55 protein-coding genes and 1 pseudogene (2 of these 56 running past the window's edge) are annotated in these 57,671 nt (G+C 35.6%); 16 read left to right on the top strand and 40 right to left on the bottom strand.

Annotation, left to right across the window (positions count from 1 at the left end):
- On the bottom strand, window positions 1-194 hold the 5' portion of the coding sequence (locus V7S50_RS24620; protein ID WP_000487208.1) for an NCS2 family permease. 1,099 nt of this gene lie to the left of the window's left edge; only the first 194 of its 1,293 coding nucleotides appear in the window; it begins with the start codon at window positions 192-194; its stop codon lies off the left edge, out of view.
- Window positions 195-474: 280 nt separating this feature from the next.
- Between V7S50_RS24620 and V7S50_RS24615 the strand changes: the two genes are divergently transcribed.
- Window positions 475-1,866: an amino acid permease gene (locus tag V7S50_RS24615; RefSeq protein ID WP_242255335.1), complete on the top strand. Its 1,392-nt coding sequence runs from the start codon at window positions 475-477 to the stop codon at window positions 1,864-1,866.
- A gap of 181 nt (window positions 1,867-2,047) precedes the next feature.
- Window positions 2,048-3,595, top strand: coding sequence for a DNA-binding protein (locus tag V7S50_RS24610; protein ID WP_242255337.1), 1,548 nt, complete (start codon window positions 2,048-2,050; stop codon window positions 3,593-3,595).
- Window positions 3,596-3,630: 35 nt separating this feature from the next.
- Here the strand turns inward: V7S50_RS24610 and V7S50_RS24605 are convergent, their stop codons facing one another.
- Window positions 3,631-5,352 (bottom strand): DUF2339 domain-containing protein, encoded by a 1,722-nt coding sequence (locus tag V7S50_RS24605; protein ID WP_242255339.1) that lies wholly within the window; start codon window positions 5,350-5,352, stop codon window positions 3,631-3,633.
- 133 nt (window positions 5,353-5,485) lie between these two features.
- Window positions 5,486-6,787 (bottom strand): branched-chain amino acid transport system II carrier protein BrnQ1, encoded by a 1,302-nt coding sequence (brnQ1, locus tag V7S50_RS24600; RefSeq protein ID WP_242255341.1) that lies wholly within the window; start codon window positions 6,785-6,787, stop codon window positions 5,486-5,488.
- Between the two features lie 252 nt (window positions 6,788-7,039).
- On the opposite strand from brnQ1, the gene V7S50_RS24595 reads away from it, so the two are divergent.
- Complete coding sequence (locus V7S50_RS24595) at window positions 7,040-8,425, top strand: peptide MFS transporter (protein ID WP_063225104.1); 1,386 nt, start codon at window positions 7,040-7,042, stop codon at window positions 8,423-8,425.
- 30 nt (window positions 8,426-8,455) lie between these two features.
- Here the strand turns inward: V7S50_RS24595 and V7S50_RS24590 are convergent, their stop codons facing one another.
- From V7S50_RS24590 to V7S50_RS24575, 4 genes are all read right to left on the bottom strand, one after another.
- On the bottom strand, window positions 8,456-9,088 hold the full coding sequence (locus V7S50_RS24590; protein ID WP_242255343.1) for a class A sortase: 633 nt from the start codon (window positions 9,086-9,088) through the stop codon (window positions 8,456-8,458).
- Window positions 9,089-9,203: 115 nt separating this feature from the next.
- A complete protein-coding gene (locus V7S50_RS24585) occupies window positions 9,204-9,677 on the bottom strand; it encodes a DUF2178 domain-containing protein (RefSeq protein WP_242255345.1) in 474 nt (157 codons plus the stop codon).
- A complete protein-coding gene (locus V7S50_RS24580; RefSeq protein ID WP_000154010.1) occupies window positions 9,670-9,888 on the bottom strand; it encodes a helix-turn-helix transcriptional regulator in 219 nt (72 codons plus the stop codon). Before V7S50_RS24580 ends, V7S50_RS24585 begins: the two co-directional genes overlap by 8 nt.
- Before the next feature lie 112 nt (window positions 9,889-10,000).
- Window positions 10,001-11,275, bottom strand: coding sequence for a 3D domain-containing protein (locus V7S50_RS24575; protein WP_166705249.1), 1,275 nt, complete (start codon window positions 11,273-11,275; stop codon window positions 10,001-10,003).
- A 661-nt stretch (window positions 11,276-11,936) separates the two neighbouring features.
- Between V7S50_RS24575 and V7S50_RS34125 the strand changes: the two are divergent.
- Together V7S50_RS34125 and V7S50_RS24565 are read left to right on the top strand one after the other, a co-directional pair.
- Window positions 11,937-12,440, top strand: a pseudogene (locus tag V7S50_RS34125) (methyl-accepting chemotaxis protein); the annotation flags it as partial.
- A gap of 132 nt (window positions 12,441-12,572) precedes the next feature.
- Window positions 12,573-13,385, top strand: coding sequence for an undecaprenyl-diphosphate phosphatase (locus tag V7S50_RS24565; protein WP_063225108.1), 813 nt, complete (start codon window positions 12,573-12,575; stop codon window positions 13,383-13,385).
- Window positions 13,386-13,443: 58 nt separating this feature from the next.
- Here the strand turns inward: V7S50_RS24565 and V7S50_RS24560 are convergent, their stop codons facing one another.
- Window positions 13,444-13,647, bottom strand: a complete 204-nt coding sequence (locus tag V7S50_RS24560; protein ID WP_001268339.1) for a hypothetical protein — start codon at window positions 13,645-13,647, stop codon at window positions 13,444-13,446.
- A 172-nt stretch (window positions 13,648-13,819) separates the two neighbouring features.
- Between V7S50_RS24560 and V7S50_RS24555 the strand changes: the two genes are divergently transcribed.
- Entirely contained in the window at window positions 13,820-14,971 is a 1,152-nt protein-coding gene (locus tag V7S50_RS24555) for a VanZ family protein (protein WP_242255347.1), read from the top strand.
- Between the two features lie 7 nt (window positions 14,972-14,978).
- Here the strand turns inward: V7S50_RS24555 and V7S50_RS24550 are convergent, their stop codons facing one another.
- From V7S50_RS24550 to bdhA, 6 genes are all read right to left on the bottom strand, one after another.
- The gene (locus tag V7S50_RS24550) at window positions 14,979-16,292 is read right to left on the bottom strand and encodes a D-arabinono-1,4-lactone oxidase (protein ID WP_242255349.1); all 1,314 of its coding nucleotides are present in this window, start codon (window positions 16,290-16,292) and stop codon (window positions 14,979-14,981) included.
- Window positions 16,280-17,452, bottom strand: a complete 1,173-nt coding sequence (locus V7S50_RS24545) for an amino acid deaminase/aldolase (protein ID WP_242255350.1) — start codon at window positions 17,450-17,452, stop codon at window positions 16,280-16,282. The genes V7S50_RS24550 and V7S50_RS24545 overlap by 13 nt, the downstream gene beginning before the upstream one ends.
- Before the next feature lie 112 nt (window positions 17,453-17,564).
- Window positions 17,565-18,566 carry a sphingomyelinase C gene (gene sph, locus V7S50_RS24540; RefSeq protein WP_242255353.1) on the bottom strand — a complete coding sequence of 334 codons (1,002 nt, stop codon included), beginning with the start codon at window positions 18,564-18,566 and terminating at the stop codon, window positions 17,565-17,567.
- 73 nt (window positions 18,567-18,639) lie between these two features.
- Entirely contained in the window at window positions 18,640-19,491 is an 852-nt protein-coding gene (gene cerA / locus V7S50_RS24535) for a phospholipase CerA (protein ID WP_063225113.1), read from the bottom strand.
- A 263-nt stretch (window positions 19,492-19,754) separates the two neighbouring features.
- Window positions 19,755-20,099, bottom strand: a complete 345-nt coding sequence (locus V7S50_RS24530) for a potassium channel family protein (protein ID WP_242255354.1) — start codon at window positions 20,097-20,099, stop codon at window positions 19,755-19,757.
- A gap of 118 nt (window positions 20,100-20,217) precedes the next feature.
- The gene (bdhA, locus tag V7S50_RS24525; RefSeq protein WP_033691573.1) at window positions 20,218-21,270 is read right to left on the bottom strand and encodes a (R,R)-butanediol dehydrogenase; all 1,053 of its coding nucleotides are present in this window, start codon (window positions 21,268-21,270) and stop codon (window positions 20,218-20,220) included.
- A gap of 225 nt (window positions 21,271-21,495) precedes the next feature.
- On the opposite strand from bdhA, the gene V7S50_RS24520 reads away from it, so the two are divergent.
- Complete coding sequence (locus V7S50_RS24520) at window positions 21,496-22,650, top strand: MFS transporter (protein ID WP_242255356.1); 1,155 nt, start codon at window positions 21,496-21,498, stop codon at window positions 22,648-22,650.
- 36 nt (window positions 22,651-22,686) lie between these two features.
- Here the strand turns inward: V7S50_RS24520 and V7S50_RS24515 are convergent, their stop codons facing one another.
- The 11 genes from V7S50_RS24515 to V7S50_RS24465 form a co-directional block, all read right to left on the bottom strand.
- Window positions 22,687-23,028, bottom strand: a complete 342-nt coding sequence (locus V7S50_RS24515) for a hypothetical protein (protein ID WP_063225116.1) — start codon at window positions 23,026-23,028, stop codon at window positions 22,687-22,689.
- A gap of 318 nt (window positions 23,029-23,346) precedes the next feature.
- Entirely contained in the window at window positions 23,347-25,746 is a 2,400-nt protein-coding gene (inhA2, locus tag V7S50_RS24510) for a M6 family metalloprotease immune inhibitor InhA2 (RefSeq protein WP_242255358.1), read from the bottom strand.
- A 469-nt stretch (window positions 25,747-26,215) separates the two neighbouring features.
- Window positions 26,216-26,863 (bottom strand): fructose-6-phosphate aldolase, encoded by a 648-nt coding sequence (fsa, locus tag V7S50_RS24505; protein WP_000667666.1) that lies wholly within the window; start codon window positions 26,861-26,863, stop codon window positions 26,216-26,218.
- Window positions 26,864-26,897: 34 nt separating this feature from the next.
- On the bottom strand, window positions 26,898-27,824 hold the full coding sequence (rbsB, locus tag V7S50_RS24500) for a ribose ABC transporter substrate-binding protein RbsB (RefSeq protein ID WP_242255360.1): 927 nt from the start codon (window positions 27,822-27,824) through the stop codon (window positions 26,898-26,900).
- Window positions 27,825-27,838: 14 nt separating this feature from the next.
- Complete coding sequence (locus V7S50_RS24495; RefSeq protein WP_242255361.1) at window positions 27,839-28,774, bottom strand: ABC transporter permease subunit; 936 nt, start codon at window positions 28,772-28,774, stop codon at window positions 27,839-27,841.
- 2 nt (window positions 28,775-28,776) lie between these two features.
- On the bottom strand, window positions 28,777-30,261 hold the full coding sequence (gene rbsA / locus V7S50_RS24490; protein ID WP_242255363.1) for a ribose ABC transporter ATP-binding protein RbsA: 1,485 nt from the start codon (window positions 30,259-30,261) through the stop codon (window positions 28,777-28,779).
- A gap of 18 nt (window positions 30,262-30,279) precedes the next feature.
- Entirely contained in the window at window positions 30,280-30,675 is a 396-nt protein-coding gene (gene rbsD / locus V7S50_RS24485) for a D-ribose pyranase (RefSeq protein ID WP_242255365.1), read from the bottom strand.
- A complete protein-coding gene (gene rbsK, locus V7S50_RS24480; protein WP_199677902.1) occupies window positions 30,672-31,568 on the bottom strand; it encodes a ribokinase in 897 nt (298 codons plus the stop codon). Before rbsK ends, rbsD begins: the two co-directional genes overlap by 4 nt.
- A gap of 13 nt (window positions 31,569-31,581) precedes the next feature.
- Complete coding sequence (rbsR, locus tag V7S50_RS24475) at window positions 31,582-32,553, bottom strand: ribose operon transcriptional repressor RbsR (RefSeq protein ID WP_029437473.1); 972 nt, start codon at window positions 32,551-32,553, stop codon at window positions 31,582-31,584.
- Between the two features lie 137 nt (window positions 32,554-32,690).
- Entirely contained in the window at window positions 32,691-34,304 is a 1,614-nt protein-coding gene (locus tag V7S50_RS24470; protein WP_242255367.1) for an MDR family MFS transporter, read from the bottom strand.
- Between the two features lie 19 nt (window positions 34,305-34,323).
- Entirely contained in the window at window positions 34,324-34,782 is a 459-nt protein-coding gene (locus tag V7S50_RS24465) for a MarR family winged helix-turn-helix transcriptional regulator (RefSeq protein WP_063225122.1), read from the bottom strand.
- A 272-nt stretch (window positions 34,783-35,054) separates the two neighbouring features.
- Here V7S50_RS24465 and glpT point away from each other — a divergent pair, with 272 nt between their 5' ends.
- From glpT to opp4A, 6 genes are all read left to right on the top strand, one after another.
- Window positions 35,055-36,404: a glycerol-3-phosphate transporter gene (glpT, locus tag V7S50_RS24460; protein WP_063225123.1), complete on the top strand. Its 1,350-nt coding sequence runs from the start codon at window positions 35,055-35,057 to the stop codon at window positions 36,402-36,404.
- A 283-nt stretch (window positions 36,405-36,687) separates the two neighbouring features.
- Window positions 36,688-37,707, top strand: a complete 1,020-nt coding sequence (locus V7S50_RS24455; protein ID WP_063225124.1) for an ABC transporter ATP-binding protein — start codon at window positions 36,688-36,690, stop codon at window positions 37,705-37,707.
- A complete protein-coding gene (locus tag V7S50_RS24450; protein ID WP_063225125.1) occupies window positions 37,694-38,620 on the top strand; it encodes an ABC transporter ATP-binding protein in 927 nt (308 codons plus the stop codon). Before V7S50_RS24455 ends, V7S50_RS24450 begins: the two co-directional genes overlap by 14 nt.
- Before the next feature lie 14 nt (window positions 38,621-38,634).
- Window positions 38,635-39,600, top strand: coding sequence for an oligopeptide ABC transporter permease (gene opp4B, locus V7S50_RS24445; protein ID WP_063225126.1), 966 nt, complete (start codon window positions 38,635-38,637; stop codon window positions 39,598-39,600).
- Between the two features lie 17 nt (window positions 39,601-39,617).
- Entirely contained in the window at window positions 39,618-40,523 is a 906-nt protein-coding gene (locus V7S50_RS24440; RefSeq protein ID WP_063225127.1) for an ABC transporter permease, read from the top strand.
- 12 nt (window positions 40,524-40,535) lie between these two features.
- Window positions 40,536-42,311, top strand: coding sequence for an oligopeptide ABC transporter substrate-binding protein (opp4A, locus tag V7S50_RS24435; RefSeq protein WP_063225128.1), 1,776 nt, complete (start codon window positions 40,536-40,538; stop codon window positions 42,309-42,311).
- A 100-nt stretch (window positions 42,312-42,411) separates the two neighbouring features.
- Here the strand turns inward: opp4A and V7S50_RS24430 are convergent, their stop codons facing one another.
- The 4 genes from V7S50_RS24430 to V7S50_RS24415 all read right to left on the bottom strand — a co-directional run bounded on the left by V7S50_RS24430 (window position 42,412) and on the right by V7S50_RS24415 (window position 46,081).
- Entirely contained in the window at window positions 42,412-42,537 is a 126-nt protein-coding gene (locus V7S50_RS24430; protein ID WP_080468770.1) for a DUF4027 family protein, read from the bottom strand.
- A 199-nt stretch (window positions 42,538-42,736) separates the two neighbouring features.
- Window positions 42,737-43,159 carry a universal stress protein gene (locus tag V7S50_RS24425; RefSeq protein ID WP_000277989.1) on the bottom strand — a complete coding sequence of 141 codons (423 nt, stop codon included), beginning with the start codon at window positions 43,157-43,159 and terminating at the stop codon, window positions 42,737-42,739.
- A 65-nt stretch (window positions 43,160-43,224) separates the two neighbouring features.
- Window positions 43,225-44,676, bottom strand: a complete 1,452-nt coding sequence (locus tag V7S50_RS24420) for a SulP family inorganic anion transporter (protein WP_242255369.1) — start codon at window positions 44,674-44,676, stop codon at window positions 43,225-43,227.
- Between the two features lie 157 nt (window positions 44,677-44,833).
- Complete coding sequence (locus V7S50_RS24415; RefSeq protein ID WP_242255371.1) at window positions 44,834-46,081, bottom strand: cell wall-binding repeat-containing protein; 1,248 nt, start codon at window positions 46,079-46,081, stop codon at window positions 44,834-44,836.
- Between the two features lie 175 nt (window positions 46,082-46,256).
- Between V7S50_RS24415 and V7S50_RS24410 the strand changes: the two genes are divergently transcribed.
- The gene (locus V7S50_RS24410; protein WP_063225131.1) at window positions 46,257-46,934 is read left to right on the top strand and encodes a response regulator transcription factor; all 678 of its coding nucleotides are present in this window, start codon (window positions 46,257-46,259) and stop codon (window positions 46,932-46,934) included.
- Window positions 46,935-46,945: 11 nt separating this feature from the next.
- Window positions 46,946-48,337 carry a sensor histidine kinase gene (locus V7S50_RS24405; protein WP_242255381.1) on the top strand — a complete coding sequence of 464 codons (1,392 nt, stop codon included), beginning with the start codon at window positions 46,946-46,948 and terminating at the stop codon, window positions 48,335-48,337.
- A 17-nt stretch (window positions 48,338-48,354) separates the two neighbouring features.
- Here V7S50_RS24405 and V7S50_RS24400 read toward each other — a convergent pair whose 3' ends face one another.
- The gene (locus V7S50_RS24400) at window positions 48,355-48,879 is read right to left on the bottom strand and encodes a dihydrofolate reductase family protein (protein WP_242255384.1); all 525 of its coding nucleotides are present in this window, start codon (window positions 48,877-48,879) and stop codon (window positions 48,355-48,357) included.
- A gap of 64 nt (window positions 48,880-48,943) precedes the next feature.
- Between V7S50_RS24400 and V7S50_RS24395 the strand changes: the two genes are divergently transcribed.
- Window positions 48,944-49,939: a helix-turn-helix transcriptional regulator gene (locus V7S50_RS24395; protein ID WP_242255386.1), complete on the top strand. Its 996-nt coding sequence runs from the start codon at window positions 48,944-48,946 to the stop codon at window positions 49,937-49,939.
- Between the two features lie 39 nt (window positions 49,940-49,978).
- Here V7S50_RS24395 and V7S50_RS24390 read toward each other — a convergent pair whose 3' ends face one another.
- From V7S50_RS24390 to V7S50_RS24345, 10 genes are all read right to left on the bottom strand, one after another.
- Window positions 49,979-51,403, bottom strand: a complete 1,425-nt coding sequence (locus tag V7S50_RS24390) for a DUF4367 domain-containing protein (RefSeq protein ID WP_242255388.1) — start codon at window positions 51,401-51,403, stop codon at window positions 49,979-49,981.
- Window positions 51,369-51,926 carry an RNA polymerase sigma factor gene (locus V7S50_RS24385; protein ID WP_242255390.1) on the bottom strand — a complete coding sequence of 186 codons (558 nt, stop codon included), beginning with the start codon at window positions 51,924-51,926 and terminating at the stop codon, window positions 51,369-51,371. Before V7S50_RS24385 ends, V7S50_RS24390 begins: the two co-directional genes overlap by 35 nt.
- A gap of 179 nt (window positions 51,927-52,105) precedes the next feature.
- Window positions 52,106-52,498 (bottom strand): HIT family protein, encoded by a 393-nt coding sequence (locus V7S50_RS24380; RefSeq protein WP_242255532.1) that lies wholly within the window; start codon window positions 52,496-52,498, stop codon window positions 52,106-52,108.
- Between the two features lie 104 nt (window positions 52,499-52,602).
- On the bottom strand, window positions 52,603-52,980 hold the full coding sequence (locus V7S50_RS24375; RefSeq protein WP_048525050.1) for an OsmC family protein: 378 nt from the start codon (window positions 52,978-52,980) through the stop codon (window positions 52,603-52,605).
- The gene (locus V7S50_RS24370; RefSeq protein WP_063225138.1) at window positions 52,955-54,382 is read right to left on the bottom strand and encodes an amino acid permease; all 1,428 of its coding nucleotides are present in this window, start codon (window positions 54,380-54,382) and stop codon (window positions 52,955-52,957) included. Before V7S50_RS24370 ends, V7S50_RS24375 begins: the two co-directional genes overlap by 26 nt.
- A 205-nt stretch (window positions 54,383-54,587) precedes the next feature.
- On the bottom strand, window positions 54,588-55,232 hold the full coding sequence (locus V7S50_RS24365; RefSeq protein WP_063225139.1) for an amino acid ABC transporter permease: 645 nt from the start codon (window positions 55,230-55,232) through the stop codon (window positions 54,588-54,590).
- Window positions 55,233-55,889: an amino acid ABC transporter permease gene (locus tag V7S50_RS24360; protein ID WP_242255393.1), complete on the bottom strand. Its 657-nt coding sequence runs from the start codon at window positions 55,887-55,889 to the stop codon at window positions 55,233-55,235.
- A gap of 62 nt (window positions 55,890-55,951) precedes the next feature.
- The gene (gene glnH / locus V7S50_RS24355) at window positions 55,952-56,782 is read right to left on the bottom strand and encodes a glutamine ABC transporter substrate-binding protein GlnH (RefSeq protein WP_242255395.1); all 831 of its coding nucleotides are present in this window, start codon (window positions 56,780-56,782) and stop codon (window positions 55,952-55,954) included.
- A gap of 12 nt (window positions 56,783-56,794) precedes the next feature.
- Complete coding sequence (locus V7S50_RS24350) at window positions 56,795-57,523, bottom strand: amino acid ABC transporter ATP-binding protein (protein ID WP_162840220.1); 729 nt, start codon at window positions 57,521-57,523, stop codon at window positions 56,795-56,797.
- Window positions 57,524-57,659: 136 nt separating this feature from the next.
- A protein-coding gene (locus tag V7S50_RS24345) for an alanine/glycine:cation symporter family protein (protein WP_000387178.1) crosses the window boundary here: on the bottom strand, window positions 57,660-57,671 show its 3' end. It continues 1,449 nt past the right edge of the window; 12 of the gene's 1,461 nt are visible here — the last part of the coding sequence; its start codon lies off the right edge, out of view — the gene reads right to left on this strand; its stop codon occupies window positions 57,660-57,662.

Raw genomic sequence — 57,671 nt, 5'->3', positions numbered from 1 at the left:
GCTAAAAACGCCATACATAGCGTCCCTACAACTGTCGCAATAATAGTTGCCGTAAAAGCTTGATCAAATGGTACACCTGCATCAGATAATATTTTCGGATTGATGACAAGAATATACGCAAATGTAAAAAAAGTTGTGATGCCAGCTAAAAGCTCTTGCTTCACAGAAGTGTTATATTTTTGTAATTGAAACATGGTTATGTACCCTTCCTACATCTGAATTATTATCACACATTCTTTTCTTACTAGTATGTGAGAAAATATAATACTTAATCTTAACAATCAATAAAAAGAAGAGTCAATATATTCACTAATAGTTCGAATTTTAAGTTTAAGTCTGACAAGTACAGCTTTAGTACAGTTCATCATGATTATTTTTGTAGCATAACAGATAGAAATGTTTTATAATTTGAAATAGTTAAATATTTAGCAAGCGCATTCAAATATTGTTCACTCTACAAGGGGGATTCTTCTTATGCAGCAAACAAACAAATCTGGAACTTTAAACCGAGGTTTAAAAGAACGACATATTACTTTAATGTCGCTCGGTTCAGCTATTGGCGTTGGACTATTTTTAGGATCTGCTTCCGCTATTAAACTAGCTGGTCCTTCTATTCTACTAGGCTATATGATCGCTGGACTCGTTATTTTTTTCATTATGCGCGCACTCGGAGAAATGGCAATTGAACAACCTGTTGCCGGTTCTTTTAGTAAATATGCTTATGATTATCTTGGACCACTAGCTGGCTATATTACCGGCTGGAACTACTGGTTCTTATGGGTTGTTACTTGTATGGCTGAAATTACAGCAGCTGGCATTTACATGCAGTACTGGTTCCCAGATATTCCACGCTGGACTTGGGCTTTACTCGCTCTATTATTAATGAGTGCTTTTAACTTCTTATCCGTAAAAGTATTTGGAGAACTTGAATTTTGGTTTGCTCTCATCAAAATTGTCACAATTATCTGTATGATAATTATTGGAGCTGGTATTATTTTATTCGGATTCGGAAACGGCGGTATCGCTACCGGCATTTCAAACCTTTGGTCACATGGTGGCTGGTTCCCAAATGGTTTTTCTGGATTACTACTCTCTTTACAAATGGTGTTATTCGCTTATTTAGGTGTTGAATTAATCGGTGTTACAGCGGGGGAAGCTCAAAATCCGAAAAAAACACTCGCAAAAGCAATTGATAACGTATTTTGGAGAATATTACTGTTCTACGTTGGGGCTCTATTCGTTATGATGGCAATTTATCCATGGAACGAACTTGGTGAGAAAGGCAGTCCATTCGTATTAACATTCCAGCAAATCGGTATCGCAAAAGCAGCAGGAATTATTAACTTTGTCGTATTAACAGCAGCTCTTTCATCTTGTAATGGTGGTTTATTTAGTACAGGCCGTATGCTATATACATTGGCTCAGCAGAAGAAAGCTCCTGAAAGATTCGGTCGTTTAAATAAAAATGGCATTCCAAGTCAAGGAATTGTAGCAACTGCTATCGTTTTACTCATTGGCGTTATATTAAACTATCTCGTACCTGCAAAGGTATTTACATGGCTCACTAGTATTTCAACTTTTGGAGCAATTTGGACTTGGGGAATTATATTAGTCGCTCAAATTAAATTCCGTAAAGGATTGCAACCTGATAAAAAGGATAAGCTAACATATAAAATGCCTTTACATCCATTAAGTTCATATTTTTCACTCGCTTTCCTTGCACTAGTATTAGGTATAATGGCGTATTCAGAAGATACACGAATCGCATTGATTGTCGGCCCAATTTGGCTTATCGGCTTAGCTATCGTGTATTACATGAAAGGGTTTCATAAGATTGATGAAACACCTAATTCAAAAATTAGTTAAACACAACATTCCTTCCTTATTGATTGGAAGGGATGTTTTTATGTCTATACAAATATTTCTCAACAAAATTCACGGTATTTTTACAAATTTTTAATATTTTTTATGTTTTCCGTCTTTATTTTTACAGAAAAATAAATTACATTATTAAAGCACATATATTTATTATTAGGGGGATTCTTCTATGAAGAATAAAAAATGGATTACATTTTCTTTAGCAACAGCAATTACACTTAGTATGGGGAGTTCGTTCATACCGTCTACTTATGCCGAAAGCTCTGTAGACCCAGCTCCTGAAATTGCTGCAAAGGTTGTAAATCAAAACAATGGGAAGAAAGTATTATTTGATAATACGCACGGTCAAACTGCAGGGACAGCTGACTGGGTTATTGATGGCGGCTTTTCTGATTTCGGAAACGGCATTGCCCAAAATGGATATCATGTAAAAGAACTTCGTAAATCAACACCTATTACATACGACGACTTAAAAAATTACAACGTGTTTATCGTTCCAGAGGCAAATATTCCTTACAAAAAATCTGAACAAGATGCAATGTTACAATATGTAAAAAATGGCGGCAGTATCTTCTTCATTGCCGATCATTATAATGCAGATCGTAATAAAAATCGCTGGGACTCTTCTGAAGTATTTAATGGATATAGACGCGGTGCTTGGGAAAATCCCGCAAAAGGAATGTCTAACGAAGAAGCAAACTCACAAGCTATGCAAGGAGTAGAAAGTTCCGATTGGCTATCTAATAATTTTGGTATTCGCTTCCGTTACAATGCACTTGGTGATGTTTCAGCTAAAAACATTGTTTCGCCTGAACAATCATTCGGAATTACACAAGGTGTTTCATCGGTAGCAATGCATGCTGGTTCTACTTTAGCCATTACCAATCCGAAACTAGCTAAAGGCCTAGTTTACCTGCCAGAAAACCCGTCAAAATGGAATAATGCTGTTGATAGCGGTGTTTATAATGGCGGTGGTGTTGCAGAGGGTCCTTATGCTGCAATCGCAAAAGTAGGGCTTGGGAAAGCTGCTTTTATTGGAGACTCTTCTCCCGTTGAAGATGCTACGCCAAAATACGTTCGTGAAGATTCTGGCCAAACAAAGAAAACTTACGATGGATATAAAGAAGAAAACGATGCAATTTTACTAGAAAATATCGTAAATTGGTTATCGAATAAAGAAACATTTACAAGTTTAGATCAAGTAAACGGTTTACAACTTGATTTACCTACTACTTTACAAACATTTGAACAACCAAACTTATCAACTGAGCCACAACCTGAACCTTGGAGTGCACCAAATGCAGGTTATCAATGGTTTAATACAAATACTTTCAAACCAGGTTCATACGGTTATAACGGTGCTGTAACAGCAAACGACTATGTAGTTACACACCCTAGCACTCTACCAAACAATGAAGTGTTTCAAATAAAAATTCAAGTGAACAACTTACTACCTAACACAACTTATAGCAATTATTCTTTAGGTATCTTCACTACTGGCGGAACACAAGTAGCAAAAGTTCAAAATACAAATGGCACTTGGCCATCTACTTTTGGATATAGTAGTGCATTTTCTTTCACAACAAACAGCTTAGGTTCTGCTGAGAAGCTTGTAAATGTGCAAATCGATCCAAATACTACTGGACAAGCAACGCTTCGTTTACGTCAAAATACAACAGCGAAATATAGTGAGACTGTAACGATTAATAAGAAATAATAAAAAAGGCAATCCGGATATGGATTGCCTTCTTTTTACTTCTCTTCTTTTGAGAAAAACATCCTTGAAATAACGATACCTATACTACCCACTATCAAGAATAACACTGCTCTAATCATCATTGACACTTCTGGTAAGTCCAGAAGGAATAGCTTCCCTATCGTTACAACTAACACGACTAAGCCAGCATACAATACTTCATTCATATTTTTATTCCGTCCAAGCCAAACTGCAAATAATGCATATACCATCCATAATAACGATACAGATACACTTATTATACTTCCATCTGTAGAAAGCACTTCACCGACTCTAGTGATTGCAATAAATACGATAACCATAAACCAATAGAGTGTTATTGAATAAACATATTTTCCAAAACTCATCAACACATCTTTCGCTTGTTTCATGCAGTAATAAAATGTACCTATTAAAATAATATGAGCAACAAAGCCTGCCGAAATAAATTGATCAAACGGGCTAAAAATAGTCTGTATCATTCCAATTGCGTAAACCGTCGCACTAACATACAATTTTATCTGCTGTTTTCCTTTAATAGAAGTCACCATACCGAGGAAACCTTGTAATAATAGTACAATCGCTGCATTCACTAAACTATACTCATATAAAATCGCTAAACTAAATGCCCCCATTGCAAAACCAAATAAAAGATTTGTAAATATAGAATGTCTATTCTTCCTATATTCAAACACGAACATAATAGCGTGCACGAGTGCACTAATCATTAATCCCCATGTTGTAAATTCAGGTATTTTTGAAATGGCTAATATGAAGAAAACGGCATTCGCACTAAATATCGCCAAGCGTGGCTCTACTATAAAACTTCTCTCCGTAAACATATGCCAAAATAATAGTAAGTGAATCAAACCATAAACTACTGTTAACTGTACTTGCAAATCCTCTACTAACATTGACATAACAGCAAAGAAGACTAAAAGAACAATAGCAGCAACAGCATAAGAAATCATATATAAATACTGATAACGATTTTTCAACGCATACCATAATAAGCTAAGCGTTAGTATCGTCTCATATCCAAAGAAAATATACGGATTAGGAGTCGTACTATTTAATAAGAATGGCACGAAGAAAGCTCCTACTGCTACAAAGATAGTAAGATATTCTGATTGATACCTCTTCGCTATATAAATACCTAAAATGACCCATGCAATATTACATAGAAACGCGACACTTGCTGGAATAAATCCATATAAATAATGTGCCGCAAATGTTGTTAAAACTATACCTGTAATACTTCCTCCTGCTAATACTAACCCTAATGCTTGCCGCGCTCGTTTAATTTGAATATCCCCTATATAATAAAAACCGATAGATAGGACAATACCAAACACAATTCGTATTGCTGGTGTTAATAAACCAGCATCTACCCCTGCTTTAAATAACCAGATTACTCCAAGTAACATAATGCCGACAAATACGCGTGGTAACCAAGTTTGGCAAAACTTTATAATATTAAATGGTTCTGGTTTAAAAGCAGATATATCCACTTGTTTTACCTCACGTTCTTGCACAGGCTCTTTTATTGTAACTACTTCTTCTTTTTGTTTTTCCTCTATTACCGTTTCAATGTATTCTTTCTTTTCCTTACTAACATGTTGCTGAGCATTTTCTACTTCTATTTCTCTTTGTTTTGCTTTCAATTCAAAGAGTGCTTCTTGAATCGTTTCAATTGCCGTTTCGAGTGCTTCTATTTTCTTATTCAAATCCTCCTTCATACGCTCCCCCCTCATCATCCGTTCGAAACCTATATATTACCAATTACCTTTATCATACTCTTAGTCTATTCATTTTCAATACTATTTTTCAAAAAAAGAAAGGTGTTTTCCGAAATCGGAAAACACCTCTTACTTATTTCTTCTTATTTAAAACAACACTAACGATAACACCAATACAAGCACCTATAATAGCTGGAATAATCCACCCAACACCTTCTGTATAAAACGGAATGTATTTCAATACTGATGTCCACTGATTCATCATTACATTTTTATTAAAAATATCAATTGCACTAAATACCGCTACAATCACAATTGTAACAGGATATATGCATACATACTTCCCAATATACTTATGGAATAGGCCTAAAATAATAAGCGTTAATGCAACTGGATAAATAAATCCAAGAATCGGTACTGATACTTTTAAAATTTGTGTTAATCCTAAATTAGCTAAAATCATACTAACAAAACTTAATATAAACGCCCAAACTTTATACGCTACTTTCGGAAATGCACTTGCGAAAAATTGGCTACAAGATGTAACAAGTCCGATTGAAACACATAAACACGCGATCGTAAAAATAAGACCTAATAAAACGACTCCACCTTGTCCAAATAATGTAGTCATCACTTGTGCTAACACTTGCGCGCCATTATCAAATGCCCCTAATGAGCCACTCATTGAACCAACATATCCAAGTATGACATAAATAATAGATAATAATAGTCCTGCACCAATTCCAGCAATACTCATATATTTTGCTAAACCTTTATCATCTTCAATACCTTTTGCACGAAGAGCATTTGCAATCACAATCCCAAAAATTAAAGCTGCTAATGCATCCATCGTTAAATATCCATCTAAAAATCCTTGGAACATAGGCGCTTGTCCATAGTTTCCAGCAGCCTCTTTCACACTACCTACTGATGTAAACATACTCTTTATAAAGATAAGAGCAATCATACCTAATAATAGCGGTGTTAAAACCTTTCCGAACAACCCCATTAATTTAGACGGTGATAAACTTAACCAGTACACAATACTAAAGAAAATAACTGTGTAACATAATAAGACTACGCTACCCGATTCCGAGAATAGCTGACCCGGTCCCATTTCAAAAGCTAAACTTCCTGCACGTGGTATACCAAGACCTGGTCCAATAAATAAATACACGATACACGGAAAAATAATGGCGAATGAAGAATGAACTCTACCCGCTAGCGTTTGAAAACTTCCTGCTTTCGCAATCGCAATAACCCCCAATATAGGAAGACCTGTTGCTGATATAATAAACCCTACTAATGAAATCCACACATGTTCTCCTGCTTCATACCCAAGAAAAGGTGGGAATATAAGATTCCCTGCTCCAAAGAACATCGAGAATAACATAAGACTAATAAGTAAAATTTCTTTTTTCTGTAACAATTTCATTTCTTTCTCCTTCTTTAATTCCATCTGTTATGAAATCAATTTCACATATAAAAAAGTGCAATAATCCGCTTCCTAACAAAGAAAACATAGTCCATAGTCTATCACAAAAGAAACACCCCTTCTATAGCTATCCCTCTTTTCCAATTTCTTCTGAAAAATCAACCTTTATTGACTTATAATAGTTAATAAGGTAAAATATTAAATGTACAAAATTATTAACTTTGTTTTTGTTTGTGTCAGGAGGAAAATAACATGGAATCAACGATACAACTAGAAAGAGAACAACAAAGAAAAAAGAAACATCCTCCAGGTTTATACTTACTCTTCTTTACAGAGATGTGGGAAAGATTTAGTTACTATGGATTACGAGGATTATTAACATTATATTTAACGACAGCTTTAGTAAGCGGTGGTCTTGGGTTTAGTCCCGCATGGGCACTCTCTATTTACGGATTTTATACTGGAGCCTGCTATTTCACACCAATGATTGGTGGATACTTAACAGACCGTTTTCTAGGTAGACGAAAAGCGATCACAATTGGTGGTATAACAATGGCAATCGGTAACCTTACACTATTTGCCTTGCAAAACCAATTGGGCCTATACCTCGGATTAGCGCTTATTATTATTGGTAATGGATTCTTCAAACCGAACATCTCTACACTGGTTGGAGAATTATACGAGGAGAATGATCCAAAACGTGATAGTGCATTTACCATTTTCTATATGGGTATTAACGTCGGTTCATTTTTAGCTCCACTCGTTTGCGGATTTTTATCAGAAAATTTATTCAAAACAACAGTTGATGGCGTTGTACATTACGGATTCCGTTACGGTTTCTTAGCCGCTTCAATCGGAATGATTGTTGGACAAATTTTATTTACAACACTATCAAATCGCTACCTTGGTGATATCGGTAAAAAACCAACTCGCGATTTGCAAGCTGCTGCTGGACAACCATCAGTAGGAGATACACCGTTAACAAAAAAAGAAAAACAACGTACTGCAGTTATCGTCATTTTAACATGCTTTGTTGTCTTCTTCTGGGCTGGCTTTGAACAAGCTGGTAGCTCATTAACATTATATACAAACAAATTTGTAGACCGCTCTGTGTTCGGATGGGAAGTTCCAACATCTTGGTTCCAATCGGTCAACCCATTATTTATTATTTTACTTGCTCCAGTCATTTCAGCATTATGGGCAAAACTTGCAACTCGCAAGCGCGGGGATTTAAAAATCCCAACCAAAATGGGACTTGGTATGATTCTACTCGGTATCGGTTATATCATTCTCGTTATCGCTACATTAAAAACAGGTAGTGATGAACATAACATTACAGAAAAAGCAAACTTACTATTTATCGTCTTTACGTATCTTTTCCATACGTTAGGTGAGCTATTCTTATCACCTGTTGGACTATCAATGGTTAGTTCTCTCGCTCCAGTAAAACTAGCATCTTTACTAATGGGCGTATGGTTAGCGAGTTCAGGTATCGCCAACATTTTAGGTGGACAACTTGCAAGCTTCACAACTTCACTTGGATATGCTGAAGTATTTACAGTTATTGGCGCTGTAGCAATCGTTTTAGGTTGTGTTTTATTACTAATTTCCAAAAAATTAGTGAAGTGGATGGATTAAAAAAAAGATGAGGGATTTCCCTCATCTTTTTTATTTCTTCGCCTTCGTTCCTACTAAATCACCAGCAACAACATAACGTTTAGAATTATCTTTCACAGATACACATGTAATAAGCGTTATCTCATCTTTTCCGTGATCCTCGACAACTTCCCATTTATCAGGAGTTACTTCAGATACACCAGTAACCGCATACTCATATTCGTTTTCATTATCATACAAATAAATTTTATCGCCTTTTTTCAAAGATGCTACATCACTAAACAAAACACCTTTTTTAGACATATTATGTCCTGCTAATGCATAATTCCCTTTTCCCATTACTTGATTTTCTTTTACTGTTGCTGCACCTGACAATAGGTTTTTCTCAGTAGAAGATTTTAAAACAGGAAGTTCTATGGAAACACTTGGAATCGAAATACGACCAATTACCTGCTTTTTATCTAATGATGCATTCGCTACTTCAGCTAAATCTGGTTGATCAATTTTGGAAGCATCTACAAATTCCGTCTCATGCTTTTCATAATTCATCTTTTGAACAGCTTGCACATTCGCTGTCTGTTTCTTCTCTGCCTGATATCCATCATAAAATGGCTTTCCAATTAAAACACCACCTACAACAAATAGAAGGATTGCTACTATACTATAAATTCTTTGCTTATTCATATACAATTCCTTTCCCTTACAAAATCTTACTCTATATAAAATGATAAAATAATATTGCTATATGTACAAGTGTAAGCTGAAAGAAACCTTCTTGCATGTGCAAGAAGGTTTCTTTTTAAGCAATTTTATTTCGATATAAGGACACGTGAAAAATCGTCATCTGAATAAAGAAGATACTAAACGCAATATATATCGGATATGCAGGAACATATAGATTAACAATTGGGGAAAGAGTTAAAAAACCAACCGCACAAGGCAACACGAACCATAGTGACATAAATGTAGTACGACAAGCCTTTTCTGTAATTGCCTTTTCTCGCTCATCTTCTTGAGGAAATAATAGCGGAAACATCCAATACGACAGCTCTTTATATTTTTTCTTTTGAATTTTATAAAGAACAGTCGATACAATACCAAATATTAAAAGTAATGCTAGCGGCATTAAACTCAATGAAACTTCGAATGGTACTCTCTCCGTTTGAATAAAATTAGCAACTTCAATAGTAAAATAATACAACTCAATAAATGCCCAACCTGCTAATACCATTAAAAGTACATTTAACATATAGGAAAATACAAGTCTATTCATCCTCTTTCCCCTCCTTATTTAAAACAAACACATCTTCCATCTTTAGCTCGAACACATCGCAAATTGTAAGTGCTAATAACAAGGAAGGAACATAATCCCCTTTTTCAATTGCAGCGATTGTTTGTCTCGTTACTCCAACCTTTTCTGCTAATACACTTTGGGAAAAATTAAAGCGAGCTCTTAACTCCTTCACTCTATTTAAAATGGTCAATTTTACCACCCCTCAATTTCATTGTATGCTATCCTTAACAAAATGTAAACTCAACTTAACATAAAAATTACAAAAAAATCCAACTTTACGTATTATAAAGTTGGATTACGTGTTAGTTTAAAATTGTAACTTTAACATTTTTTCTGCCCCAATTACTAGATGAAGCTTTATCAGGCATTAAAACATCGATTTTATGACCTTTAATCGCGCCACCAGTGTCTGCTGCAATTGCAATTCCATACCCTTCAACATTTACAGTAGATCCTAATGGAATAACAGATGGATCCACCGCAATTAATTTCATGCCTGGATTTGCAGTTAGATTATAAGGTTTACCACCTGGTCCCCATGCAGAGTATACTTGTTGACCTGGTGCATAGCCATTTTCACCTGGATCTGCTGTATAAGCTGTTGCATGTACATAGATTTCTCTTCCACCAGCAGCTGGTTTAGATGGTTGTGCAGGTTCTACCTTCGAATTATTATTAGCAACAGGTTCGGCTGGTTTACTAGCTTGTTCTTGCTTTTTCTTTTCAGCAACTTCCGCCTGTGCCTTAGCTAAAGCTTCTTGCTCAGCCTTTGCAGCTGCCTCTGCTTTTGCACGCTCTTCTGCTGCAATTCTTGCCGCTTCTTGCTCACGAGCAATTGTTTCTTGTACTGCCTTCATATTTGACTCAATTTTAGCTTTTTCTTCTGCTGCTAAATTAAGTTGGCTTGCAACCTGATCATATTTAGCTTGAACTGTTTGTAAGTTAGCTTGACGTTTTTTCAAGTTATCTTGCAACTCAGCTTGTGCTTTTGCTAATTTTTGTTTGTCTACTACTAAAGATGCTTCTTTTTCATCAATTGTTTTCTTATCTTCTTCAATTTGACGAAGATCTTGTTCTTGTAGACGTAAAATTTCTTTATCAGCTTCTAGAATGGTAGAAACTGCGTTCATACGTTGTAAGAAATCTGCAAAGTTTTTTGACTCTACTACAACTTCTACTACTAAACTTGTATTTGAACTGTTTTGAACAGAAACCATACGTTTTCTCATAATATCCTTACGAGCAAGGACCTTATCTTCTAAAACGACAATTTCATTCTTTTTTTGCTCAATCTGCTTATGTGTTTCATCGATTTTACGTTGAATAGCAGTTTGATCCTCTTTATTTTTTGCAATTGTATTATTTAAATTATGTAGTTCGTTTTCGATACCTTGAATTTCTTTACTAACAGCTTGCTTCTCTTGCTCTTTCTTTTGCATATCTGCATCATTTTGCTGCAATTGCTGTTGCATGTTGTTAAGTTTCTCGTCGTTTGACTCTGCTTTTACAGCGACTGTACTAGAAAGACCGATAATGCCTGCTAATACTAGACTACTGATTCGCTTAAAATAGTTCATAATCCGACTCCCTTCTTATACAGTTATACATGATTTATTTTACAGTTTGTTTACAATACCATTAAATACAGTTTATTTTTCATGACGAAAAAAAGGGAATTATGCATAAAATGTAATAGATTCTTAAATATTTAACAATTCCTATATTTAAAAATTATAAAAGATGCTAAAATCCAAATATAGAGAAAATATAACTTCTAAAGGCGGTTGAAATAAATATATGTTTACTCAAAAGAAATCACTCCAACATAAAATTGATCAATTAGAAAATCGTATACAGGAACTAGAAACAGAATTAAAACAAAAAGATATTGAAAAACAAGAGATTATTTCTTCTATCCACGATCGTGTACAAAGCGTTGTTCAAGAGCATAAACTTGTAAATAATCAACACCATACACTTCAAAATTTAGTTCAACAATTAAACTCATGTTTCGAAAATGTTTCAACGCGTACTACACATTCCAATGAATTGAATAACGAAATGTTACAAAAAGAGCAAAGCTTAATTCAATCTATTGAAGAAATTATTGACTGTTCTAATGAAGGAAAAGAATCTGTTCACCGTTTACTTATTGTAATTAACAAATTAGGTGAACAATCTCAACGTACGTCTAATAGTATGAATCATTTAAGTGAACGCTCAAAAGAAATCGAGCAAATTGTAGAAGTCATTCAAAACATTGCAGCACAAACAAACTTACTTGCTTTAAATGCGAGTATTGAAGCTGCGCGTGCTGGAGAGCATGGTAAAGGATTCGCTGTCGTTGCCAATGAAGTAAGAAAACTAGCGGAAAGTACAGCGGAAAGTACAAAAAACATCGGCAACTTAACGAAAAAAATCCAAGAAGAAATTGAAAAAGCATACGATAACACAAAAGATAATTTACATTTAGTCGATGAAGGTGTAGAAATGAGTGCCGATACAAACGCTAGAATTGAAAATATTTTAATTATGATTCAAACGTTACAAAATGGTGCTACAAATGTTATTAAAGCTATTGAAAACCAAAAATCTTGTAATGATGATATATTACGAGAATTCGCTAATACACAACAAATGTTCCAAAAATTAAATACTACTATTATGAACCATATTCATGATGCGGAAAAAGTTGATGTTCAATTGACTAAAGGTCTTCAAGAAACAGCGGCTTCTCATTAATAATAAAAACCCCTTATAGCGCTATAAGGGGTTTTTATTATTTTTCGAATATTTATTTCTTCTCAATATTCATCCGTATCTTTGTTATAATGGACAAGTTGTTTCTTTCGACTAATAAACAAGGAGGTTATTATGGAACAATTTTATTACATTTTAAAATATTTAATTCTTGGTCTGTTCCAAGGACTAACAGAGCCAATTCCGATTTCTTCAAGCGGTCACCTCGTTTTAGCACAGCATTTGCTAGGACTAAAAATAGAAGGATTTAGCTTCGAACTACTTGTTAATTCAGCTTCATTATTAGCTGTATTACTTATTTATAGAAATGATTTAATTCGTCTAACAAAGAATGGTCTATCTTATATATTTACAAGAGCAGAAGACGCAAAATCAGATTTCTTCTTTATTATTTACCTTGTTATTGCGACCATTCCAGCAGGTGTTATTGGTGTTTTATTTAAAGATTACATCGATCAGTACTTAAAAGGCGTGAAGATGGTTGGGATTTCCCTTCTCATTACTGCTGTTGGCCTTTGGATTATTAGAAACTTGCGTGGACGTAAAAATGATGGTGACCTTTCTATGAAAGATGCAATCATCGTCGGATTAGCACAAGCTTGCGCACTAATCCCTGGAATTAGCCGATCAGGTGCAACAATCGTAGCAGCGATGTTACTTGGTATGAAACAAGAAACAGCCCTTCGTTTCTCCTTCTTACTATATATCCCTGTTAGCTTAGGTGGTTTATTACTAAGTATTACAGACATTGCAAAAGATCCAAATCTAAACACATTATTCGTACCATATGTCGTTGCATTTATCGCAACATTTATCATGACGTATATTTCGTTAAAATGGTTTATGAATATTATGGCAAAAGGAAATTTAAAATATTTCTCTTTCTATTGCATTATTGTAGGTGTACTTACTCTTATTTTCTTATAAAGTGAAACTTACAAAACGAAAAGCGAGTCATTCTATTAAACTAGAATGACTCGCTTTTTTATGCGTATACTTTCTTTTCTTGACAATACAAACGAATAACATGTTTATTTTGTTGAAATACATCATGCGTTAGGCGAATAATAATAAAATTTCGTTTTGTTTGATCATCATGAACAAAAATCTGTTCTCCCTCTTGAAAACGCCACGCACTTTCAAAAGTTGTAATATGATTCCCACTTACAGAAAAAAGCTCATATCGCATATCTTGTACCCTCTCTCAACTCATCATAATCATAATATCCTTATATTAAATTTAGTATAACTTAATTCCATTAAAATTTATAATTTTTTCTATTTCAAAATATTTTAATTTTGTTTTAAGGTTCTTTTAACGTTATAATGGTAAACGAATTTTCATTGAAAGGAGCTTCATTTTGACTGCATATTTATTCCCTGTAAAAACAGCATTTATTTTATTTCCTTTTTTAGCAATGTTTCTATTAATCCCTTTCTTAATTTTTAATTATCGAAAGTATGGTTATTTAAATAAATGGCGTTCATTTATTTTATACTCATTATTACTTTATTTATTAAATGCCTATTTTCTTGTGATTTTGCCGTTGCCACAAACATATGATACTTGTAGCCTACAACCGGCTAATACGCAGCACATGCAACTATCACCATTTTATTTCATACAAGAAATTAGTAATCATACCTCGGCAATTTTAACGAAACCAGCTACTTATTTCTACCTATTAAAAGAATCTGCATTTTTACAAGTAGCATTTAACGTTCTATTAACCGTTCCATTCGGTATTTACTTACGTTATTATTTCCGCCGTAGTTTCCTACAAACAATTTGTATTTCTTTTTGTCTTTCACTCTTTTTCGAGCTAACACAAGTGACTGGACTATACGGTATATACAATTGTGCATACCGCTTATTTGATATAGACGATCTGTTTTTAAATACATTAGGCGGCGTAATTGGCTTTATCATTGCACCAATATTTACGTACTTCCTTCCGAAAGCAAACGAGTTAGATACTCATATTGATTTGGAAACGAAACCAGTCGGATTCGTTCGTCGCTTTATCGCGATGCAAATTGATTGGATTTTCTTATCTATCGTTGTACCTGTCATTAAAAACAAAGGAAATTCTTTCTTTGTTTCTAATATTCAATCTTACACGAACATATACGAACTCATTTTCATAACGTGTTCGATCTTTATTTACTTTATTATCATTCCATACTTTACGAATGGAAAAACAATTGGTAAAGCATTGCTTCGTATTTACGTGAAAGGAAAGTCAGATCGTATTACGATGAAGGAACTATTCATCCGTTATGGTATATTCTATTTCATTTTAGGTGGAATCAATTATATTCTTTCTAGTAGTTCTATCTTAAATCTTACAGAGCCTTTAGTATTACTAGTTATAGTATTATTCCAATTCGTAATTAACGGCATATTTATTATTCATGTTTTATTACATGTATTTAGTCGTGATAAGTTACTATTTTACGAGCACATCAGTCAAACAAGAAATGCAATTACACTAAAAAAAGCTGACAAGTAATACTTTGTCAGCTTTTTTTCATAGGCGTAAATAATTTTTCTGTATAAGGGTTTAAAAACATTCCAGTTTCATCTAATAACTTCCTCACCTTTAGAAACGAGTGTAATTCTGGATATATATTTTGTAATTTTTCGTAAGTTAACGTATGCATTTTCCCCCAATGTGGGCGTCCCTCGTACTTTAGAAAAATTTTCTCCACCTCACCAAAATAAGCAGCATATTTCATACCTTTATACATATGAACAGCGATATAGGCTGAATCTCTACCGTATGCTGGACTGAGCCATATATCATCACCTTTCACATAGCGGCATTCGATTGGGAAGTGCACCTTATACTTTTTCTTTTCAATAAGCTTTGAAATTTCTTCTACAACAGTTCTCATATACTTTGACGGAACACTATATTCCATTTCATAAAATGGTACCGTACGTGATGTAGAAAACACTTCATAGCTCGGACCTATTATTTTTGTATTCGGTACAGCTTTAGCTGATAATCGACTTACTCCCTTACTGATAGAAGGAAACCATTTACATCCTTTAGATAACAAAGAGAACATCCTATTTTCTAGTAACTCCACCTTTAATTTATGCCATTTCAAATCACTTTCTTTACTCATCGTTTCATTGGTAAACTTCACTTGCACTTCATCTGAATAAGGAAAAACGAAAAATTCAAAATGACGATTCTTCTTATATTCTTCTAGCTTGTTCATTACAGTAGATAATGACTGTTTTTCACTTTCATAGACGAGCGAATACGCTGGGATAACTTTCAACTTTATTTTTACAATGATACCTAGCATCCCAAGCGACAACTGAAAAGCTCTCCAATATTCCACATTCTCCGTTTCTGAACAAACTATACTCTCACCTGTAGATAAAACTGCGGTAATCTCTATAACTTGTGTTGATAAACTCCCAAAGGTAACACCCGTCCCATGAGTTCCCGTACTAATCGCTCCTGCAATAGATTGTGAATCAATATCCCCTAAATTTTCTTGTGCATAACCTTTTTCTTCAAGTAACTTCCCTAGGTCATATAGCTTTGTTCCTGCCCATACTTCGGCAACCATTTTCTCCGCATCAATATTCACAATGCCCTTCAATTCATCTAAAGAAACTAAAATTTCTTCCGTTTGCACGAGAGGTGTAAAAGAGTGCCCTGAACCGACAACACGAATTTTCTTCCCTTTTTTTCGCGCAAGTCCTACAACTTCTACCACATCTTGTACACTTTCTGGATACATCGTATAATGCGGCGTTCCTTCTACATTCCCTGTCCAATTTCTCCATTTCTGTCCCTTTATAGAAAGCATTGGCCATCCCCCCGATATGTTGCATACTCCCCAACAATCTCTCCTTCTTTCACACGATATAAAAAAGGAAAGCGCTCACATAACTCTCCAGCTTTACTATGGCGAAACAAGATAGAATCTCCTATCTCTACTCGTTCCTCGCCGTTATAAAAAATTGGTGTTTGTACCTCGCCAGCACCTTCTAAAGCTACTAATTTTGCACCATCAGGCCTCCAAACCTCAGGTTCTTTATCTTTCCCAATTGCGCCTGAGGCAATATATCCACCACCTAGACAAGTGTAAATAGTTGGAGCTGGTTTACGCACAACTGGTAAAGCAAATCCGACAGCTGGATGAAATTGCACTTCTTTATAATAATCAAACAGCTTCGGGGCATAAAAAGCAGAGCCTATCGTAACCTCTGAAACTGAATCATCTTGCTCAGTTGTTTTTATACTTCCTGTGCCTCCCCCATTTACAAACCTTAGTTCAATACCTAGATTTTGTATTTCTTTTACAATATGTCCTCTTCTTTCTTTAACTTCTAACACTGATTTCTTCTTTAAATATGAAATTACTTTACTTTTCACTCGTTGATTCGGTATGTGATCTCCTACCCCAGCAATTTGGGCTTCATACCCCATTACACCATCTAGTATTAAAAATGATGATTCTTTCACCCTTTTTACTATTTTCAAAGCACCTTGCACATCTTTTATCGGTGATCTTTTGACCCCAAAATGAAACTTTAAAAAACGACTACTCATATCAATATCCAAACAAACACGAAAACACCCTTTAGACTTCTCAGCAATTTTTTCTAAATAAACAATATGATCTTCACAATCCACCATACAAGTTATAATGAGCCCTTGCTTTGTTAACAAACTTATTTCATGTAACGCTCTTTCATCATAAGCAGGATACCCGAGCAATAAATCATTGAATCCTTGTTCAAGTAAAAACAAAGCTTCCCTAGGTGAAAAACACATAATACCTTGAAATCGATCATTTGCAGCTAAAATCTTTTGCATAACCGGAACAGAACGTAATGATTTACTCGCGATACGAATCTTCTTATTCCCACTTAGTTCTATAATCGATTGAATATTTCTATCTAAAGCCACTTCATCCAAAAATGCACACGGTAATGGAACTTCTTTAAAAATCCCTCGATCCACATTTTTTCTCCCCTCTTCTCTATATGTCTTATACATATTGGAAAGAAAGTTTAAATTTCCTCTTTCAAAATAAAAAAGTTTCTTCCTATTTAAGAAGAAACTTTTTTTAGGACTACTTCATAGAAATAGTCGCCTCTACTGGATAATGATCAGAATAATCATTATACGTATATTTTTGGAACCATGATGTAACAGTCCATTCTGGAGATTTCGGCTGCAACACCTTATTCTCTATATAAGATGGATTCGCATGGTCTTTACTTGCAATAATATAATCTAAATGTTCAGCAGGTGCATCTGGATAATTGTATTTCGCAACACTGTTTGTCGTCGCATCCCAAGTTGCTGTATGTCCCGTATAAGATGGAATTGAAGCATGTAATGTTTTAAACATTGATGCGTACTCTGAGTCACTATTTTTCTCTGCATTTATTTTATTTACGTTCATATCACCACCAAATAGGACATACTCGTCATTTGGTATATTCTTATTTTTAATAAAATCTTGAATTTCTTTTAACTGGTTTGTACGTACAGATGCAGGTGAAGTTTTTCCGCACATACTATCTTCAGCCTGCAAATGCGTCCCAATCACATGAACGAAACGATCATTTTTCTTAATTTTCGTGTATACAAATCCTTTATTTGATAAATTATCTGGTCCGCATCCGTTTGCAAATACATATTGAATCTTTTCAACGATTGGCCATTTGCTCACGATTGCAACGCCCCCGTCTTCAGGAGTTGAAGATGAATAGCTACCTAACGTTTTATCCCATTCGTTTCCGTTACTACGACCTAATACAGCTGTTTGATTTGGGTATTCTTTCTTCAAATTTCCTAAAAGACGATCTGAAGCGCTATTATCAAACACTTCATTTAATATAACAACATCCTGATTTTTAATATAATCCGCTGCCCCGATTAAATCAGCACGCTGGCTTTGCCCCCAGTTCGGATATAAATTTGTTGATAACATATACACATTATGTGTCATCACTTTTAAAGTACTATTTTGATTTGTAGATGTGTCTGCTTGAGCTGAAAATCCTCCGTATAAAACTCCTAAACCAATTCCAAAGCTAAGTACACCTTTTAGCAAATTACCTTTCACGTTTCATACCTCCATGTGTATAGTGATAAAAAGGCCAAATACTCTATTATGAGATTTGACCTTTTTTAAATACTTAACGATCTCCGTACGTATCAAACCAAAGCTGAATGTATCCAGCAGTAACACGTTGTGCATCCATTAATCGCTTACCTGTCATTGGTGTAACTTCAGCACGCCATTTATCTGCATATTCTTGTGATACAGCTGCTTTTACGAACCAATCTTTCGTATTATCATTTACAATTCCAGCGTAATCTTGTTTTGCTGCTACTGCCGCTCCATGAATCCAATCTTCTGGATTTGTACCCTTCCAGTTCCAATATCCATTTCCATCCGTTACTTTATAATTATCTTTTATCGTATCTACAAAGTTTTCATATTTAGAATGGAATCCTTGTGGGTACGAAAGATTTGTAAAGTTTGCCGCATGCATCGGTTGGTTTACATCTCCTAAATAATGAAGAGATAATCCTAAATAGAAGAATGCTTGTTTCATATCTTTATTTTTATATGATTCACCAGCTAATTTAAAATATTTAGCTCCAGTTTCTTTTGCCTGCTTTGCAAATGGAATATATGTTTTTCCATTGTCTGGATCATAGAAATGTGAAGCAAATGTGCTATTATCATAATAAGGATTTTCATAGTCAGCAGCATAAATACCATTTTCTAATTCCGTACGCCATTCATTTACTTGTGCAACTCGATCTTGTTTTACAAGTGTTGTATTGCGAGACATAATATCAATGGCACGGTTTACAATCCATAAATGAGAGTTTACACCTTCTTTATGTTTATCTTCAGCAGACCAACGGTGAACTATTTTTATTTTACTTCCCCCATCATTTTCATGAGCAAATGCAACGCTTTGTAAAGGGGCTACTAATGTAATAGCTGCTGCTAAAGCAAGTACTTTCTTTTTCATCTGAAATCCTCCATTTTATAATTGAATTATTGTAAACTTTTTGTTAGGATCCTATGATGTCGTCCGGTTAACCTATGATTAGAATATCCCACCTTTCACGAAATATCTATTACTAAATTAAAATATGCAGATTTTCATATCATTATAACTTTATACATAGTGAATATAATGAATGAATGCACTTATATTGTAATAAAGTATTGTTAAGCTTCTGCAAATACTTGTCTAAACTAATGTAAAAAAGAGTAAAGCATCCACATGCTTTACTCTTTTTTTCTCTTCGATAGTATACTTGGCAGTTGTACGTTAACTGCCAACTTATGTATAAATCCAAACACTAATCCGATCCCTATAAATATGTATAATATCGTAAATATCTTTCCAAAATCAGTTTGCGGACTAAAATTCGCATCACCGACGGTCGTCAACGTGACCACACTAAAATATAAAGCGTCAAGAGGACGTAATCCTTCAACTGTACTATAAAAAATCGTACCGGATGTTAATGTTAAAAATGTTAATACGAATAATACTTGAAATTCTTTATCTTTCCACGCTCGTAAACAAGCTTTTAGCATCCGTTTCAATGTCAACATAAATGAAAGCATTAGACTTCCCCTTCCAAACAAAATACCTTTAGTTACAGGAAAGTCTATCACCTTTCTGTATAGAAAAAAAGTAGCCCTCTTCTATTTCTAGAAAAGAGCTACTTTTTACTATTCTCTGTTATTTAGGTGAAACAAGAATTTTTACTTGTGTTTTATCTTTTACAAGTGCTTCAAATCCTTCTTCAACAACTTGATCCACTGTGATTTTTTTCGTAATTAATTTCTCAGCTTGAATTTGGCCAGAGCTAATTAATTTAATAACAGCTGGGAAAATATGACGGTATCCAAGAATACCTATAACTTCTTTTTCTTTTAATACAAGGTTATTTGGAGTAATTGTCGCATCTTTTTCCCACACACTAACAATTACAGTTTGACCTTCGAAACTTGTGCTTTCGATTGCTTGGCGAAGTACAACTTCAACACCTGTTACTTCAAAGCTCACATTTACACCTAAACCATTTGTTAAGTTGCGAATTTCAGCTAATACATCTTGAGTCGCTGGATTTAATACGTAATCCGCACCTGCTAATTTTGCTAACTCTTGACGTTCTTTAGAAAGTTCAACTGCAATAACAGGAGTTGCTCCTGCTGCTTTAGCTGCTTGGATAACAAGAAGTCCAATTGGACCACAACCAAATACCGCTACAGCTTCCCCTTCTTTTAATTTACTTTGACGTACTGCATGAACTGCTACAGCTGCTGGTTCTACAAGTGCACCTTGTTCATACGTCATTTCATCTGGAATATGGTGAACCATATCTTCTGGTACTACTGTATATTCAGAGAAACCGCCGCCTTCTCCACCAAGACCGTGGAAAACAAGTTGTTCACAAACATTGTAATGTCCATGTTTACAAGCTTCACATTTACCACAAGAATAAATTGGTTCTACAACGACGCGGTCTCCCACTTTATGAGATGTAACGCCTTCACCGATTTCAACTACCTCACCGCTAAACTCATGACCTAAAATAACCGGTGCTTTTACATGTGTTAATGGATGCTCTTCTGTTGGAATAAAAATAGGTCCTGCTAAATATTCATGCAGGTCTGTCCCACAGATACCACACCATTTAACTTTGATTTTCACTGCTCCTGGTTTTACAGTTGGTTCTGGTACTTCTTCTACTCGTACATCACGTTGATTATGCCAAAGTAGTGCTTTCATCTTATACATCCCTCTCTACGTATATACTTAACCTGGTGAAGTTTACAAATCTATTATAATACTTTAATCCATATATTTCAAAAAAACAATATCATTTCCACTAAATTTTAACAAATAATGTTCAACATTTTGTCACTTTGTACTTTTTTCCACATCTGTTAATTCAATTTCATTGCGGTTGAAATTAGCATTATGCCATAATAGCATAGGAGAGGTGAATATCGCTTGAAATATTTTATTTACTTTATTGTTATCGTAGCGTTTCTAGATACATTTTCACAATTACCTATTATGAGTACGTTCGCTCAAAGTCTTGGAGGATCCCCTCTTATTATTGGGCTAGTTGTCGGCATGTACTCATTCGCAAATATGATCGGTAATATTATTGCTGGCGCTGCCGTCGATAAATTTGGTGCAAAAAAAATACTTTATATAAGCATGGGGCTTACGAGTTTCATAGTCTTGTTATACACCGTTGTTCAAAGTGGTGAACAACTATTAGTTGTGCGCTTTATGCATGGCTTTAGTGATGGATTTTTAATTCCTGCTGCCTTTACGTTTTTATCAAAACAAACAAATGCAGCAAGACAAGGTAAGGCAATGGCTCTATCTGGTGCTGCTGTTGGAACAGCGGCAATTGTAGGACCTGCTTTTAGCGGGATTATGAAAGCAACTGCTGGTATAGAGTGGGTGTTCATTACCATTTCTATTTTAATGGTTCTTGGTACAATCGTATCTCTCTTCTTCTTACCAAATAACGTATCAAGAAAAGATACTTCAAGAACACAAATGATGAACAAAGAAGATATGTTTGAACTATTGAAATCAGAACCGTTATTACAGGCATATATTGGTGCTTTCACACTAATGTTTTCACAAGGAATTGTCACTTATATGTTACCAGTGAAAGTTGAGGCATTAGCACTTAAAGCATCTACAACAGGCATGATGTTAAGTGTATTCGGCATTACCGCTATCCTCTTCTTCTTACTGCCAACAAATCGTATTTACGATCGATTTAATCGTTCAAAACTAATGCTAATTGGTATTGCAGTAATGGCATTAGCATTATCTTTACTTGGATTATTCGCAACAAAAGGTATGCTCTTTATCGTTATGATGGTTTATGGCATTGGATTCGCTATCCTTTTCCCATCAATAAATGCATTACTTGTTGAAAATACGACAGATGATAAGCGTGGAAAAGCATTCGGATTGTTTTATGCTTTCTTCTCATTAGGCGTTGTTGCTGGATCCTTTACAGTCGGAGCAATCGGGGCATCACCTAGCGTCAGCTTCGTTATTGGAACTGCATTCTTATTAACATTTGCCGGAATGATTTACGTAAGAAGCAAAGTAAAAAAGACAATGATGGGTTAATTCCATCATTGTCTTTTTTTAATGATAAACTCCTATTCAACTTTTAACTTTCAATAAGCCGTATTTAATAAACAATATGGCATTATATTTTTCATAGAGATAATACAGTGGATAACAAAATAAGAAGAAAATAAGTACAGTTGGCACATCGTCTATAATAGAAAAATATTTTACTAGTAATTCCTTAATACTCTCTCCAATTATAATAAACAGTGGGATTATACAAATTGCTGCTAATATTAAGCACGGTGTGATCCTCATTTCTTTTATCCTCACTTTACAGTGTGGACACCTGAATGAAAAAGGATGCGGGAGATCCATAATATGTTGCGCAGTAATATTCCCTTCACACTGTGGACATTCAATTACTTCTTTCATTTAACTCACTCCTTTCTATTCATAAAAAAGAGCACTATCGAATAGCGCTCTTTTATTGCCGAATATATTACTTTTGTGTATAGCCAAGTAACAATGTAAATAAATTAAACTGTAAAGGCAATACTACATTTCTTCTTTTACAAAAAAAGTGTATCAATACCAACGATACTTCGACAATTTCCTCGGAAATATTTCCTTTCCCTACAGAATTTGATACACTACATATGAACAGACACTTGTATTACATAAGCTAAAATAATAACTTACTGTACAAATTCAAAAGCACATTCTTCATATGAAGAATGTGCTTTTCTGTTATTAACGTTTAATCCAAACAGCGCCTGCTGATTTATCCTCTGCTTGTCCAACAACTTGGAATTTAAGTCCGAGGTTCGGAACTTTTCTTCCTGCGTCTGCAATTTGTTTGTTACTATATACTTTTGAATCATCAAAAGTTGTAACACCTTGTAATCCAGAATAGTTAAACTGTCCACGTGTTAATGAATTTACACTCCATGCTGGTGTTTGATCAAACGAAAATGCAGCGTCCGCAATTTGCATACCTGTATTACCGTACGCTGGTTTCCCATTTAAATTACCAACAAACGCTTCTGGATGAGAGTCTACAACCCCAAGGAAGCCTTCACCTGGATGCACCCCAACCCAGTTATCTTTAAAGCTATCATCTGCATACCAAACGACAAGACCTGTATTATACACTGGACCTTTCCCTGCTTTTAATCCATTATCTGATCCCGCATAGTTTCTCCACTCTAAGTAGTAATAATGAGCTTTTTTCTCTGTCCCTTCAGAAACAACGAATCCATTTAACTGCATTTTAGATGTTCCTTCTGTGTCATCAGAAAATACTACTTGTCCATCAACAGTTACATTTACATTATCCATCGCGAAACCTTTATATGTTACAGCTGGATCTGTAATATAATCGAATTGCAGTTTCACTTTTTTTCCTTTAAATTGACTTAAATCATATGATTTATCAATCCATTTTCCGTCTGTTGTATCTTTATCTCCCTGGACTACTTTTTCTCCAAGTCTATCAATTAATGTTTTCGTTCCATCTTCTGTTACTGCATGCACTTCAACAAAATCGCACTCTGCTTCTAACTCATAATTTGCTTTATAATCGAATTTTGCATTTATTCCTTTTGTTAAATCCAAGAACGGTGTTTCTAATGTTGTATGCATATCATCGCCTCTTGTACTATAATATGCATGCTTTCCAAACTCTGGTTTAATCGTTTCAACACTTTTACCTGGTAAGTTAACACGTACAACGCCTGGACGATTAGATTTCGTAACACTTTGATCAATATATGTAGGAACTCCTACACCGTGCTTAATTTTATCGTAATCTACTTCTAAAATTTTTGCCCAGTTGCCACCCATATTCTTTTGTAAGAAATCTTTATTTTGTGGCGAGAAACTAGTTGGCTCTGTTCCTGCAATTTTCCCTGTCCAACTACCTCCACTCATTAGTGACCAAGCTTCGACAGGTGAACCAGTTCCAGTATATTTCGTGTCATATTCATCTGGTAAGCCAAGGTCATGTCCAAATTCATGCGCAAATACACCTACTGCTCCATCTTCTGGTTCAATTGTGTAATCATGTGCTGCTACTTTTCCACCAAAGTAATCTACCTCTGATTTTGTGCCTTCAATCGCTACTGGATCTATTGCTAATTTTGAACGATGTGACCAAATTGCATCATCACCTAATTTACCGCCACCAGCTTCTTGACCAACACCAGCATGGATTACCATTAAATGATCAATTACACCGTCAGGTTCATTTTGATTTCCATCACTATTTGTATCATATCTATCAAACTGATCAAATTGAGATAAATCTAAACCTTTCTCAGCAGCTGCATGTAAAGCTTCTTTCACTAAATCACGTGCGCCTTTTGGACCTTTGTTATCATGACCACTGCTACCATCAGCACCGTAGTCAGACGCTTTTCCTGGGACAGTTAGCCATTCTGTTACATATCCATCAGTCGTATAACTACCGCCAGACTGCTCTTCATAATATTGTTTAAACGTTTTTACTTTTGAACCATCAAATAATGTGTACGGCTCATTACCAAATAACATTTTTTGATAATGCTCTCTACTAAAGTCATTCGAATACATATACCCTGGCGTTTGATCAATATTATTATGTTTATAATCACTAAATTCAACGAGTAATACTAATACTTTATCATTTCGAACAGTTCCCTTATACGGTGCTTGCTTCGCTTTAGAAGTTGGGACTTGTCCATTCAATTGCTTTTTATTTGGTTCTGGCTTTTGCTCAGGACTAACATTTCTTTCAGGTTTCTTTACCTTTTCCTTTTCTTCCATTTTTTTCTCTTTTACTTTTTTCACGAAATCAGATGCCTCTTTAGCAGTATCAGCTGGAAGAATTTCTTTATTTGCCTGATCCCCTTGTTTCTTTTCAATGTACTTTTCTACGGCTTTTTTCGTTTCTTCTTTAGACGATGCTGGATTGATTGTTCCTCTTTCTTTCAACGCTTCCGCTAAACGATCTTCTTGAATTAAATTGTAATCAATTGGTGTTGTAGATACATTGTCTTTCTCTTTTGCTGGCGTTTCTGCGTATGCTAATGGAGCACTCATTACAGATGTGCATCCGATAATTGCCGCAATTGCTAATGACGATAACACTTTAAATGGCGCTTTTCTTCTCATTCCATTTCTCTCCTTTTATAAAACTTAAAATTCAGATAAATAGTTGCATTTTTGTCGAAATCCCTGTTTACTACCTCCCTATATAAAAAGGCATAATTCTATAAACGTTAAACTTTCTGTTATAGAATCATGCCCTCCAGTTTTCTGGTCAGACCCTCTATCTGTTTATCCCGCTTTAACGGGCAGTAAGACTCCCACCTCAAAATTCGGTGAATGCGAGGAAGTTAGGTGTGAGATAACTGCCCGTAAAAGCCCAATTGGTTCAACTAATAATTAGTGGGGGAATAAACAAAGCCCCCCACTAATTAAAGTTTCACTTTATATCAAAATATGAAAAATAAAGAGTGATTTGTATATATTAAATAGTTTATATAACAAATTTAAAAGACAATATGCAAAATTGCATGAAAATTCTTTTAAATATAAAAAAAGAATCCTAGTCAATTAAACTAGGATTCTTGATTTTCTATTATTTCTCTTGTGTTTTTTCCCAATCAGCTAAGAATTTCTCAATTCCTTGATCTGTTAATGGGTGCTTCACTAATGAAGCAATTACGTTTGCTGGGATTGTTGCAATATGTGCACCATTTAATGCTGCATCAGTTACGTGAACACTGTGACGTACAGATGCTGCGATGATTTCTGTTTCGATTCCGTGAATTGCAAAGATTTCTGCGATTTGGCGGATTAAGTCCATACCGTTATGACCGATATCATCTAAGCGACCTAAGAATGGTGATACATATGTTGCACCAGCACGAGCTGCAAGTAATGCTTGAACTGCTGAGAATACTAATGTAACGTTTGTACGAATCCCTAAATCAGAGAATGCTTTTACTGCTTTTAAACCTTCTGTTGTCATTGGTACTTTTACAACAACGTTTGGAGCAATCTTCGCTAATTCTTTTCCTTCTTCAATCATTTTATCAGCTTCTAAGCTAATTACTTCTGCGCTTACAGGTCCTTCTATAAAGCTGCAAATTTCACGAATACGCTCATGGAAATCTACGCCTTCTTTTGCTACAAGTGATGGGTTTGTCGTTACTCCAGCTACTACGCCTAATGCATTTGCCTCTTTAATTTCGTTAATGTTTGCTGTATCAATAAAGAATTTCATTTGTTATTCTTCCTTCCTAATTTTCAATTTATATTTATTTGTTTTTCTTAATAAGCTCTAATTCAATCGGAATAGATTTGTCCACTTTTTTACCTTGTGTGATTTCTTTTGCTGTTTGCATCGCCTTCTCCCCGATTAATTCCGGTTTTTGAGCAACTGTTGCAGCCATACGCCCATCTTTAACCGCTTTTACAGCATCTTCTGTTGCATCAAACCCAACAACGACTACATCCGTTTTTCCGGCAGACTTCAATGCTTCAAGTGCCCCTAATGCCATCTCATCGTTATGCGCAAACACCGCTTTAATATCACCATTTGCTTGCAAAATGTTTTCCATAACAGATAATCCTTTTGCTCTATCAAAATCAGCTGCTTGTTTGGCAACTACTTTTAAAGACTTATCAGCTACCTTATGGAATCCTTTCCCGCGCTCACGAGCAGCAGAAGAGCCAGGGATTCCTTCTAATTCAGCAACGTTTGCTCCCTCGCCGACTAATTCACGAATGTAATCACTAGCCATTTGACCACCTTCAATGTTATTAGAGGCAATGTGAGAAACAACTTTACCTGAATTTGCAACGCGGTCTACTGTAATAACAGGGACATTCGCTGCATTTGCCGCACTTACTGCTGAGGCAACAGCATCTGAATCGGTTGGATTAATAACAACTACATCGACACCTTTTTGAATTAAATCTTCAACATCGTTCGTTTGCTTTGCTGCATCATTTTGTGCATCAACAGCAATCAATTCAATGCCGCTTTCTTTCGCTTTCTTTTCTGCTCCTTTTTTCAAAGTCACAAAAAATGGATTGTTTAAAGTTGAAACAGAGAATCCAACTTTAATAGTTTTATTTCGACCTTTATCGCTAGAATCCTTTGCCCATTCTGGTGGTTCCATTGAACAACCAGCAGTAATGACCATAATACATGCAACGAGTATAAGTAACCATTTCTTCATGAACTGTCCCTCCATTACGCTTCTTTTCGACGATCAATTAATACAGCTAGTAAGATTACAAGTCCTTTTACAACTTGTTGGAAGAAAGAAGATACGCCTAATAAATTTAAACCGTTATTTAATACACCGATAATAAGCACACCGATGAATGTGCCAACAATCCATCCTCTTCCTCCAGAAAGACTTGTTCCACCTAATACAACTGCTGCGATTGCATCTAATTCGTAAGAAGTACCTGCAGTTGGCTGTGCAGAATCTAGTCGTGATGTTAAGACAATACCTGCAAGCGCTGCCAAAATTCCGGAAAGACCGTAAATCATTACTTTAATTCTCGTAACATTAATACCTGATAATGCTGCTGCTTCTTCATTTCCACCAATTGCAAATGTACGGCGACCAAATGTCGTTTTCTTCAAAATGAAGTACAGTACTGCGAAAGCGATCATCATTGTAACAGCTGGTACCGGAATACCGAGAAAATAACCGCGGCCAAACATTTGGAACATTAAATGATCACCAAGACCAGTGATCGGACGTCCGTCCATATAAACAAGCGTCAACCCACGAAAAATAGTCATTGTTGCTAAAGTCGCAATAAATGGAGCTACTTTTCCCTTCGCTATGATGATACCGTTTAAAATTCCCATTACAAGACCCGCCAATAATCCAACTGCCATTGCAAGAAACGGGTCCATGCCACTTGCCATCATTCCAGCAACAAGTGCACTTGATAATGCTAAAATAGAACCTACCGATAAGTCAATACCCCCTGTTAAAATTACAAAGGTCATTCCGAATGCAATAAGCGCATTAATCGATACTTGACGCAGTATATTAAATAAATTTGGAATTTCAATAAATGCTGGATTTAAAGCTGTAATTACTACAATAATTAATACTAGTCCAATTAAAGACCCAAGTTGTTGTAATACATTCCCCTTCTTAGCCATCCTTACTCTCCCCCTGTAGCTAGTGCCATAATAGACTCTTGTGATGCCTCATCTTTCTCTAAAATGCCGCCGACTTTTCCTTCATGAATAACAAGAACGCGATCACTCATCCCTAAAACTTCTGGAAGCTCAGATGATACCATAATAACGGCATCTCCTTGCTCGGTAAGCTTATTCATAATAGAGTAAATTTCTTTTTTCGCTCCAACATCAACACCCCTTGTTGGCTCATCTAAAATGAGTAGCTGCGGGTGGATACCTAACCATTTTGCAATAACTACCTTTTGCTGATTTCCACCAGAAAGAGATTTCACTGTTTGCTCTCCACTAGCTGCTTTCACATTAAGAAGTTTCATCATGTCCGCTGTAAACTGTTGTTCTAGTCCGTTACTTAAGACACTTCCCTTTGAAAGACTTTCTAAATTCGGTAAGGCTAAATTTTCTCGAATTGAGAAATCTAACACTAACCCTTCAGATTTTCTATCCTCTGTAATGAATGCTATTCTTTGTCTAATCGCATCTATCGGACTGTCAATCTTTACTTCTTGTCCATTTATAAAAATTTGGCCAGAATCTAAAGGCTCGTATCCAAATATCGCTTTCATAATATCCGTGCGGCCGGCTCCCATCAAGCCAGCAACACCAAGGATTTCACCTTTTCTAACTTGAAACGAAACATTTTCAAACTTCCCTTTTTTCGTTCCGTTACGCATTTCAAAAATAACATCGCCAATTTGACTATTTCGTTCTGGGTAACGATCACCAATGCTGCGCCCCACCATCATACTCACTACTTCATCAAACGATGTTTCCGGAATGGATCTCTTTCCGACGTATTCCCCATCACGTAAAATCGTAATGGCATCACATATTGAAAAAATTTCTTCCATTCGGTGTGAGATATAAACAAACGAAACGCCTTCTTTACGTAATTTATTAATGACAGTAAACAACGTTTCAATTTCACGATCTGTTAATGCAGCTGTAGGTTCGTCCATAATAATAACGCTCGCGTTTGTCATTAACGCTTTCGCAATTTCGATAATTTGCTGTTGTCCAACCGATAACTCTCCTGCCAACATAGCACCTTTTACATGTAACCCTAACTCCGCTAGTTGCTGCTGCGCAATCGCGTTCATTTGACGCGTACGCAAAATACCTGTCTTCCCATACATTAACTCTTTACCGAGAAACATATTTTCAGCTACTGTTAAGTTCGATAATATATTCAATTCTTGATGTATAAATGCAATACCGTACTCTTCTGCTTCTTTCGCATTTTTAAAAGTTCGTTCTTGTCCATCAATCGTGATTGTTCCACCATCTTTTTTGTATACACCTGTTAAAATCTTCATGAGCGTTGATTTACCCGCTCCATTTTCCCCCATCAATGCATGGACTTCTCCTGTTTCAATCATAAACTGTGCATTCTTCAAAACAGAATTGCCATTGAACGCCTTTGAAATGTTTTTCATTTCAATACGCATTCCCATCACTTCCTTTTATTAAAAAATCACGCCTGCATGTAAAATTACATTGGCATAAGGAGTAGCCTCTCCTGTACGAATAATTGCTTTCGCTTTCTTCGTGTGCTCTTTAAATTGTTCATGCGATACATATTCAAATGCTGGCTCTATTAATTTCAGTTCGATTTCTTTATTTACTTCCGCATTCTTGTTAATGACTTCTTCTGCTAACGTTACTTTTTCAATTTCCATATCATCAGCTACCACTTGCAATACGTCTAAAAAGCTAGGTTTTCCAATCTCAACAGTTAAATCAATTCGTTTTACTCCGTCAGGAATTGGTAACCCGCAGTCTGCGATTACAATCGTATCTGTATGTCCAAGTGAAGCAAGGACTGATGCAATCTCACTGTTTAATACACCGTGCTTTTTCATCCGACAATCACCTGTACTTCACGTACTCTATCTCTCGTTGGCATACCGCCCTGTGCTCCAAGTTTCGTTACAGAAAGGCCACCAGCAATATTCGCAAAACGAATTGCTTTTTGAAGTGTTTCTCCTTCAGAAAGCGCAACTGCTAATGCACCATTAAATGTATCACCAGCTCCAGTCGTATCTACTACATCAACAGCAATGCTAGGAACATGTACAATCTCCGTACCATTATGGAAACGCACACCATTAGAACCTTCTGTCATCAATAGTTTATTTGGATATTTAGCCAGTAACTCTTCAATTGGTGATGTGAAATCATCTAATACGATGCGGCACTCATGTTCATTTGGCGTAATATAAGTTGCCTTTTCTAAAATATCTTCTGATAACACTTGTGCTGGCGCTGGATTTAACATAACCGGAATTTTGTGTTCCTCACAAATAGCCAATACATATTTTACTGTTTCAAGTGGAATCTCTAGTTGAAGAACAACCATATTTGCTTTTATAAGAAGATCTTTTGAACGATCTACAATCGACTCATTTACAAGAGCATTCGCCCCTTGCACGACAACAATACTGTTATCCTCTTCTGCTAAAACGATATGAGCAATTCCTGTCGCTGCATCTGTAACCGGTACCACATAGTCGATAAAAACACGTTCGTTCTCTAAATTTTTCTTAACTACAGTTCCATAATTATCGTCTCCTACCGCACCAACCATCGCTACATTTGCGCCTAATCTAGCTGCAGCAACCGCTTGGTTGGCTCCTTTCCCTCCTGGAATTGTATGAAATGCTTCACCAATTACTGTTTCCCCTGCTTTCGGACGTTTTTTTGAAACGGCTACTAAGTCCATTGAAATACTACCTACTACTGCAATATTTGGCATCTGTTTCATCTCCTTACTTCGTTGTATTTCGTTCTATAATTTCAATCGGTAAACGATAGTGTTTCTCTTCTAATACGTTTCCTTCCATCTGCTCTAATAACAGCTCTGTTGCAATTTTCCCCATTTCATAAATTGGCTGTGCAACAGTTGTAATAGATGGATACATCATCTCTGTTAAAGAAATTCCATCGAATCCGATAATTTGTAAATCATCTGGAATAGAAATCCCCTTTTGAAGCGCAGCCTTTACAATACCTATTGCAATTAAATCATTCCCTGCAACAATTCCATCAATATGTGGGTATTCTTCTAATAATTCCACCGCTACACGCTCACTATTAGCTGGATCAAATGTACTCTCTGCAATCATATAAGAAAGATTATTTTGCGTAATAACGTCTACAAAACCTTCAAAACGTTCATTAGCCGTGCTTACGTCACGCGGTCCGCGAATATGCGCAATATGTTTACAGCCTTTATCTATTAATAACTTTGTCGCTGCCTGACTCCCTGCATAGTTATCTGCATATACAGTAGGAATACGCTCATTAAACATACGGTCAATTGCAACAACTGGAACAGACAACTTCATGTAATTAACACTATTTTGTGGATTGGTTGCTACAATAAATCCATCCACATTATTTTGCCTAAGTACATCAATATATTGCTTTTCTTTCTCTAAACTCTCATCAGAGTTACAAAGGACAACTGTGTATCCTTGCTTATGCGCTACATCTTCTACGGCACGTGCAACTTCTGGAAAGAATGGATTCACGATATTTGGAACAACTAAGCCAATTAAACGAGATTTTTTATTATACAGTGAACGCGCTACTGTACTAGGTTTATAATCTAGCATCTCAATTGCTCGCTCTACTTTCTTTAATGTATCTTCATGAACATATCCATTTTTATTTAACACTCTGGAAACGGTCGCAACAGATACTCCCGCTAATTTTGCAACGTCTTTAATCGTACTCATTCTCTTTCCTCTCCATTTCATGTAACCGTTTACAGAAAATAATATAACGTATTTCTAGAAATACGTCAATCATTTCTCACAAAAAAGCTTTTAAGGTTATACTCAAAAAAGCACCGCCATAAGGCGATGCTTTTTCATTACGAATAGGATACAGTTTGTTCTTTTTCTTCTACAGAAGGCTCTTCAGCGTCTTTTTTACGATCTGATAGTTTAATCTTCTGTAAGAAAATCGTAAAGATAGCACCCACTACAATGAATACTAATCCTGTTAGGAAGACAGTATGAAGTGAGTCTACTAAGGAATTTTTCAAAATTGGTACAATGCTGTTAGCAAAAGCTTCTGGCATTTGTTTTAATGCCTCTGGACTAAATAACATCGAATATAAACCTTGTGGGTCTGTATGAATCATATCTTTAAATTTCGTTACCATTTGTCCCGCTTCTTTCGGGAACGTATCTAATACAGGTACTAAATTCTTTGTTAATGTTGTACCTGAAGTGTTATTCATAATTGACCCTAAAATTGTAATACCAAATGTTCCACCGATTTGACGGAAGAACTGACTTGATGATGTTACGACACCAAGGTCTTTTTTCGGGAAGCTTTCTTGTAACGCTAATGTTAATGTTGGCATTACAAGACCCATGCCTAAACCGATAACCATCATATAAGACGTTGCAGTTAATTTAGTTGTATGCATATCCATCGTTGTTAATAACCAGAATCCTCCAGCCATTATAAGCATTCCTGTAATAATTTGTGGTTTTACACCAACTTTTAATACAAGTTGCCCACCGATAATACTCATCACAATCATTGTAATCATCATTGGCGTCATAATTGTTCCTGATTCAGCAGCACTTACTCCTACAATTCCTTGCATAAAGAATGGTACGAACATAATCGCACCGAACATGCCAATACTCATAAAGAATCCAATCGCATTCAGTAATGTAAATGTGCGATTTTTAAAGAAATGCATCGGTAAAATCGGTTCTTCAGCTTTCGTTTCAACGATAATAAATCCTACAATACCAATTACAGCTAGTGCAAATAACCCGATAATTTGCCAAGAATCCCATGGATAATCTTTCCCGCCAAATGTTAATGCAAGTAATAAACTTACAACACCGAGAATCATTGTAAATATTCCAGCAATATCAATTTTAATTGGTCCTGTTTGTTTATGTGATTTTAATCCCATTGCAATAAAGATTGTTGCTAAAATACCAACTGGTAAGTTAATGTAGAATACCCATCTCCAGTTCACTGCGTCTACAATCCAACCACCAACTTGTGGTCCAATTACAGAAGCAAGACCGTATAACGCACCAAAAACACCTTGCCATTTTGCACGTTCTTTTCCCGTGAACATATCTCCGATAATAATCATAGCCATTGGCATCATAATACCGCCACCAAGACCTTGAATACCACGGAAAATAATTAACTCTGTCATACCATTTGCCATACCACATAACGCAGAACCAACCATAAAGATAACTAGCCCTGTTATATATACGTTACGACGACCAAGTAAATCCGCTAATTTACCTGCAATTGGTACAACTGTCGTTGATGTTAACATATAAGCTGTTGTTAACCACGTCATTAAGCTTAATCCGCCTAGTTCACCGACGATACGCGGCATTGCTGTACCAACGATTGTTCCATCTAATGCAGCAAATAGCATCGCGATTATTAAACCAATTAACAGCAACTTTCTATTTATATTTTCTTGTTGCTCCATGTAATCTCCTCAATTCCTCTTAGTTATTCTCTTTTTTCTCTTGTGTCCCGCAAATAATTGTTTCTAGCTTCTCAAAGAGACGTAACAAATCTTCTCTTTCTTGTAATTCTAAATGTGAGAAATATTTTGCAATGTGCTCATTACGAGCGATCATTGCCTCTTCTACTCTAGATTTCCCCTTTTTTGTTAACTCAATGATGACAACACGGCGATCATCTTTGTCGTGATAGCGTTCTACAAGCTCTTGGTCAATTAAGCGATCAATCATCACTGTAATTGCACTAGGCTTTACATACATCTTTTTTGCTAATTTTGTCGCTCTTGAAGCACCGTAATGATCTAAAATCTTTAAAATATAAAACTGCGGTGGTGTAAGTCCTGTTGCTTGCATTTGTTCTAATAACTCCGTCTGCATTTTCTTTCCAATCGAAAAGGCAAGAGCTTGAATTTTATCGATATGCGTCATATCATTTGGCATGTTATCCACCTCTTATTTAAGCAATAAAATATTTAATGTATTTAAATATTAATCCTACGAATAAAATCCGTCAACACTTTTTATTTATAAAAACGTTTACAATTTTGTCACAAAGTTGTATAATTTTCGACGAAGTTAATATTGACAGTCACGGAGAATCGGAGTACACGGCTATGAATCATAAAAAAGGAAACTTTTTTATATTTCATGGCCTTTTTATATTCTCTCTGCCTTACAACACTTCGAATTAATTAGGGGAGGATTTTCATTTTATGTTTTTCACACAATTATTTAAGCCTGCGCCCCACGCGGAACGCTTACCAGCTGATCGCGTTGATAGCGAATACCGTAAATTACGTTTACAAGTATTCTTAGGTATCTTCATCGGTTATGCAGGTTACTACTTTGTTCGAAAAAACTTTTCACTAGCAATGCCATACTTAATCGAACAAGGCTTTAGTAAAGGCGAACTTGGGGTTATCCTTTCAGCAGTATCTATCGCTTACGGATTAAGTAAATTTCTTATGGGTATCGTATCCGACCGTTGTAATCCTCGCTACTTTTTAGCAGCTGGGCTATTTTTATCAGGTATCATTAATATTATTTTCGGCTCATTCTCTTTCATTACAACGAGCATCATACTTATGTTTGTACTTCAGTTTTTAAATGGGTGGGTACAAGGTATGGGATGGCCTCCTTGTGGTCGTACGATGGTTCACTGGTTCTCTATTAGTGAACGTGGTACAAAAATGTCTATTTGGAACGTCGCTCATAATGTCGGCGGCGCACTTATGCCTTCTCTTGTAACATTAGGATTATACTTCTTTGCAAATGACTGGAAGAGTATTTTTTACTTCCCAGGTATTCTTTCAATTTTAGTTGGTATTTATGTGTTAATTACGATGAGAGATACACCTCAATCTTGTGGATTACCTTCTATCGAGGAACATACTGGAGAATATCCAACAGATGAAAAAGTACAAGATCGCGAACGCGAACTTTCGGTAAAGGAAATTTTATTTAAATACGTACTAAACAATAAATTTTTATGGTACATCGCTATCGCGAACGTTTTCGTATATTTCGTACGTTACGGCGTTGTAGACTGGGCTCCTACTTATTTAGTAGAGGAAAAAAGCTTTACTCATAGTAGCTCACGTACCGCTTACGCTCTATATGAATGGGCTGGTATTCCAGGTACGCTTCTTTGCGGATGGATGAGTGATAAACTATTTAAAGGACGCCGCGCACCTGCTGGTATTTTATTTATGGTTGGTGTATTTATCGCCGTTCTTGTTTACTGGCTAAACCCTCCTGGTAATCCAATGGTTGATAGTATCGCACTTGTCGCGATTGGATTTTTAATTTACGGACCTGTTATGTTAATTGGTCTACACGCTCTTGACTTAGCACCAAAGAAAGCGGCTGGAACTGCAGCAGGCTTAACTGGCTTCTTCGGTTACTTAGGTGGAGCAACTTTCGCCAGTGCCGCTATGGGCTTTATCGTAGATGCATTCGGATGGGATGGCGGATTCATCTTATTACTTGCATCTTGTGTACTTGCAATGTTCTTCCTTGCTCTTACTTTAAATACAGGGTCAGTAAAACAAAAGCAAGCTTAAGCACTAATATTATTCTTATCAAAAAAAGAGAGACTGTTCTTTCGAGAACACCTCTCTTTTTTCTACATATAAATCTTTTTTCCTACAAAAGATTTATTTCCCTACCCTATACATGTTAGCGTTTTCAAAGCACTCCAACTACTTATATAAATGCATCCAATCTTTATATAAAAAGATTTTTGAATATTTTTTCAACTTGTGCTTGTCAAACATTGTCAATTTATATTAAAATAACAACAACATACAAAATATTTAGTCTTTTCAGAAAGATGGAGGGATAGCCATGAAGAATCCACTTCTTCGCATTGAAAACTTACAGACTTCCTTTCGTATACAAGATCAATATCATGCCGCAGTTGATGATGTTTCGTTAACTGTCCATGAAAATGAAATTGTCGCGATAGTTGGTGAATCAGGTTGCGGAAAAAGTGCACTTGCCCTTTCTATTATGCGACTGCATAATGAAGCAAATACAAAGTTACAAGGGCAGCTTAACTATAGAGATAAGGATTTGCTAACTATGTCAGCCGCAGAGATGAATAAAGTACGCGGCTCAAACATCGGCATGATTTTCCAAGAACCTCTTACAGCACTCGATCCTCTTATGACAGTTGGAAAACAAATCGAAGAAAACTTAGACTACCACACAAGCCTTTCAAAAGTTGAAAAGAAAGAACGCACCTTAGAACTACTTCATCAAGTTGGTATTCCAAAACCAGAACTTACATATAAACAATACCCACACGAATTATCTGGCGGAATGAGACAAAGAATTGTTATCGCAATTGCAATTGCTTGTAACCCAGCACTCATTATTGCAGATGAGCCAACAACGGCTCTTGACGTAACCATCCAAGCACAAATTTTAGACTTACTAAAATCTATTCAAGAACAAACGAAAATGGGCATCATTTTAATTACTCATGATTTAAGTGTTGTTGCAGAAACAGCTGATCGTATCGTCGTTATGTACGCTGGACAAGTTGTAGAAACAGGAAAAGTTGAAGAGATTTTTAACAATCCTCTTCACCCATATACTCGTTCTCTATTAAACTCCATTCCATCTGCGTATGCTGAAAAAGAAAAATTGCATGTAATTCAAGGGGTAGTTCCTTCGTTAGCGAAACTTCCTCGCACAGGTTGCCGTTTCCAAGCTCGAATTCCATGGATTAGACCTGATCAACACGAGGAAAATCCAATTTTACATGAAGTAAAACCAGACCATTGGGTACGTTGTACTTGCTACAAGCATTTCAACTTCCAAGATAAGAAAGGAGATGACGTAACTCATGGCACTGCTTAAAGTAGAAGATTTAAAAGTACATTTTCCAATTAAAGGTGGTTTCTTCGGACGCACATTAGATTACGTGCGCGCTGTCGATGGTGTAAGTTTTGAATTACAACCAGGTGAAACATACGGGATTGTTGGTGAATCAGGAAGTGGCAAATCAACAACGGGTAAAGCAATTATGCATTTAACGAAAGCAACAGAGGGTAGCATTCATTTTAATAATAGAGATTTAACAAAATTAAGTCGCTCTGAGCTACGTGAACAACGAAAAGATATTCAAATGATTTTCCAAGATCCTTATTCATCATTAAATCCGAAGAAACGTGTTCTCGACATTATTGCTGAGCCTCTCCGAAATTTTGAGAAGCTCTCACCTGATGAAGAACGTAGAGCAGTTCAAGAATATCTTGATAAAGTTGGTCTAAATCCAGAGTCTATTTATAAATATCCACATGAATTTTCCGGTGGACAAAGGCAGCGGATTGGTATTGCACGCGCTCTTACTTTAAAACCGAAGCTTATTATTGCGGATGAGCCAGTATCTGCGCTTGACGTGTCTGTACAGGCACAAGTGTTAAACTTCTTGCAAGATTTACAAGCTGAACTCGGACTAACATACTTATTCATTAGTCATGATTTAGGTGTAATTCGTCATATGTGTGACCGTATCGGTGTTATGTATCGCGGACGCATTGTCGAAGAAGCAACTAGTACAGAAATTTATAATAATCCGCAACATATTTATACGAAACGCCTAATATCAGCAATTCCTGATATTCGTCCTGAAAAAAGAGAACAACAGCGTAAGCTCCGTCAACAAGTAAGCTCTGAGTACGAGAAATCATACGAAAATTATTTCAATGAAAACGGTCGGGCTTATGACTTAAAAGCAATCTCGCCAACGCACCGGGTGGCATTACCATAAGGGAGTGATAAAACATGTGGAAGTTTATATTACGGAGATTTTTAGTGATGATCCCGCAATTATTCGTGTTAAGTATACTTGTCTTTCTACTAGCTAAAGCAATGCCTGGCGATGCCTTAACCGGCAGAGCGATGAATCCAAAAGCGGATCCAAAAGTGATTGAAGAACAACGTGAAAAGCTTGGATTAAATGACCCAGTTGCAACACAATATGTTCGCTGGATTAAAAATGCCGTCCAAGGTGACTTCGGTATTTCCTATGCACATAAAATGAAGGTAACCGATTTAATTGGAGAACGACTTGGAAATACAGTATCTTTAGCACTTGTCATTCTTATTCTTACTTATTTAATTGCCATACCACTAGGAGTTATAAGTGGGCGGTGGAATGATACCTGGGCTGATCGACTCATTACCATTTACAACTATCTAGGTTTTGCTACACCACTATTTATATTTGCATTAATTATGCTCTTCCTATTCGGATTTAAGTTTGCAATATTCCCAACCGGCGGTAGCGTTGATCCTCAAGTTGCAACAGGTACATTTGCTTATTATTTAAGTAAATTGAATCACATGCTATTACCAGCTTTATCTGGTGCATTAATTGCGACAGTTGGTACGGTTCAATATTTACGAAGCGAAATTATTGATACGAAGCATAAAGATTTTGTGCGTACAGTAAGAGCAAAAGGTGTTCCAGAATCAAAAATCTATTCTAGACATATTTTACGAAATTCATTCTTACCAATTGCAGCCTTCTTAGGCTATGAAATTACAGGATTAGTTGGCGGTGCCATCTTTTTAGAAAGTATTTTTAGCTATCCAGGCATTGGACAACTATTTATACAATCTATCTCTCAACGTGATTTTAGTGTAATAACTGCACTCGTTATGTTTACTGGATTTGCAACGTTACTTGGAACTCTCCTTTCAGATATTATTCTAAGCATCGTCGATCCACGTATTCGTATTGATTAAAGAAAGGAGATGACGTTATGTTAGCAAACCCTGAAAAACAAACTGAAGTTATTCATTACGAAAAAAGCCCTTCTGGTTTCTCTATTATGTGGCGAGAACTTCGTAAAGATAAATTAGCAATGTTTTCACTTATTTTCCTAGCAATCTTATTACTAGCAGTCTACACAACATCTTTTATTATGAAACAAGAAGATATTGTACGAGTTGATTTATTCGCTATTTATGCTCCTCCCTCTGCTGAACATTGGTTAGGAACAGATTACGGAGGACGCGACATTTTCGGCCAACTTATTATTGGTACACGTAACTCCTTTACAATTGGATTAGCAATTACTATTCTTTCTTGTTTAATTGGTCTTTCAATTGGATTAATTGCCGGGTATTTTGGAGGAGCTATTGATAATATCATTATGCGCATTATCGACTTTGTTATGGTTTTACCATTTTTAATGCTTGTAATTGTATTTATTACACTTGTTCCTACATTCAATATTTTTACTTTCATTTTAATTATGAGCGTGTTCTTATGGACAGGAAAGGCCAGATTAATTCGCTCAAAAGTATTAACTGAAAAAGAACTAGATTATGTCTCTGCATCTAAAACTTTAGGAACACCAAACTGGAAAATCATCCTTTTCCAAGTACTACCTAACTTAAGTTCAATTATCATCGTTAGTATTACATTAAATCTTGCTGGAAACATTGGTATTGAATCTGGTCTAACTTTCTTAGGATTTGGTCTACCAGAAAGTACACCAAGCCTTGGTACACTTGTTAGTTATGCTAGAAATCCAGATGTATTACAAGAAAAATGGTGGATTTGGTTACCCGCATCAGTCATGATTTTAACATTGATGCTGTGTATAAATTTTATTGGTCAAGCGTTACGCCGCTCGGCCGACGCAAGACAAAGAAAAGGATAAGGGGTGGAAGAAATGACGAATAAGCCAAAGTTTTTCAAAGTATTAAGTACACTTGCGGTTTCAACATTACTACTTTCAGCATGTGGGGGCAGTGGTGGTAGTGAAAAAACGAGCAGCACAAAAAAAGTAGATACAAATAAATTTAGTGCATCTGTTAAAAATGATAAAAAGGAAATTAAAGATGGTTCATTAACTTATGGTCTTGTTTCTAACACACCATTTGAAGGACTTTTGAACTTCGCTGTATATGAAGGAGATCCTGATAACCAGGTCATTACAATTTTCGATGAGTCTTTATTATCAAATGACGAAAACTGGGAATACACGAATGATGGTGCTGCTACATATGAAATTTCTAAAGATAAAAAGACAATTACACTAAAAATTAAAGATAATGTAAAATGGCATGATGGAAACCCTGTTACTGCTGAGGATTTAGAATACTCTTATCTAGTAATTGGTAGCAAACAATATGCTGGTTCTCGCTATGACACTCAAATGCAAATGATTGAAGGTATGGAAGATTACCACAATGGAAAAGCCGATAAAATTTCAGGTATAAAGGTAACGGATCCAAAAACAATTTCGATTACATTTAAAACAGAGAATCCTTCAGTGAAAACTGGGCTTTGGGCATACCCTCTTCATAAGAAATACTTAGGAGATGTACCAATCGATAAATTAGCAGAATCTGATAAAATCCGTAAAAACCCAATTGGTTTCGGACCTTTTAAAGTGAAGAAAATTACGCCAGGAGAATCCGTTGAATTTGAACGTTTTGATGACTATTATGGTGGAAAACCAAAACTGAAAAGCATGGTTTTAAAAGTTGTTAACCCTTCCGTTGTTAACGCGTCCTTAAAAAATGGTGATATTGATATCGCTGAAGTAAGTGCAGATCAATATCCAAATGTAAGTAAATTAAAAAATGCACAATTAGTCGGTAAAACCGATTTATACTATAGCTATATCGGTTTTAAATTAGGCCATATGGATAAAGAAAAAGAAGAAGTAGTGATGGATAAGGAGAAATTTAAAGATGTTCGTGTACGTCAAGCAATGGCGTATGCTATCGATCGAAAAGAAATTGGTGAAAAATTATATCACGGCCTACGTTATCCAGCTAACTCACCAATCCCACCATCTCTACCAAAATATCATAACAATAAAGTTGGTGCCTATGATAAAGATGTAGAGAAAGCTAAAAAGTTATTAGATGAAGCTGGCTATAAAGATACGAACGGAGATGGATTCCGTGAAGATCCGAATGGTAAAGAATTTAAAGCTAATTTCTTATCAATGAGTGGTAGCGATGTAAGTGAACCACTCGCAAAATTCTTTATCCAATCTTGGAAAGACATCGGCCTAAAAGTAGAGCTTCTTGATGGCCGCTTACATGAATTTAACTCATTCTACGATATGATTAAAAAAGATGATCCAAAAGTTGATCTTTTCGCTGCAGCTTGGGGAACTGCATCTGATCCAGACCCTTCTGGTATTTGGGCTAAAAACGCGCCGTTCAATTACACACGTTGGGCTACTGACAAAAACACAGAATTATTAAAACAAGGTATTTCTCCAAAAGCTGCTGATGAAAAGTACCGTAAAGATGTATACGATAAATGGCAAAAATTAGTTCATGATGAAGTACCATTAATTCCACTTCATTATAAATTTGACCTAAAAGGTGTAAATAATCGCGTAAAAGATTATAAATATACACCAGAAGATCAATATAAATGGGGTAACGTTAGCGTAACAAGCGATAAAGCAGAAACAGAGAAATAAGAAAATAGCTCCTGGCGCTGAGATACATGCCAGGAGCTATTTTTTCTTTACAATCCTTTTCTTGCTATTTATAATAACCAATTCCTTCCCTACTCTAAGATTAAAAGATTTGATGAATCATCTTTATTAAAATAGCTAACGTAACAGATGCAGCAAATCCCCCTAAACAAATTAAGCTTACCCCTTGACTATATGATAAATTTTGAAATGATTTCATTGCTTCCATCCTCCCTATCTCCCCTTTGATACTCTTATTTTACCAATGGGAAAAATTTCATAACATCGATTTTCCTAACAACTAACTTACAAATTTGTAAGTTAGTATTTTTTAAAACTTATATATCTAGTATGCCCACCCACTCTCCCTTTATACGTCAAAAAAGACCTCGAATTATATCAAGGTCTTAGTTACGTTCTATTTCGTTTTACTTTATAATCATCACCGGACATTTCACACGCTTTGCTATTTTATGACTGACACTACCAAGTACCATTTCTTGTAATGTATTTAATCCTCTACTCCCAGCAATAACAAGATCTATATCTCCTGTATTTACATATTGAACAATCGTATCTCCTGGATCGCCATGTAATATCGTAATTTTATAAGAAATGTTCTCTTTCTTTAATAAACCTTCAATCTCTTTTAATTTATCTTTTCGACTAGCTGATACTGTTTCTAAATCCGTTTGACCTTGTATAATATCTGACTTTGCCGTTCTATTATCTACAACATACACGACTTCAACATTTGTTTCTTCGTTAAATTTTGCAATATGTGTCGCGTGCTCAGCTGCTCGAAGTGCATGTTCAGAACCGTCACACGCTAATATAATTTGTTTATACATATGCTGAATCCCCTTTTCGTTATCCTACTCGTATTATATAATAAAGCCCCCTAAAAAGGAGGCTTCTAACTAGCAATTCTTTTATTATAAGTAGCTAAATTTGTAACAAGTTTTGCGCTACGTTCATTTAATCCTGTTATACTTACTTTCACACCAATTTGTTCATACTTCATGATAACTTTATCAATTGATGCCACTGCTGAGTCATCCCATACATGCGCATGAGTAAAGTTCATCTCAATTTCTTTCACATCTTCATTAAATGAAAAAGCATTTATAAAATCTGCCGTAGACGCAAAGAAAAGTTGACCGTGAATTTCGTATATTTTCTTATTTTCAATATATAAATGTTTCACGTGAATCTTTGCCATATTGAATGCAAATAATACAGCACTAATTACTGTACCAATAACTACGCCTAATCCTAAATTGTGAGTGATAAGAACGACTACTACTGTTACGATCATAACGAATGCATTCCCTTTTGGTACTTTATGAATCGTTGTTACAGAGTTCCAATCAAATGTTCCGATTGAAACCATAATCATAACTGCAACTAATGCTGCCATCGGAATATGAACAACATAATCACCTAAAACGAATAGTAATACGATTAAAAATCCGCCCGCTACAAACGTCGATAATCGTCCGCGTCCACCTGATTTAATATTAATAACAGATTGACCAATCATTGCACATCCTGCCATACCTCCGAAGAAACCAGCAACAACGTTTGCAATCCCTTGCCCACGTGCCTCCTTATGCTTATTACTTTCCGTATGCGTCATATCATCTAAAACTGAAGCTGTTAATAATGACTCTAATAAACCAATAATTGCAAGCATAACTGCATACGGTAAAATAATACCTAATGTCTCAAGTGTAAAAGGCACGTCAGGAATGCTAAAGAACGGTAATTCTTTCGGCAAGCTTCCCATATCCCCTACTGTTTTCAACTGTAATCCGCTCATAAGTGCAATACTTGTCACAATAATAATGGAAATAAGTGTAGACGGAACAGCCGTCGTAATACGTGGAAATACATATATAATTACAAGACCTAATGCGACAAGTGCATACATTTGCCAATTTGCATTTTTAAAATGCGGTAATTGCGCTGTAAAAACTAAAATGCCAAGGGCATTTAAAAAACCACTCATAACTGACTTAGGGACAAACTTCATAAATGAACTCAGTTTGAACATGCCAAAAATAATTTGGACAATACCTGTTAATATTGTTGTAGCAAATAAATATTGCAAACCGTGATCCTTAACGAGCGTTACCATTAATAATGCCATTGCACCTGTTGCAGCTGAAATCATCCCAGTTCTTCCGCCAACAAATGAAATGGTAACTGCGATACAAAAAGCTGCATACAATCCAACGGTCGGATCTACACCTGCAATAACGGAGAAAGCTATCGCTTCAGGAATTAATGCTAAAGCAACGACAATTCCTGATAACACGTCCCCTTTCACATTGGAAAACCAGTCATTTTTTATCGTCTGAAACAAAATATCACTCCTCTACTCTTTTATCATTTGATTTTCTCCGTAAGAAAATCAAGGCCGACTGCACGAAGGTTATTATATAACGAGTAGAGGATTTTGTGCTATGTAAAAGTTTCCTAAAGAAAAAGGCACTACCTTAGTAGCGCCCTTGTCCATTATATTAATGTCCACCGTGTCCTTGACCACTTTCTTGTACAATCTCTAACCTCTCATCCAATATACCTTGTGTTTCAAATGAAATATCACTCGTACTTCCTAATAAGAAACCGTGATTATACGGTCCAATCGTTGGGTCATCTTTAAAATTCGGTTGAATACTAGCAAGGAAGTCATACACTGGTTGTGAGGCTTTACCTTCTTCTAACACTACAACAGGTGCGTGTTTACCCATATGTGAAAATGGTGCTCCTGCAACTGCTAAGTCTGGTGTTTTGCTTGAAACAAATGATAAACCGTGGCCTGGTTTTGTGAACCCCCAGCCAAATTTCGTTTTCTCATCTTTAAATTTTGCAAATGCAATAGAATTTTCTGTTGGAGTCTCACCACTAATACGCGTTACTTTCCCGTATTTGCTTAACTCTTTTTCTACTTCTTTTGAAACGATTTTTTCTGGTCCTAATACATATATATTCGCTTTATCTTTTCTCATCTTTAATGCCTCTATCGTCGCTTCTGGCACCTTATCTTTCCCTGTATATAAAAGCGGTTCTGGCATATGAGAAATCCAGTTTACAGCTGGTGTTGTGTATAAACGTCCTTCTTCTTCAGACGAACCGATAATAACACTATTTGGGTAGCTTCCTGTTATATCAGCATATTCTTTATCCACATTTTTTGCAAATGTAGCTGGATCCGTTTCTTTTATTTGCTTTACTTTATACTCTTTTAATTGCTCCAGGATTGATGCACCGACATCCCCCATCATCATAATTTGTGTTCCATCTTTCGTTCCGAGCGGATTTAGCCGTTTTATTTCTTTTAACGTCATTTCAGGTACCTTTTCTTTTTCTATAAATAAGATCGGCCCGTTATTCGGATGATGAATAAGATCCGCACTTGCAATCCCTAATTGCCACTCGCTCACTGGCACTAAAATAACAGCGCCTGGCTGATTCTCCTTATGAGTTGCTGGCCATATCGTTTGTGAAGTTAATACAGCCATTTGCAATGGATCATTTGTGTTTAACCTCGTCACATTTTTTAAACTTGTCGTTAATAAATCATTCGATGCCCCTTCGTTCATATCTTTCGGCGCAGTTACTTCCTGCTTCATTTTCATTTCCTTTTGCTCTGTTTTCTTCTCTTCTTTAGATTCATGATTTTTATGATCTGTATTCGTTTGTCCACATGCTGCAAGACCAACTGCTGTAATTATTGTTATCCCAAAAACCCGGGTCATCTTTTTCACTATACCGCCTCCGTATGAATCATTTTCGAGCCAATATGATTATCTAAAATGGAATTTCAACTTTACAATAACAAGCAATTCTGAAGAAATTATGCAGATGAATTATAATCTGCACCATTTCTTCATGATTTTGCATTAAACTTTAAGTAACGATTATAACTATGGAGGGCTCTCTATGATTGATATACTGCTCGTAGACGATGAACCGAGAATGCTTGAATTATTAACACTTTACCTTACTCCAATTGGATATAATTGCATATGTGCACAATCCGGAGAAGAAGCTATTTCACATATAGAAAATCAAAACTTTAAATTTATTTTACTCGATATTATGATGCCAAAGATGGACGGATGGGAAACGTGCAAAAAAATCCGTTCATTTAGTAACGTTCCTATTATTATGGTTACCGCGCGTGATCAAACAGTAGATGTCGTCCAAGGATTAAAAATCGGAGCCGATGATTACGTAACGAAACCTTTCCATGAGGAGGAACTTTTCGCAAGAATTGAAGCTGTTTTACGGCGTACGAATCAAGATGCGCAAATCGAATATCACGGCATTTTATGGGATGAGGCAAAACATTTTGTGTCTGTCCATGATGAAGAACTTCTTCTCACTCCAATCGAATTTTCTTTGCTCGGATTATTTTTACGCCATGTGAACTACGTATTAAGCCGTGATCAGCTCATTGAACGAATTTGGGGATTAAATACAAATACAGAAGATAGAACTGTCGATTCACATATTCGTAATTTGCGTGATAAATTACGAAAAGTAAATTTCCCTATCGATCACCATTTAAAAACAGTTTATGGCGTCGGATATCGATGGATTGATACTCTAGATTAAGGAGCAAAGCAATGAAGCGAATTTCTATTCAGCTCGGATTTTATTTTTTGATTGTTACACTTTTAATCGAAAGTGTTCTATTTGTCTCGCTTTATTATAGCCTTGTCAACAATAGAGTAAATGAAGAAATGACAGCTTTATTAAAGCGCGGAAATAGTCACAGAGATGTCCTTGAAAAGTATTTTGATAAGCAAACAATCTCCCATGTTGCACTAATGGAATCCGAAGCCGAAACCACTGTTGTTATTACAAATGCAAATAAGGATATACTAGCTAAATCCAATGAAATAAATACTACTATAAAAAAGCATATTGAAAAGATGCAAACACGGACAGATCATGACGGAGCAATTATAGAGAATCATTGGAAAACATCTAATTATATATGTACAGTTAGTCCAATTATAGTCACAGGAAAAACAGAAGGCTATGTATATATGTTTCTCGGAACAGCATCAATAGAAGAAATGGTGAATGGGCTAACGAGACAATTCATTATTGCCGGAGTCATTACTTTTCTATTAACAGCCATCACCATCTTTCTCTTATCACGGTTGTTAACAAAACCATTGTTACACATGAAACATGCCACTGAAAAAATGAGCAAAGGCGATTTATCTGTTTCATTAACAACTAGTCGAAATGACGAAATTGGTGAACTAGCATCGTCTATTCAAACGCTTGCTAATGATTTACATTATATGAAAACAGAGCGAAGTGAATTTCTAGCGAGTGTTGCTCATGAATTACGAACACCGTTAACATACGTAAGAGGTTACGCTGATATCGCTTTAAAAGAAAGCACATCTCCCGAGCAACGTTTGCGATATTTATCTATTATAAAAGATGAGTCTGATTACATTACAAACTTAGTTCAAGATTTATTTTCACTTGCACAAATGGAACAACATAACTTTTCTATTCAAGTAAAAGAAGTACATTTACACACCTTCCTTACTCGTATAACCGAAAAAGTAAATGCCATATATAAAGAAAAATACATTAAAGTTTCTTTCTCTTGCCCTTCCACACTGCTAGTAAGCTTAGATGAGCAGCGATTTGAACAAGTTATAGTGAACATTTTGAATAACGCTTATAGACACTCAAAAGAATATTCTCATATCCACATCTCTGTTATAGAAGAAAATAAACGTATCTCCATTACAATTGAAGATGAAGGCGAAGGGATTCCGCCTGAAGACCTTCCTCACATTTTCGACCGCTTTTACCGCGTCGATAAAGCAAGAACACGCGCTACAGGTGGAACTGGCTTAGGACTCTCTATCGTGAAGGAAATTGTAGAACTACACGGCGGGAATATTACAGTCACAAGTGAAGTTGATCATGGGTCTTTTTTCACCATTTCATTACCATCTATAAACAAACACGGCTACTATCAGTAGTCGTGTTTGTTTATCCTTTAAGATTTTACTTTATAATATAAATTTACAAATTGCCCAAAACGTTTCGTATCCGTTAAAGTTAAATTGATTTCCGGGTTCTTGTCTTGAAATAACGGAACTCCAGAACCTAATATATGCGGTGTAATCGTAACGATATATTCATCAATTAGATTATTTTTAAAGAACTCTCTTAATAGACTTCCTCCACCGACCATCCATATTTTAGATCCTTCTTGTGCTTTTAACCTTTTTGTAAACTCCACTACATCTTCATTTACAAACTCTACATGTCCGTTCGTGCCTTTTTCTGAATTAGAAAAAACATAACATTTTTTGTCTAAGTACGGGAATGTTTCCGTATGCTCTACTACATAATCGTACGTTCTTTTTCCCATGATTATTGTATCAATCGTTTCATACATTTCTGTATAACCGTTATCTCCCTCTCCTTCCGTTTCCATTAACCACTGTAAATCATCATCTTCTTTCGCAATATATCCATCCAAACTAGCTGCAATAAATAAAACTATTTCACGTGACATATCTTTTCCTCCTTGCATCTCATCTTGATAACATATGATGTAAACAATATACTAACAGTAAAACATGACAATTTATGTCATGTTAAAAAGAAAAAAGGTGATACATTTGTCAAAAGCTAAACGCTTATTAGATATTCTTATATTTGCTTCTGCCAAAAAGACATTTACAGCTCAAGAAATAGCTGATGAATTTAATATTTCCGTTCGTACTGTCCATAGATACATTTTAGATTTAAGTGATATGGGATTACCCATTTATGCTGAGCAAGGTCGTAACGGCGGCTATAAAGTATTAACGAATAGAGTTATTCCCCCTATTTTATTTACGGAAGAAGAAGCAGTCTCCATCTTTTTTGCTTTTCAGTCTTTAAGCTACTACCGAGACTTACCTTTTAATACCGAAATCAATTCTGTTACTCATAAACTGTATGGTTCTCTACAAGATGATGCGAAAGCGAAAGTTGATACAATACGTTCTTATATCGCTTTTTGGAATCCGAAAAGAACAATTGATACACCTCTTTTAAACGAAGTGTTAACAGCGGCTATCGAAAATAAAAATTTACACTTCCAATACGAATCTAAATCGGGGATAAAAACAAAGCATGTTCATCCGATCGGTGTATATGCTCACGACGGTTTATGGTATTTGCCCTCCTATGATTTTAGTAGAAAAAAAGTATTACTGTATCGCGTCGATCGTATTCTTTCCATATTATCAATGGAAGAAAATAAGGATACATTCATGAATTTAGAAGAGTGGTTTACCTCTAACTCTAACGTAGTATACAGTCCTATTCAGTTACATGTTTTACTGACAACAGAAGGTGTGCGCCAATGTAAAAGCGTGCCTTACCTTGAAGAATTCGTGGTAATAAACGAAGACGGGACAGGATATATACATTCAACAATTGATAAAGGAGAAATCAATTTTATTACGCCTTTATTTTATAGGCTTGGAAAAGATGCACGAGTTTTAGAACCGAAAGAACTAATAGATGGTTTGCGTATTCGTGCGAAAGAAGTTTTACATATGTATGAAGACGAAAAAAGCTGCTAAATGTAAGCAGCTTTTAGTGTATTTGTTCCTACTGTTTTACTATTGACGAATATCAAACCACCAACGATTTTTCGAATTCATGTTTTCAGTGTCACCAATCCCTCTGTAATTGAAAGCATCCAAAAAGATTGAATCTAGTTTATCTTCATCTACAAAATAACCTAAGTTAACTTTTACCGTTTCTCCTGGTCGAATACTGCCAATATTGTAGAAACTTTTCCCATCTCCGTGAGGCTCTAAATAATCAACTTCGCCCGTCATAATATTTTTCTCGGCAATTCCATCTTCTTTAGCGTAGTTCCATGCATTAGCTTTAGATTTAAGCAGTTTTATAGATGGATGCATATAAATTTCTTCTGTCGCCTGCTTACCTATATTTTTCACTGTTGTTGTTAGATAAATAAATTTAGGATGAACTAATTTTGACTCTACTAATTGATCAATTGAATCTTTACCATTTCCAATTTTATATTTATCCCTTCTATATGGTATCAATCGTCCAGCTTGATCCAAAGCCTGATTCCTGCTTAGTATTCCTAAGCCCATTTCATAAAAGTTCTCTTGTTTAAAATCTTTGATTGAATCAAAGACTTCAACTTTTTCTATCACATATTCAATTTGGCTGTTATCCATAGATATCGTTACTGGAACCTTTTGCCCTATATGAAATAGTCGTTTGCTATCTTTTTTCAAAGGAATCACCTTAGTTTTTTTAGGTTCATCTGCTTCGCTAAAATACTTTTTATCATAATCCGTTATATATGATGCCTTTTCTTTTGAAGTAAGCTCAAGTGAAATATTCCCTAACACATCTATCATTTGTTCTTCGTTTATATCTGACCCAATAAAACTTTCTAACATAATCCCTTCTTTCTCAAAAAAGAGAAAGACCTTCCTATCAAACATTACATTGTTGTTTCCAGTTTCTTTATGAACAATTACTGCTTTCCTACCATTTATCTCTTTTTCTTCATAGCTTTTTGAATACAAAGTTTGAAAATCTGCATTTTCTCCTATTCTCCAAAGAGCAAATGAAAAACCACCCATTACGTCGTTATCTTTAAATGAATATTTCATAGCACTATCATCAATTGCTTCCATATTTTCTGGCAATTTACCAACCTTCAACTTATACCACTTATTACTCTTTTTCGGATCCTTATTTGTTACTGAAACATTTACTTCGTAATTTTGTTTTTGGACAATCATATTGTAGACTTTTACTGCACCAAAAACGGTTGTCGGCATACCAATCAATAAGCAAGCAGCAGCGATTAACATACGATGTCTTTTACGCTTTTTCTGCGGTTGTCCATCTTTCAGCTTCATTTCCTCCATAAACAATTTCTTTTTACGTGTATATGTATGTGAAAATTCATGTCGTTCTTCGAGTTTATCAAAATCATCTAAAGCAATTTTTTCAGCAAGTTCATACATTTCTTTGGAGTTCTTTGAATTCGTCATGTTGTATACCTCCTATCATATTTTGGACTCGTTTTCGAGCGCGTTCAAACTGCTTGCGGACATTAGCCTCCGTAATCCCCATTACACTTGAAATTTCTTGATACGTTAAGTTATAGAAGACTTTGTACTTAAACACCTGTCTGTTAGATTCATTTAACTCTTTTAGCAATGTATCAATTTGAACCTCAGACATTTTACGTTTTTCCCACTCTTCAATATTTTCATCTACTGCTTCTATTGATTCTCTTTGATATTCTTCTAAAAATGTTTCATGTCGTTTATTTTTCCGGTAGCTATCAATCGCCTTATTTTTCGCGACCCTCAAAATGTAGCGTTTAAGCTCTTGCATGTTCAAGCTATGGAGATTTTCCAAGTTCTTATAAAGAGTAATAAACGTCTCTTGAACTGCATCTTCAGCCTGCTGAATATTATTTAAAATAGAATACGCTACATAATAAACTTTTTGTTCGTACAACTCGTATAGCTCTTCCATCTTTTCGTAATCGTTGTTTGTAACTTTCATATAATTCCTCCTCTCACTCTATATAACGAATGAACGATATACTTTGTGACACTGCAAAATCTTTTTATAGATAAAATTTAATAATAGAATAAACAAAAGCCCAATTTCTCTATTGTAACTAAGAAATTGGGCTTTTGTTTATTAGAATTTTCCTCACTGTTCCATTAAGAACATCCCTCTTATGCCTTTTCAGTAAGCCGTATTTGCTCTATCGCTTCTTTTAACAAATTTCTTGTCTCTTCAAAGTTATGATTCTTCTTTTCCCCCGGTTGCACCGTATAAAACTCAGCAAATGAGCGCTCTTTATATCTTGGTACCACATGCATATGGTAATGTGTTAACTCGTTAAAGATTCCACTATTTTGACAAATTGTAATTCCATCTGGTTTATATAATGCCTTAATCGCTTTTACAATAATCTTAGAAGCATCCATAATCGATTTCGCTACAACGTCATCTAATTCGTCTACTTCTACAACATGCTGCTTCGGCACAATTAAAGTATGGCCTGGATAAAAAGGTTCATGATCTAAAAAGCATGTTACATATTCATCTTCATATACTTTATATATTTTTTCTTATTCGTTTGCTAATTTACAACCTAAACAATCCATTACACTTTCCCCTCTCTCTAAAACATAAAAACGTGAGAACCGTATTCTCACGTTTTTATATTTCACTTTATTAGTTCAATTGTTTCCGTAACTTTTATACTATCTTTTACAGATTGAACAATCGTGCAATTTTTCACTGCAAGTTGCAACGCCTTGTCCAACTGCTCCTCTGTAATGTTTTGTGCTTTAATTTTATAGTGCAAATGAACACTTTCAACTGGTTTTGATAAAGCTTCACTTCTACCAATTTCCGTTTCAATTGTAAACGTATCGTATGGAATACGTTTCTTTTCTAAAATTGTTCGAAAGACAATTGCACTACACCCTGCGATAGAGGAAACGAGTAATTGTAACGGTGAATATCCGTTTTCTTTTCCAATCGCTAATTGACCATACGATAAATCTGCCTCTATATCATGGTGTTTGATTATTAGTTTCATTTGTTTTTTCCATCTCCACTTTCATCGGTTTCTGCCGTTTCTTACTCATATAATAATATATATAGCAGAAAATGATAAATGGAATACCACAGTATAACGCCATTCTTTGTTCTGGAATAAACGCTAAACTAATAACAACGATACTATTTGTAATTAAAGCTAAAATAGGAACAATTGGATATAACGGTGTTCTATACTTTAAGTCCTCTAACTTTCCTCCGCCTTTTATATACTGGCTTCTAAAGCGTAGTTGCGATAGAGCAATAATGATCCAACTTGATACAGCTGATAAACCAGCTATAGATAATAAATACATGTATACTGTATCTTCTGCAAGGAAGCTTGTGAATAAAGAAAGACCAGCTACAGCAATCGTTACGACTAGCGCTGTAATTGGAATACCACGCTTATTTACTTTCTGGAAGGAAGTTGGTGCCATTCCTTCATTTGCAAGTGACCATAATATACGAGTTGCCGCATATAATCCTGAATTCGCTACAGATAGTAACGCTGTAATAATAACGAAGTTCATAATATCAGCTGCGTATGGAATACCGATTTTATCAAATACGACTACGAATGGACTTTCAATTACGCCTGCTTCTTTCCAAGAAATTAATCCTACTAAAATTGTCATTGTTAAAATGAAGAATAACATAATGCGCCATACTGTATTACGGATCGCACGTGGAATTGTTTTTTCTGGATTTTCACTTTCTCCCGCTGCAATTCCGATTAACTCTGTTCCTTGGAATGAGAAGTTAACTGTAATCATTGTAAGTAATACGGCAGCTAATCCATTGGGGAATAACCCGCCATCGCTTACAAAGTTAGAGAAAAGAGGTGCCGCTTCTTTTCCATCGTATGGTAAAAATCCTAGCAATGCACTACCACCAAGAACAACAAATGCAAGAATTGTAACTACTTTAATACTAGAGAACCAAAATTCTAATTCAGCATAACTTTTCGCCGAAATTGCGTTTGAAGCATATAAAATAACGCCGAATACAAGACACCATACCCAAACATCAACATTCGGAAACCATCTTTTCATCATTAAACCGATTGACGTTAATTCTAGTCCTACTGTTACAGCCCAGCCAAGCCAGTATAACCAGCCAATCATAAAGCCAGTTCCTGGTCCAATAAACTTCGTCGCATACTTTTGGAAAGATCCTGAAACCGGCATCGCTACCGTTAATTCTCCAAGACAAAGCATTGTTAAATACATAATAAATCCGCCCACTAAATATGAAAGGATGGCTCCCCCTGGTCCAGCCTGATTAATGGTGTAACCTGAACCTAAGAAAAAACCTGTCCCGATTACACCACCAAGTGCGATCATAAATAAATGTCTACTCTTCATCGTACGATGTAATTTCTCATTCGTTGGTTGCTGCATCTAAATCCTCCCCCTACCGATACCCCTATATCTTGTTAAAATTTTCTGATAATAAAAATATACACGAAAGCGATTACAATTTCTATATAAAATTAAAACTTTTCTGATAAAATAATATAAAAAATTGAATTATCACGAGATTTAGATTCTAATTAGAGGAAAATAAGGTTAAACAAGGAAAAAACCTTTACATATATTGTAAAGGTTAACGAAGTTCTAATCTTCTCGATAAAATTGATAAACTATAATTTACGATAAAGTACATACAAGCTACTACTATAAACGTTGGAATCATATAATTCACATTCTGTCCGCTAATAATTTGAGCATTATGCATAAGCTCTGGCAGTGATATAACAACTGCTAATGCTGTATCTTTCAGCAATGAAATAAACTGACTAACAAGCGGCGGGACCATTCTTCTTAATGCTTGTGGTAAAATGATATGCCAAAGCGCTTGAACATACGTTAATCCTGAAGATCTTGCGGCTTCAATCTGTCCTTTTTCAATAGATAATAGACCACTTCGAACAATTTCAGATATCATTGCCGCTTCAAATATTGTTAACGCAACAATTACAGCTGTTATAATTTCTAATTTCAATCCTGCTTCTGGAAGTGCAAAATAAGTGAAAAATATAATTAAAAGTAGTGGTAAATTTCGAATCACTTCAACGATAATTCCTAATATTTGTGAGACGACAGGTATTTTCATGTAGCGCAATATCCCTATTACACTCCCAATAATAAAGCTAAGTACAATCGCTACAAGCGCTACCTCTAACGTTATGAGTAATCCTTTTAATAAAAAGAGGATATGATCCCCTGTTATAGCTCCCTTAAAATCCATTTACACCGCCTCCTTTGCCAAGCGTTTTTCTAAATAACGCACTAGCATACTGAGCGGAATTGTTAATATTAAATAAAACATCCCGACAAATATATAAACATCAAACGTAACAAACGTCTTCGTTGAAATTAAATCTCCTTGATACATTAAATCAGCACCAGCGATAATTCCGAGTATGGAAGAGTTTTTTACTAAATTAAGAAATTGATTTCCTAGAGGAGGGATTACGATTTTCATCGCTTGAGGTAAAACGACATGGTACATCGCTTGCGTATAAGTCAATCCTGAGGAACGCGCTGCTTCCATTTGACCTTTCGCGACTGATAAAATACCAGCGCGAATAACCTCGGCAATAAACGCTGCAGTATATACCGTAAGCGTAACTGTTCCTGCTACAAAACCATTTAAAGTAACTCCTATTACAGGTAAAGCGAAATAGAATATAAATGCAATTAATACGAGTGGAATATTTCTTACAAACTCCACAAAAGCTGATCCTACCCAGTTTAAAATACGAATCGGTGCAATACGCATTACTGCCAAAATTACTCCTAAAATAAAACTGCCTATTAATGCAATTACACTAGACATAACTGTATATTTAAACCCTTCTAAATACATATCAATGTTATTCGTTAATATAGAAAAATCAGGCACATATTCTCCCCTCTTTCTTTACAAGAAGAGGATGAGTACTCTCATCCTCTCACTTTTACTATCTACTTTTCTGGTTTTTGTCCAATCCACTTCTCATATAATTTGTCATACTCCCCGCTTGCTTTCATGTCTTTAATTAAAGTATTAATCTCTTTCGTTAAATCATCTGCCCCTTTTTGCACTGCAATTCCGTACGGTTCATCTGTGAAAATTTTTCCTACTACTTCATAATTAGAATCTTGTTTTGCCATTCCGTAAAGGATCGCATTATCTGTCGTTAACACATCACCTTTCCCTGCTTTTAACGCTGTAAATGCCTCACTATAATTTTCAAATTCTAATACAGTCGCTTCTGGTGACTTTTGACGAATGTTATTTGTAGATGTTGAACCTTTTACAGCTAACACCTTCACGCCTTTTTTCACATCATCAATACTTTTAATATCGCTCCCTTTTTTCACAAGTAACGATTGCCCCGCTTTAAAATATACATCTGAAAAATCAACTTCTTTTTTACGTTCTTCCGTAATTGTCATTGTTGCAATAATTGCATCAATATCACCATTTTTCAGCATTGGAATACGTGTTTTAGACGTTACTTCTTTTAATTCTAGCTTCTTTTCATCTCCGAGAATCTTTTTCGCAAGTGCCTTCGCAACATCAACATCGAATCCTTCTACCTGCCCTGTTGAAGGATTTTTCAATCCAAATAAATTCGTATCATTCTTCACCCCAACTACTAGTTTCCCGCGCTTTTTAATTTGCTCAATGGCCCCGCCTTGCTTCGTATTCGTTTCTTTTGCCTCATCTGTTTTACTTCCGCACCCAGCAACGACAAGTACGAATAAACATGAAAATACGATTACGGTAAGCAACTTTTTCATTTTAAACATGAAATTCCTCCTTTAATGATTTAACACTCGGCTTAAAAATAGACGCGCTCTTTCTTGTTCAGGACTCGCAAAAAATTGCGCCGGTGTTGTATCCTCAATGATCTTGCCATCATCCATAAATAAAATCCGATCTGCTACCTCTCGTGCAAATCCCATCTCATGTGTGACAACGACCATCGTCATCCCTTCTTTAGCTAGCGTTTTCATAACATCAAGTACTTCCCCGATCATCTCTGGATCAAGAGCAGACGTAGGCTCATCAAATAGCATAATTTCAGGCTGCATCGCGAGTCCTCTAGCAATTGCTACCCTTTGCTGTTGTCCCCCCGATAATTGGTGTGGGTATACATTGGCCTTCTCCGGAATTCCTACTTTCTCTAAATAAAACATCGCTGTTTTCTCAGCTTCTTCTTTTGAAACTTTATTTACTTTAATAGGTGCTAGTGTAATATTTTGAAGAACCGTTTTATGTGGATATAAATAAAAATGTTGAAAGACCATCCCAATATTGCGGCGTAATTTATTCATATCTGTTTTGACATTGTGTACCTCCGTATTTTGTACAATTAACTCTCCATCTGTAATTGTCTCTAATTGATTTATACACCGAAGTAACGTGCTTTTTCCTGATCCTGAAGGCCCAACAACTACTACCACTTCACCTTTTTTCACTTGCACATTAATGTCTTTTAAAACTTGAAAATTGCCATAATATTTATTTACATTACGAAACTCTATCAACATACTCCCCCCTTCCACTAACAAAGCATGTACATTCTTTTTATATTCAAAAATAGGCAAAAAAATAACTTCCAGCTTCATTTTGTCCATAAAAAAAGCAAAGGGATTTTCCCTTTGCTTTTTCATTCCTATTCTATTAAGATACTTC

Source organism: Bacillus sp. CCNWLW194, from assembly GCF_037120585.1.
Lineage (GTDB): Bacteria > Bacillota > Bacilli > Bacillales > Bacillaceae_G > Bacillus_A > Bacillus_A basilensis.
Note: the sequence above shows the minus strand (reverse complement) of the source record. Positions and strands in the feature narration are given on the sequence as shown.

Bases quoted from the DNA above. Each gene is read 5' to 3' on its own strand.
- V7S50_RS24615 (WP_242255335.1), top strand. From the start codon at position 475: ATGCAGCAAACAAACAAATCTGGAACTTTAAACCGAGGTTTAAAAGAA.
- V7S50_RS24610 (WP_242255337.1), top strand. From the start codon at position 2,048: ATGAAGAATAAAAAATGGATTACATTTTCTTTAGCAACAGCAATTACA.
- V7S50_RS24605 (WP_242255339.1), bottom strand. From the start codon at position 5,352: ATGAAGGAGGATTTGAATAAGAAAATAGAAGCACTCGAAACGGCAATT.
- brnQ1 (WP_242255341.1), bottom strand. From the start codon at position 6,787: ATGAAATTGTTACAGAAAAAAGAAATTTTACTTATTAGTCTTATGTTA.
- V7S50_RS24595 (WP_063225104.1), top strand. From the start codon at position 7,040: ATGGAATCAACGATACAACTAGAAAGAGAACAACAAAGAAAAAAGAAA.
- V7S50_RS24590 (WP_242255343.1), bottom strand. From the start codon at position 9,088: ATGAATAAGCAAAGAATTTATAGTATAGTAGCAATCCTTCTATTTGTT.
- V7S50_RS24585 (WP_242255345.1), bottom strand. From the start codon at position 9,677: ATGAATAGACTTGTATTTTCCTATATGTTAAATGTACTTTTAATGGTA.
- V7S50_RS24575 (WP_166705249.1), bottom strand. From the start codon at position 11,275: ATGAACTATTTTAAGCGAATCAGTAGTCTAGTATTAGCAGGCATTATC.
- V7S50_RS24565 (WP_063225108.1), top strand. From the start codon at position 12,573: ATGGAACAATTTTATTACATTTTAAAATATTTAATTCTTGGTCTGTTC.
- V7S50_RS24560 (WP_001268339.1), bottom strand. From the start codon at position 13,647: ATGCGATATGAGCTTTTTTCTGTAAGTGGGAATCATATTACAACTTTT.
- V7S50_RS24550 (WP_242255349.1), bottom strand. From the start codon at position 16,292: ATGCTTTCTATAAAGGGACAGAAATGGAGAAATTGGACAGGGAATGTA.
- cerA (WP_063225113.1), bottom strand. From the start codon at position 19,491: ATGAAAAAGAAAGTACTTGCTTTAGCAGCAGCTATTACATTAGTAGCC.
- V7S50_RS24530 (WP_242255354.1), bottom strand. From the start codon at position 20,099: ATGCTTTCATTTATGTTGACATTGAAACGGATGCTAAAAGCTTGTTTA.
- bdhA (WP_033691573.1), bottom strand. From the start codon at position 21,270: ATGAAAGCACTACTTTGGCATAATCAACGTGATGTACGAGTAGAAGAA.
- V7S50_RS24515 (WP_063225116.1), bottom strand. From the start codon at position 23,028: ATGAAAGAAGTAATTGAATGTCCACAGTGTGAAGGGAATATTACTGCG.
- inhA2 (WP_242255358.1), bottom strand. From the start codon at position 25,746: ATGAGAAGAAAAGCGCCATTTAAAGTGTTATCGTCATTAGCAATTGCG.
- fsa (WP_000667666.1), bottom strand. From the start codon at position 26,863: ATGAAATTCTTTATTGATACAGCAAACATTAACGAAATTAAAGAGGCA.
- rbsB (WP_242255360.1), bottom strand. From the start codon at position 27,824: ATGAAGAAATGGTTACTTATACTCGTTGCATGTATTATGGTCATTACT.
- V7S50_RS24495 (WP_242255361.1), bottom strand. From the start codon at position 28,774: ATGGCTAAGAAGGGGAATGTATTACAACAACTTGGGTCTTTAATTGGA.
- rbsA (WP_242255363.1), bottom strand. From the start codon at position 30,261: ATGCGTATTGAAATGAAAAACATTTCAAAGGCGTTCAATGGCAATTCT.
- rbsD (WP_242255365.1), bottom strand. From the start codon at position 30,675: ATGAAAAAGCACGGTGTATTAAACAGTGAGATTGCATCAGTCCTTGCT.
- rbsK (WP_199677902.1), bottom strand. From the start codon at position 31,568: ATGCCAAATATTGCAGTAGTAGGTAGTATTTCAATGGACTTAGTAGCC.
- rbsR (WP_029437473.1), bottom strand. From the start codon at position 32,553: ATGAGTACGATTAAAGACGTTGCAAAATTAGCGGGAGTATCTGTTGCG.
- V7S50_RS24470 (WP_242255367.1), bottom strand. From the start codon at position 34,304: ATGGAGCAACAAGAAAATATAAATAGAAAGTTGCTGTTAATTGGTTTA.
- V7S50_RS24465 (WP_063225122.1), bottom strand. From the start codon at position 34,782: ATGCCAAATGATATGACGCATATCGATAAAATTCAAGCTCTTGCCTTT.
- glpT (WP_063225123.1), top strand. From the start codon at position 35,055: ATGTTTTTCACACAATTATTTAAGCCTGCGCCCCACGCGGAACGCTTA.
- V7S50_RS24455 (WP_063225124.1), top strand. From the start codon at position 36,688: ATGAAGAATCCACTTCTTCGCATTGAAAACTTACAGACTTCCTTTCGT.
- V7S50_RS24450 (WP_063225125.1), top strand. From the start codon at position 37,694: ATGGCACTGCTTAAAGTAGAAGATTTAAAAGTACATTTTCCAATTAAA.
- opp4B (WP_063225126.1), top strand. From the start codon at position 38,635: ATGTGGAAGTTTATATTACGGAGATTTTTAGTGATGATCCCGCAATTA.
- V7S50_RS24440 (WP_063225127.1), top strand. From the start codon at position 39,618: ATGTTAGCAAACCCTGAAAAACAAACTGAAGTTATTCATTACGAAAAA.
- opp4A (WP_063225128.1), top strand. From the start codon at position 40,536: ATGACGAATAAGCCAAAGTTTTTCAAAGTATTAAGTACACTTGCGGTT.
- V7S50_RS24430 (WP_080468770.1), bottom strand. From the start codon at position 42,537: ATGGAAGCAATGAAATCATTTCAAAATTTATCATATAGTCAAGGGGTA.
- V7S50_RS24425 (WP_000277989.1), bottom strand. From the start codon at position 43,159: ATGTATAAACAAATTATATTAGCGTGTGACGGTTCTGAACATGCACTT.
- V7S50_RS24410 (WP_063225131.1), top strand. From the start codon at position 46,257: ATGATTGATATACTGCTCGTAGACGATGAACCGAGAATGCTTGAATTA.
- V7S50_RS24405 (WP_242255381.1), top strand. From the start codon at position 46,946: ATGAAGCGAATTTCTATTCAGCTCGGATTTTATTTTTTGATTGTTACA.
- V7S50_RS24400 (WP_242255384.1), bottom strand. From the start codon at position 48,879: ATGTCACGTGAAATAGTTTTATTTATTGCAGCTAGTTTGGATGGATAT.
- V7S50_RS24395 (WP_242255386.1), top strand. From the start codon at position 48,944: ATGACAATTTATGTCATGTTAAAAAGAAAAAAGGTGATACATTTGTCA.
- V7S50_RS24390 (WP_242255388.1), bottom strand. From the start codon at position 51,403: ATGACGAATTCAAAGAACTCCAAAGAAATGTATGAACTTGCTGAAAAA.
- V7S50_RS24385 (WP_242255390.1), bottom strand. From the start codon at position 51,926: ATGAAAGTTACAAACAACGATTACGAAAAGATGGAAGAGCTATACGAG.
- V7S50_RS24375 (WP_048525050.1), bottom strand. From the start codon at position 52,980: ATGAAACTAATAATCAAACACCATGATATAGAGGCAGATTTATCGTAT.
- V7S50_RS24370 (WP_063225138.1), bottom strand. From the start codon at position 54,382: ATGCAGCAACCAACGAATGAGAAATTACATCGTACGATGAAGAGTAGA.
- V7S50_RS24365 (WP_063225139.1), bottom strand. From the start codon at position 55,232: ATGGATTTTAAGGGAGCTATAACAGGGGATCATATCCTCTTTTTATTA.
- glnH (WP_242255395.1), bottom strand. From the start codon at position 56,782: ATGTTTAAAATGAAAAAGTTGCTTACCGTAATCGTATTTTCATGTTTA.